Here is a 55,219-nt window from a genome sequence, read left to right as displayed (position 1 = left end):
GCTGAAGCCGACGCCGACGACCACCGGACGCGGCTGGATCTGCGCGATCGTGCGCAGCATGAAGCCGCCGCCGTAACCCATGCGGACGCCGCCCGGGCCGTAGCCCAAGCAGGGCAGCAGCAGCAATTGCGGATCGAAGGCCTCGGTGTCCTTGGGCTTGGTGATGCCGGTGGCGTCCTCTTCCATCGGGCAGCCCGGGTACCAGACGTGGAAACGCAGCCGGCCTTCCTCGCGATCGACGACGGGCAGGCCGATGCGGCGGTCGCCGTCGACCTCGCTCCAGCGGTACAGCGCCGGCAAGGGGTCGAATTCGCCCTTGATGGGCCAGTAGGCGGCGATGCGCTTTTCCTTGCGCCCGACCAGCCAGACGCGCAGCACGCCCTGCACGACGTCGGCGAGTTCAAGGCGGCCCGGCAGGTCCAGGCGTTCGCGGATCAGGCGCTCGCGCAGCGCCTGGCGGTCTTCGGAGATCGGCAGCTTGTCGTTCGGATCCATCCAGCCCATTCGCCTTTCCTAGCGGACCCGACGGGCCCTGGAGCGGACCATTGTGGCCGCCTCGCGGACGGGGCGCCAGAGGTCAACTGGCGCTAGAGTCGCCGCCATGGCACGAGGCACCACGACCACGGGAACCGTCCGCCGCATCACCGGCGCCGGCGCGGACTTCGCGAATCACTGCATGGAGTTGCTGACCCCGCTCGGGCCGGTGCTGGCGCGGCGGATGTTCGGCGGCTTCGGGCTGTACGTGGACGGCCTGTTCCTGGCCATCATCAGCCGCGACGAGCTCTACCTGAAGGCCGACGCCGCGAGCCAGTCGCGCTACGTGGAGGCTGGCTGCGAGCCGTTCCGGTACTCGAAGACCGGCAAGGACGGGCGACAGGAAGTCGCCAGCCTGAATTACTTCCGGCCGCCCGAGGAGACGCTCGAATCGCCCGCACTCATGCTGCCCTGGGGGCGGCTCGCGATGGAGTCGGCCTTGCGCTCCGCCAACGCGAAACCGAAGGCCAGGACGCCGAAGAAGAGCGCCGGCACCAGCGCCGAGCCGAGAACCGTCAAGAAGGAGAAACCGGTCAAGGCACTGAAGGGCGTCACGGCTTCGGCTCCGACGATCAAGCGTTCGCCAGGCGCTGGCCGAACAGCTGCCCGAAAGAAGGCAGGCGGCTGACGACACTGCGCGCCAGCTTGTTGGCGCACACCTGCGGCGGCACCATCAGCTGGAAGCGGGCGGTCGGCCAGGCTTCGACGACGAGCTCGGTGCCGCTGGCGACTTCCAGCGTTTCACCGGCCGACAGCCAGAAGTCCTGCGCCGGCAGGTTCAGGTCGCCGCGCTGCGTCACCCAGACGCGGCCGTCGAGCACATGCAGTTCACGGCGGCCCGGGCCGATGGGCAGGCTCATGGCCTCGCCCTGCGACAAGGTCCACGCGGCGTCGTCGCGGCTGACCTGGATTGATGACTTTTGCATGACATTCATGATCTGCTCCTTGTCCCCCGGGCGGTCCGCGCACCGGCGGCCTTCCTCGTGGACATGGTGCAATCCTAGGGTTGACCCGGACGTTGGTCCAATGAGTCTTGTCGCGTCGATTGATACCATTCACGCATGAATCCGCCTCGTCATCGCCCGCTCGCCGTCGGTTCGCTGCGTGCCTTCGAGGCGGTGGCCCGGCGCCTGAGCTTCAGCGCCGCCGCCGAGGAGCTCTACCTGACCCAGTCCGCCATCAGCCGCCAGATCCGGTCGCTGGAAGAGGAACTGGGGGCGACGCTCTTCAAGCGCGGCACCCGCCACGTCGAGCTGGCGCCGGACGGCAAGCTGCTGCTGTCGGCCGTGGAGCCGATGCTGGAACGGCTGGACAGCACCGTGCGGCAGATCCGCTCGACGCGGGGCCGGCGCGTCGTCAACGTGACGACCTTCGCCTCCTTCGCGTCGCTGTGGCTGATCCCCCGGCTGGAGGCCTTCCAGCGCGAGCACCCGGACATGGACATCCGCGTCTCGGCGCTGGATCAGCTCGTCGAGATCGACGACAGCGAATTCGACGTCGCGCTGCGCTACGCCGCGCCCAACCGCGTGGCGCCGTCGGCGCAGCGGATGTTCGGCGAGATGTTGACGCCGGTCGTGAACCCGTGGGTCGCCAAGCAGGCGCAGGAGGGCCAGGGCCCGCCGCTGAGCCAGGCGGCCGACCTGCGGCAATACACGCTGGCGGAGGAGGACGACCAGCGCCCCAGCGGCCTGTTCCTGAGCTGGCGGCGCTGGCTGGCGCTGCATGGCGCGCCGGACCTGCAGCCGCGGCGCTGGATGTACCTGAACTTCACGTATCAGCAGATCCAGGCGGCGGTGTCCGGCCAGGCGGTGGCGCTGGCGCGGCTGCCAATGATCTATGAGGCGCTGGAGCGTGGGGAGCTGGTCGAGCCTTTCGGTGATGCCGGACGCACCGATTGCCCGACGGTCTACTGGCTCATGATGTCGGAGCACGGCCGGGCGCGGCCCGAGGTCGTCGAATTTGCGCAATGGATCGGCGAGCAGGCGGCGATCACGCGTCGCGCGATCGGGGAGCCGGATCCGCCCGTGGATGAGAACTCGGGCTGAAAAGGCCTTGGTACTTCCACCGCCGCTGGCCCTCACTCCCACCCTCTCCCGCAAGCGGGAGAGGGAGCAAGAGGTTCAGGGCGCGATGAGTTCGCGCTCGGTCAGCACGACTGTCAGTGCCTGGTCGTGCGGCTGAACCTCGAAGGCTGCTTCACAGCAGCTCCACCCCAGCCCGATCGTCGTGACCCCCGGATGCGCCTCGATCCAACGGTCGAAGTAGCCACCGCCGTAACCCAGTCTGAACCCTTCCCGCGTGTAGCCCAGGCACGGGACCAGCAGCACCTCCGGCACCAGCACCGGGCCAGTGGAACTGGGAATGCCGCACTCGTCCTTCACCGTCGGCTCCTGGCCATCCCAGCGCCGGAACGTCATCGCCGCCGGCCCGTGATCGCCGGCTTTACGCGCGAAGGGCAGTGCCAATTGCATTTCCCCCCCGAGCTTGTGGGTCGAGGCCCAGGCCGCTGCGTTAAATTCACCCTCCAGGGGCCAGTAGAGGCCGAGGGTCAGCGGCTCGAGCTGGCGCAGCAGCGGAAGCAGCTGCTCGCCCAGCTTGTCGGCCGCGAGACGCGCCTCGGCACCGGCCCACCATTCGCGGCGGCGCGCCAGCAAGGCGCGACGCAACTCGCTTCGCTCATGGGGCCAGGTCTTGCCGGTTGTGCCGGAGGCTTCGGGGGCCGTGGGGGAGTCACTCATCGCAGGTCGGCATGAAGTTCGCTCGGATCACTGTAACCGCCCTCGCCTCCGCCACCGTGACCGTTTCGGCCACCGTCGGCGCCCTCGGTCTCCTCGGCCTGACCGCTGCGGTCACGGCGTCAACCGCCCTCGCGCAGTCGAGCACGACCTTCAACGTCGTGCCCAACGCCCTGCCGCCGCTGCCGGACCTGGTCACCGACGCCCGCGAGGCCTGGCGCGTCCGGGACCGCTCGCGGCTGGCCGCGATGCGGCAGGCGGCCTTCGACCAGCAGCATCCGCTCGCGCCCTGGTTCGACTACTGGGAACTGAACGCCCGCCTGTCCGAGGCCCAGCAGCCCGAGCTCAACGCGTTCTACGCGCGCTGGCCCGGTGCCTATGTCGAGGACCGGCTGCGCAACGACTGGCTGCTGGAGCTCGGACACCGCCGCGACTGGATCAACTTCCGCCGCGACCACGCCGCCTACAAGATGCAGGACGACCGCGAGGTCGCCTGCTACGCGATCCTGGCGGATCCGCCAGGGCGCGACCTGCGCGATGCCGCGCGCGCTGCCTGGTTCGCGCAGCGCGACGCGGACGAGGGCTGCAACATGCTGGCGACCACGTTGCACGAGAACGGCCAGTTCAAGGACTCCGACGTCTGGCGCAAGCTGCGCTTCATCGTCGAGACCAACAAGCCGCGCGCGGTGAAGCAGGCGGGGGCGCTGCTGTCCAAGCCCGACCAGGAGGCGCTGGCCGAGCTGATGGAGAAGCCGGACCGCTACCTGAAGCGCAAGGCCGCGGCCTCGCCGCGCGCCAAGGCCGAGCTGACGATGCTGGCGCTGATGCGTCTGCTGGCGACCGACTACGACAAGGCGGACGACGACGTGCGCCGCTGGGCCGCCAAGCTTCCGAACGACCTGTCCGCCTGGCTCTGGGCCCAGTACGGCAGACAGGCGGCGCTGCGGCTGAAGGACGAGGCCAACGAGCACTTCGATCGCGCGCTGAAGCTGCAGGCGAAGCTCGGCCCGATCGAATGGAGCGACGACACGATCAGCTGGATCGCGCGCGCCGCGCTGCGCGGTGACGCGGGCGCGAGCCGGCCCGAGCAGTTGATCGCGGCGATCGCGCTGATGAAGCCGTCGGACCAGAAGGACATCACCTGGCAGTACTGGCGCGCGAAGGCACAGCAGCAGCTGGCGCCGACCGGTCCGCCCGGCGACGCCCAGCGCCGCGAGGCGCAGGAGACGCTGCGCGCGATCGCCTCGCCGCTGAGCTTCTACGGCAAGCTGGCCGCCGACGAATTGAAGCTGCGCCTGCCGCTGCCGCCGACGCCCGCCGATCTGACGGCGCCGGAACGCGCGCAGGCGCTCGCGAATCCGGGCATCCAGCGCGCGCTGATGCTGCTGGCCGTGGGCCTGCGCAGTGAAGGCCAGCGCGAATGGAACTTCAGCCTGCGCGGCCTGTCGGATCGCGAGCTGCTGTCGATCGCACAGGCCGCTTGCGAACGCGAGCTCTGGGAGCGCTGCATCCAGACCAGCGAGCGGACGAAGACCGAGATCGACCTCGCCCAGCGCTTCCCGATGCCTTACCGCGCGGACGTGCTGAAGCAGTCGACGGCCGTGGGCCTGGACCCGGCCTATGTCTACGGCCTGATCCGGCAGGAGTCGCGCTTCATGATGGACGCCCGCTCGCACGTCGGCGCCGGCGGCCTGATGCAGGTGATGCCCGCCACCGCGAAGTGGACGGCCAAGAAGCTGGGCGTCGAGTTCAGGCCCGACATGCTGCACGACCGCGACACCAACCTGCGCCTGGGCACCGGCTACCTGAAGCTGGTGATGGACAGCTTCGAGGGCTCGCAGGCGATGGCCGCGGCGGCGTACAACGCCGGCCCGAACCGGCCGCGCCGCTGGCGCGACGGTCCGCAGCTCGACGCCGCGATCTGGACAGAGAACATCCCCATCTGGGAGACCCGCGACTACGTGCGCAAGGTGCTGTCCAACGCGACGATCTACGCGCAGTTGATGGGCCGCGAGACCGGCACCGTGCTGCGCGACCGGCTGGGCCGTGTCATCGGTCCGGCAGCAGCCTCGGCGCCGGACATCCCGGCCAACGGCACGAACTGACCCCGGCGCGCCGGCGACGGCGCCCTTCCCCTTTCCAGAGAGCTTTCCTCATGCAGCTGATCATCGGCAACAAGAACTACTCGTCCTGGTCGATGCGCCCGTGGGTGCTGATGAAGGCGCTGGGCATCGATTTCCTGGAGCGGATCGTCCGCTTCGACTTCACGCCCGATTCGGCCTTCTATCGCGAGATCGGCACGGTCACGCCGGCCGGCAAGGTGCCGGTGCTGGTGGACGACGGCCTGGCGGTCTGGGATTCGCTGGCGATCGTCGAGTACCTCGCCGACCGTTTCCCCGAGAAGGCCGTCTGGCCCCGCGACACCCGCCAGCGCGCGCGGGCGCGCTGCCTCTGCGCCGAGATGCACAGCGGCTTCGGCCAGCTGCGCAGCCACTGCATGATGAACATCGACGCGGACCTGTCGACCGTCGGCGCGCGGCTGCTGCAGACCGAGGCTGGCCTGCGCAAGGACCTCGCCCGCGTGGTGGAACTGTGGACCGACGCGCTCACGCAGAGCGGCGGCCCCTTCCTGTTCGGCGAGTTCGGCGCGGCGGATGCGTTCTTCGCGCCGGTGGTGATGCGGGTGACGCGGTACGGACTGCCGTTGCCGGCACCGCTGAAGGCCTACACGGCCGCCGTGGAAGCCGCGCCGGGCGTGCGCGAGTGGATCGCCGATGCGATGGCGGAAAAGGACTTCCTGGACTTCGAGGAGCCCTACCGCGACGTCAGCGGTCCGGTGCCGGTGCTGAAGGCCTGAAATGAAAAACCGCCCTGGCTACCTGTGCGGGCAGGCGGCCAAAGGCGGCGAGGTGGACCGGACGCGAGATCAGTTGTCGCGGCGGCGGCGGACCATGAACCCTGCGGCGAGAAGGCCGCCGAGCATCATGGCCTGGTTCGTGGGCTCGGAGACGAAGGACGGCACGACGGCGTCCGCACCTTCTTGCTCGTTGACATCTGCCAGCTGCGCGGGGGCGGGCTGGCTCTGCCGGGTGAAACTGGTGTCAGCGGCGACGTGCACGGAGTTCGTGTCCGGCGCTTGCTCCTGCGCCTGGGCGGCGAGACCAATTCCGCCCAGCAGGAGGAGAAGAACAGACTTCATTCAAGATACTCCCTACTGCTATGCCGGCCTGCCTGACTACAACGTCTCTCTCGGTAGCTGGCCCGTTTGAACAGGCACTGGTGTGCAGGTGGCATTGGTGAATATACGGATAGAGAGACTACTTGAGCTATCCCCTTCATCGGGGATGCTGCGCCGCAACATGAGTGATCAGATGTATCTCGTCGGGGGAGCCGTCCGGGACGCGCTCCTGGGGTTGCCCGTCCAGGACCGCGATTGGGTGGTGGTGGGAGCGACGCCCAAGTCCTTGATCGACAAGGGATTTATCCCTGTCGGCAAGGATTTCCCGGTCTTCCTGGATCCCGTGACCCATGAAGAGGTGGCATTGGCCCGGACGGAGCGCAAGACCGCCGCCGGGTACCACGGCTTCCAGTTCCACACGGACCCGGATGTCACGCTGGAAGAGGACCTGGCTCGCCGGGATCTGACGATCAACGCCATGGCCCAGGCGGAAGACGGGACGGTCATCGACCCGTACGGCGGTCGGCGCGACCTGGAGGGTCGGGTGTTGCGTCACGTGTCGGAGGCCTTCGCGGAGGACCCGGTGCGGATCCTCCGGCTGGCGCGTTTTGCGGCGCGCTTCGGCGACTTCACGGTGGCGCCGGAGACGATGGCGCTGATGCGCGGCATGGTGGCCGCCGGTGAAGCCGATGCCCTGGTCGCCGAGCGCGTCTGGCAGGAAGTCGCCCGCGGCCTGATGGAGGCCCACCCGGCGCGGATGATCGAGATCCTGCGGGACAGCGGCGCGCTGGCGCGCATCGCGCCGGAGTTGGAGCGGCTTTTCGGCGTGCCCCAGCCCGCGGCGCATCACCCTGAGATCGATACCGGTGTCCACGTGCTGCTGGTGCTGCAGGAATGCGCCCGCGTCGAGGCGCCGCTGCCGGTGCGTTACGCCTCCCTGTGCCACGACCTCGGCAAGGGCACGACGCCCGAGGAGGAATGGCCGCGCCACCTGAAGCACGAATCACGCGGCGTCGAGCTGGCGGCCGCGCTGTCGCAGCGATGGCGCGTGTCGTCGGACTGCAAGGAGCTCGCGGAGTTGGTCGCGCGCGAGCACACGCATGTGCACCAGAGCCTGGACTTCAGCGCGGAGGCGCGCCTGCGCCTGATCGAGCGCAGCGATGCGCTGCGCCGGCCGGAGCGCTTCGCGCAGTTGCTGCTGGCCTGCGAGTGCGACGCCCGCGGCCGCACGGGCTTGCACGACCGTCCTTACCCGCAACGCCAGGCCTTGCTGCACGACCTGCGCGCGGTGCAGGCGGTCGATCAGGCGGCGATCTCTTCAGCCGCGCTCGCGGCAGGCAAGAAGGGCCCGGCCATCGGTCAGGCGATCCAGGAGGCGCGCAAGGCCGCGCTCAAAGCGTGTGAGAGCGATCGCCCGCGCTGAGGTCGTAGCTCCTCTTATCCCGGGGACACCGCAGCTTCAGGCTGAAGGACGGTCCTCGAAGCTTCGGGTTGCGACAGCACATCAACGGGATCGAGCACCCCCTCCAAATAGCTCGAGTAGCGCTCATGCAGATGCTTGAGCGCTGCGCCCTTGTCGGCTTGGTAGGCCAGCCGCTCCTGAAAGAACTGCATGCGGGCCCGGTTGTCGTCGAGCACCTGACCCCATGTCTTGATGTGGATGGACACGTTGTCGTTCTGATGAACGAGACCGGTCGATGTATTCCGGCCGATCTTGAATTTCCCCACGGGACCGATGTCATCGCTGATCACCCAGAACACCCAGTTCACATCGACGTTGCGGAAGCGTTCGTCAGCGGTCACGGAGGCGGCATAGCACTCAATCTGAGAAATCTCGTCGCGGTCGATCTTGACGGAGGGCGCCTTGAGTTCCACAACGAGGTGAGTCAAGTCGTTGGCGCGATAGCGCCGGGTCTGCCTCGACAGCATCAGGTCGACGATGCCGCGCGTCTGGGAGACATGCTTGACTGGTGCGCCGATGACGACGTCCTCTCCCAACAGCGCTTTGTGCTTGCGCAGCACTTCGGTCAGCGACATGTCGTCGACGGAGAGATGGAACTCCTCACCGAAGAGCCAGGGGTTCTCGGCGAGGATCCGATGCAGTTGGGCCCGCTCCTTCAATCGCTGCTTCGGTCCCTTGTCGAAGAGGATCGCTTCAAGGCCGTTCAGAAACTTGAGCCGTTCCGAGACAACCCTCGCCCCGTTGATGATTGAAGACATCGAGCCCTCACGCAGCAGTTCGGCAAGTTCCTCCTGCTGGCGCATGGGGAGGTTCAAGACCTCGGTCAAGATCAGTTGAAGATCCTCGGGCCCCTTCTCGATGGCCTGACGAAGCATCCGAAGGTGGAGGGCCTTGCTCCTCGGCGCGGCACCTTCGAAGTCGGGAAGATAGCGGGCAACATTGAGGGCGACGATGTCGAAGACCTGCCGCTCGATCAGCTCGAGCTGGGTCGCGGGTTCATCGTCAGGGAACGGATAGATCTTCTCCGCCTTCCATTCGGCGACGAAGCTGCGCGCTTCCTGCGCCGCGATCGCACGCAAGTGGCTTTTGTTCAGATCGAACGCCCGACGTCCGGCGATCCTCGATTGAACCTCGATTCGAAATTCTTCTGGCTGCATGACACCTCGCTTCATTCGCTGCTTCGCGCCGGTGTGGCGCATGCGAATGGAGAGGTGATTGAACAATGCCTGCGGAGACTCGAACGCCCTCCAGACCTGCGGCTAACTGATGTCAGTCAGGCTCGATTGAAATCCCATCAACATGAGTCACTCACGTTGTCGCGCCGCGCTCACAACGTATGCGACCGATCGCCCGCGTTGAACCCCAACGCATCGAACCCCTCACCCGGCGCGAAGCCGATGACCTTGAACAGCTCGCCCATCTCGTGTTCGGCAATGAGCCGGTGCGCCATGCCGCGTTGCGCGAGGTCGGCGCCGCTCATCAAATCGACCAGGCCGCAATTGATCAGGAAGTTGGCCTGGCTCGTGTAGCCCAGCACCATCAGCCCCGCGTCCTGCCCCGCCAGCGCGATGCCGGTGAAGTTCACGTGTGCGGTGATGTCCTTCTGCCCCGGAAGCGTCAGCGGGTCGGGATCGGACCGGTGCAGGTGGTGGCACATCACGGTGCCGCCGGTGCGCTGCGGGTGGTAGTACTCCGACTCCGGGAACCCGTAGTCGATGAAGAAGGCCGCGCCTCGCTTCAGGCGCTCCGCAAGCGTGCGCACGAACGCCTCGGCCTGCGGATGGATCTCCGTCACCGTGCCTGGCACGAAGCCCACATCGTGCTCCGGCGGCGTCGGCGGACGCGCATCGCCGGGCCGGTCGTCGAAGGACAGCATCTCCTGATCGTCCATCGTCACGCCGCGTTGCAGCCAGTGTTCACCATCCCAGCGCAGCAGCTCGACCGGGATCGCGTCCAGCAGCTCGTTGGCGACCAGCACGCCGTGGATCTCGTCGGGCCAGCGGTCCAGCCATTCCACCCGCGGCGCGAAACGCGCCAGCCGTTCCGCCTGCCGCTCGCGCAGCGTGCCGGACAGATCGACGATGAAGTACTTCGACACCGGCGTGCCCGCCGCATCCAGCGTCTCCAGCAGTTGTGCCGCCAGCGCGCCGCTGCCGGCGCCGAACTCGATCACCGTGTCCGTGCCGCTGACCGCCAGCGCCTGCGCGACCTGCTTCGCCAGCGCCCGCCCGAACAACGGCGACAGCTCCGGGGCCGTCACGAAGTCAGAGCCCTGCTGGGGCATCGTGCCGAACTTGCGGCGCGCATTGGCGTAGTAGCCCACGCCCGGCGCGTACAGCGCCAGGCTCATGTAGCGGTCGAACGGCAGCCAGCCACCGGCGGCGGCGAGTTCGTCGCGCAGCAGCGCCGTCATCGCCGGGTCGGTCGCATGGGCCGATGCGCCCGGCGCGGCCGGACGGGAAGCGCCATGCGGCGCGGACGCCGCGCCGTTCAGGCGGGCGGAATCAGGCGTCTTGGAAGTCATGTGTCGATCCTGGGAAGCATCGGCTCGCCGCGTTGGGCCAGCCAGGCTTCGAATTCCTCGGCGGGCATCGCCGGCGCGATCACCTCGCCCTGCAGTTCGTCGCAGCCCCACTCGGCCAGCAGGTGCCATTGCCGCGCGTTGCGCACGCCCTCGGCGCCGACGCGCATGCCCAGGCCCTTGGCCATCTGCACCATGGCGCGCGTGATCGCCGCCGCGCCGCGATCGTCCGGCAGCACCGCGACGAAGCTCTGGTCGATCTTGAGCTTGTCCAGCGGCAGCCGGATCAACTGGTTCAGCGCCGTGTAGCCGGTGCCGAAATCGTCGATCGAGATCGCCAGCCCCTGCGATCGCAAGGTCTGCAGCAGCTCGGGCAGGCGGTCGATCTCCTCGGTGAGCATGCGTTCGGTCAGCTCGAGCTCCAGCCACTCGCCGGGCACGCCGGCCGTCTTCAGCACGTGGGCCACCGACTTCGAGAAGCTGGCCAGCCGGAACTGCATGCTCGAGAGGTTCACCGCGATCGGGATCGCGGCGACGCCGCGCTCGTGCCAGGCGCGCGTCTGCCGCGCGGCCTCGTACATCACCCACTCGCCCAGCGGCAGCATCAGCCGATGGCGTTCGGCGACGACGATGAAGGCGTCCGGCGTCAGCAGGCCGCGCTCCGGGTGGCGCCAGCGCAGCAGCGCCTCGGCGCCGACCAGGGCGCCGGTGCGTGCGTCGACCTGCGGCTGATAGAAGAGCACGAACTGGTCGGCCGTCAGCGCCTGCGCCAGCTCGGTCTCGAGCACCAGGTCCGCATAGGCGTTCTGGGCCATCGCGTGCTCGAAGAAACGGTAGGTCGCGCGGCCGGCGGTCTTCGCCAGGTACATCGCGGTATCGGCGTGCTGCAGCAGTTCCTCGGGCGATTCGCCGTGCTCCGGATACATCGCCACGCCGATCGACGGCGTCACCGACAGGTCGCGGCCATCCGCCTGCACCGGCACCTCGACGACGCTCAGCAGCGCGTTGAGCACCGTCTGCACATCCTTGCGCTGGTGCACGTCCTCGAGCAGCACGACGAACTCGTCGCCGCCGAAGCGCGCCACCAGGTCGCTGCCGCGCAGTCCGCCGCGCAGGCGCTCGGAGACGGTGCGCAACACGCGGTCGCCCTCGAGGTGGCCCAGCGAATCGTTGACCCGCTTGAAGTTGTCGAGGTCGATGAACAGCAGCGCCGCGCGGCGCGCAGCGCCCTGCGTCAGCCGCTCGCGCAGCCGTTCCATGAAGGTCGCGCGGTTCAGCAGGCCGGTCAGCGGATCGTGCTGCGCGAGGTGCTGGATGCGCGCCAGCGCCTCCAGGTGCGGGCGCAGGTCGCGGACGATGGTCATGCGCAGGCGCTCGCCGTTGCGCCACAGCGTCCGCACGATGAATTCGACGTCGATCCGCTCGCCGCTGCGATGCAGGATCGCCGTCGGATAGCGGGTCTCCTTGCCGCTCATCATCACGTCGCGCACCGTGTCGACCTGGTCCGGCGCGATCATCGACAGGGCCGACCGCCCCACCAGTTCCTCGAGCGTGTAGCCCACCAGCTCGCACAGCGGCGGATTGACGTCGGTCATCACGCCGTCGCGGTGGAAGACGATGCCCTCCATCGACGCCTGCATGAACTTGCCCATCCGCTCCTCGGAATCGCGCACGGCCAGCTCGGCCTCGCGGAAGCGGGTGATGTCGGAGATCAGCACGAAGCTGGACTGCACCTCGTCCGCGCCCGGCGGCACGTACGGGATCAGGTTGACCTCGATCCAGCGCGGGCTGCCGTCGCGGCGCTCCAGGCGGCGTTCGTAGCTGACGCTGACGCGCTCGCGCAGCACGCGCTGCACGTGGGGCTCGATCTCCTGCGAGGCCTCCTCGCCGATGATCTGCGCGAAGGTGCGGCCCAGCACGCTGACCTCGTCCAGGCCGAAGCTGCGCGCGTACTGGCGGTTGGCGAAACGGCAGGTGCGCGTGGCCGCGTCGAAGACCGCGATCAGCACCGGCACGTTGTCCGCGAGCAGCCGGAACTGCGCGGCCTGGTCGTCGGCCGAGGGTGCCGGGCAGGCCGGCGGCAGGGGCGGCACCGGCGCGTTCATTCAGTCCGTCCCGGCCGTCGACGGCATGGCCGGCGTCGCGGTGGCGCCGTCGCCGCGCGGGGGCTGCTCGTCCAGCGTCTTCAGCGCCAGGCAGAGGTCCTCCCACGCCCGCGCCTTGTCGGGCAGGTTGCGCAGCAGGTAGGCCGGGTGATAGGTGACGACCAGCGGCACGCCCTGGTAGCGGTGGACGCGGCCGCGCAGCTTGCCGATCGGCTCCTGGCTGCGCAGCAGCTGCTGCACGGCGAAGCGGCCCATCGCCAGGATGATGCGCGGCTGGATCAGATCGATCTGGCGCTGGAGGAAGGGCTCGCATTGCGCGAGCTCCGACGGGTCCGGATTGCGGTTGCGCGGCGGCCGGCACTTCAGCGTGTTGGCGATGTAGACCTGCCGTTCGGGCGTGCCCTCGCCGCGGCTCAGGCCGACCGCGCGCAGCATGCTGTCCAGCAGCTTGCCGGCAGCGCCGACGAAGGGCTCGCCCTGCAGGTCCTCCTGCTCGCCCGGCGCCTCGCCGACGACCATCCAGTGCGCGCGCTCGTTGCCGACGCCGAACACGGTGTTCTTGCGCGACTCGCAGAGCCCGCAGGCGCGGCAGGACGCGACCTCGTCGCGCAGGCCGGGCCAGTCCAGGCGGGCGATGGCTTCGCGCGCCACGCCGCGGGCCTGGGCGAGCGCGGCATCGACGGCGGCGGCCGCGGTCACGGGCGCCGCGATGGGAGCCGCGGTCGGTGCCACGGTGGGCCCGACGGTCGGTGCTCGTGCCGGCGCTTCCGCCACGCGACGCGGCGCGGGCGGTTCGGCGATGGCGACGTCCGAATCGACCACCGGCGCGCGCATCGTCGGCGCGGAGACCGGGTCGGCCGATCGCGCGGGCGCAGCACCCCGTTGCGCGACCGGCGCAGCAGACACGGCGTCCCGCGAGCCCTCGGTCGACGGCGCCGTGCCCGCCGAGGGCGTCCACAGCTTGAGGCCCATCGCCTCCAGCATCGCGCGTTGACGATCGTTCCAGCTCATGCGGCAGGCTCCATCAGGCGCAGCGTCATCAGGATCGCGTCCTCGCGGCCGTCCGCGCCGGGGTAGTAGCCGCGACGCAGGCCGCTCTGCACGAAGCCGTAGCGCTCGTACAGCCGGCGCGCGCGGACGTTGCTCTCGCGGACTTCCAGCCACACCTGATGGCAGCCTCGCGCCCGCGCCAGCAGGCTCAGCGCATCGAGCATGCGTCGCGCCAGTCCCTGTCCCTGGCGCTCTTCGATGACGGTGATGTTGAGCAGGTGCATCTCGTCGATCACCTGCATCGCAAGAAAGTAGCCGCAGAGACGCGCCTGCTCGTCACGCATGACGAAGCCGGCGTAACCCGCGGCCATCGAATCGATGAAGTTGCCGCGCGTCCACGGATGGCTGTAGGAGACGGCCTCGATCGCCATCACCTCGTCGAGGTCCAGCGCACGCAGCGGCTGCAGGGATTGCAGCGACGGCGGCCAGGCCAGGTCGCGGGGTTGGGCGCTCATCTGGCGGGCGCTCCCTTGGCATCGGCGGCATCGGCCACGGCGGCAGTTGCAGCGGTTGTAGCCTTGGCCGCTTCGCGTTCGGCCGTTGTCAGCGCCACCTTGTCGCGCACGTACAGCGGCAGCGCGTTGGCGGCGTCCTCCGCGAGGCCAGCATCGAAGGACTGATGCGCGAGCGCGCCCAGCGCGCGGGCACGCGAAGCAGTGGCGGGGAAGCGGCGAGCCGCGCCGGTCTCCAGCTCGAACGCGCCCAGCGCCGAGCCGGCGACGATCGTCGGCGGCTCTTCGTGCCACAGCGCTCGCAGCGGGTCGAGATCGGTCAGCAGGGGTTCGACGATCGTCGACCAGCGCGCGCCGTTCCAACGGTAGCGGCCAAGGTAAATCTGGTTCATGCGGGCGTCCATCGCGACCCACACGTCGAGCGACGGGGCATCTTCACCGGCGGCGACCAGCTGCTGGCGCGTGTCTTCCGCGACCAGCATCAGGCTGTCCAGCGCCAGCACCGGCTTGCCCGCGCCGAACGCCAGACCTTGCGCCACCGAGCATGCGGTACGCAGCCCCGTGAACGCGCCGGGTCCGCGGCCGAAGCCGACGGCGTCGACGGCGGCCAGCGGCAGGCCGGCCTGCTTCAGCAGCGCCATCACGTCGGGGACCAGCCGCTGGGAGGCCAGGGCCCCGCCATCGGCGTCCACAAAAGCATCATGGCCCTGGCCCACGAGGGCCAGAGCCATGTGTTCGGTCGAGCTATCCAGGGCCAGCAACACGCTCATGTCTGAAGTGTAGTGGCCCGGGACAGCACGGAGCGGGGGGATCCCCCGACCCCGTGGGGCCCGCGTTCGATCAGAGGTCCGATCAGAACGAGTAACCCAGCGACAGCGTGTACACCACCGGACGGAAGTTGATGTCCGTGTGCAGCTCTTCCACGCCGTCCTTGGTCGTCGTGAACGAACGCATCTTGCTGCGCACGTCCGCGTAGGCGACCGTCGCGTTCAGCGACCACTGCTTCGTGTAGGCCACGGTGAAGCCCGCGTGGGCGGCGAGGCCCCACGAGTTCTCCAGCGTGATGCGGGTCGGGCCGCCGCTGATCGCGTCGCCGGTGGGCGTGCTGCGCTTCTTCTCGAAGTAGGTGTAGTTCACGCCCGCGCCGACGAAGGGATGGACCTTCGGGATCCATTCGCCGAGGTGGTAGTTCACGAACGCCGTCGGCGGCATCTGGCGCACGACCGCGATCTGGCCGGCGTTGGCGAGCACGCCGTTGCCGTAGATCTTGTGCGACGGCGGGATGCCCAGCGCCAGCTCCGCGCTCCAGCGCGGCGCGAAGCGGTAGGTGTAGCCGAAGCCCGTGGTGGTCGCGTCACCGACGCGGATCTGCGCGCCCGGCGCCGGGAACTGCTTGCTGCCGCCTTCCAGCGGGGCGGCCTTGCTGTTCACGTCGATGTGGGCCAGGCCCAGGTAGACCGTGTGCGTGCCGACCGCCGGCTCTTCGGCGCGGGCGGCGCCCGCCAGTGCCATCAGCGAAGCGGCCAGGATGAGGGTGATGTTCTTCTTCATGAATGATGTCTCCGTTCTGGTCGTCGGCGATTACGGCTGAGCAGCCAGGACCGATTGGAAGAAGCCGCGTGCCAGCGCATTGCAGAACGGCGGGACCAGCGTGCCGTGATAGGCGCCCTGCACCGCTGCCGCACCGGCCGCGCCGCCACCCGCCGCGGCGGACGTGGCCGCCTTGGCTTGCGCGAAGCCGCCCGCGATCGTGGCGGCCGTCACCTGGCCGGCCCAGGCCATCGAGGCCGAGCTTTCCAGGTTGGACGCCGGGTACAGCTTGTTGCGCGAGGCGAAGTCGGCCTGCGCCTGGACGGTGTTGGTGAAGTACACGGTCGGGTCGCCCGAGCCGCCGCACAGCGCGACCGGCGCCTTCGGCGTCCAGCCCAGCAGCGTGTTGGTCTGCAACGCCTTGCGGAAGTTGGAGGTCGGGTACGCAGTCTTGAACGCCGGGTTCAGCAGGCCACCGGTGCCGAACAGGTTGGTGAAGGTCGGATCGTTCGGCAGCTTGCCTTCCTGGATCAGCGTGGTGATCGACTTCTTCGACGGGAACAGCGTTTCCGAGGTCGCCGCGAACTGCGCCGCGTACACGTCGCTCGGCGACGAGTAGATGTTGCCGTAGGCCTTCTGGTAGCTGGTCAGCATCAGCGGCAGGAACAGCGTCGCGCCGGCGTTGACCGGGCCGGTGTTGACGATCGTGTCGCTGAAGCCGACCAGGTTGTACGGGCCGGACATCGGCGCGGCGGCGGTGACGGGGAACTCGGTCGCGTAGTCGCGTTCCATCACCTTCTGCGTCGCCATCGCCACGTGACCGCCTTGCGAGTAGCCGGCCAGCAGCAGCTTGGCCGACGGCGTCACGGCGCTTTCGGCGGCCAGGTGGGTTCTCGCGGCGCGCATCGCGTCGATCATCTCGATCGCGGACTGCTCGGCATTCAGGTAGGTCGTGTACTGCAGGCCCGAGCGGTCATAGCCCAGGTAGTTCGGCGCCACGACGATGAAGCCCTGGGCGGCGTAGAACGCCGCGACCAGCGAGCCTTCGGCGTTGGAATCGATCTGGGCGATGTTGTAGGCCTGGTCCGTCGTCGTGCCGTGGGCGTAGAGCACCACCGGGCGGTTGCCCGTGCAGGCGGCGCCGGTGCCGGCCGGCACCAGCACGGCGGCGGAGGCGGTGGCCGGCAGGCCCTGGGGATCACGCGTCCAGTAGTAGACGTAGCGCACGTCCACATCGCAGGCGGCCTTGCCGCTGATGGCCTGCACGCCCTTCGCCGCGGTGCCCGCGTCGATCTGGGCGGCGGTGGCCGCACCGACCTTCAGGCCCAGTTCCAGGGTGCCGCGCGCCGGCGGGGGATCGTCGCTCGACGCGTCGCTACCGCCACCGCAAGCGCTCAGCAATGCCGCGGCGGCCAGAGTCAGGCTGGCCAGTTTGAATTGGCTGTTCATTCGGACTTCTCCAGGGGTTGTCTCCGTCGTCTGCACCGTCCCGGCAATCGCGGTCGGCACTAAATCGAACGGTCGTTCGTTTTTCTCAGGGATCACTTTAAGCGCACGTCGCGCGACGCTTACAAAAGGAAAACCCTGACAAGCCACAGCATGCCAGGGTCGTTGGGATGACGGACGCACAACCTGACCCTTTCGAGGCGCGGCTGCAACACTCCTGTCATCAAGCTGCGCGCGATGCGCGCGGCTGGATCGGCTTTAGAACGGGTTGTTCGTCGCCCGGTTGATGGCCTGCGAGGCCATGTTGTTGTGCATCACCGGACCGACCAGGCGGTCGCTGGCCCACATGTGCGTGGCCGACGTGGCGTTGGCCACCAGCGTCTTGTCGGTGCAGATCGGCGGCAGCGAGCTCGCCAGGCAGGCGGCGTCCGTCGAGTTGGACGCGGAGTACAGCGTCGGGAAACGGCTCATCGTGCCCATCAGCTCATCGGTCAGGATGAGGCCGATGTAGTGGCCGTCGTTGCGGATCTTCAGGCGCATGCCGGCGTTGAAGCGGCTCGACAGTTCCGACAGCAGCGCGGCGCGGTCGGTGTCGGCGTGGACCGCCTTCTCCCGGATCGCGAACGGCGACAGGCCCATGTCCTGCACGGTCGACAGGATGATGCGGCCGTTGGCGTCGACGATGCGGTTCACCTGCGCGGCCAGGGCCTCGCCGCGCGCCTGCGCCGCGTTGCCCAGCGTGCCGGCGTCCTGCGCGGGGTACTGCGCGTAGAGCTCGAGCACGTCGTTGGCGCCGGCCAGGATGGTGACCAGGTCCTTCGGATTGAAGCCGTCGAGCGCGAACTGGCGGTCGATCTGCGCCGTGACGTCGGCGACCTTGGCACCGGCCGCGGCGTACATGCGCGCGGTCGGCGTGGCCAGCTTGTCCGGATTGCATTCGGCGAACACGAGCCCGAAACGCGCGGCGACCTGCTGCGTCCAGACCTGGTTCAAGGTGCAGGTCACGGCCGAGGTGGTCGCGTCCGTGCCATTGATCGAATACTTCGTGCCGTCGGTGCGGATGGTGCTCGTCTCATCGCCGAAGGCGATGACGCGCGTTGCACGGAACGGGTCGATCTGCTCGCCGCCGCCACCGCAGGCTGCCAGCATCGCGGTCGCACCCAGCAGCACGGCCAGGTGGCGCTTCACACTCTTCATGAACTCTCCAAATCTCGAAAACTCAGCGGGGCGCAAAGGCCGCCGCCGCGCGGGACAAGCGGTCCCGCACCCCATCCCAGGCGGCCTCTTGCGGGGGCGCCTCGATCCAGATCTCCGTCGCGCCCGCCGCGTCCAGCTCGCGCAGGACGGCAAACAGCTGACGCGCCGCCGCGCGCGCCTGGGCCGGCATGGCCCGGTGCAGCGCGGAGGCGCCCGTCCCGGCGAAGGACGTGCGGGAATATACCGCCAGCCCCGCCGGACGGTTGCCCGACAGCGCGGCGCGTAACTCTTCCGAGCCCATCAGCCGGACCGTCGCCCGCGGCGCGTAGTGCGCAGCGAGTGTGCCCGAGGCGCGTGGCGCCTGGGCATCCGGCGCATGTAAAGCGAGGCCCGCCGCGGCTTCCAGCTGCGCCGGCGTCAGCACGCCGGGCCGCAGCAGCACCAGGCCGCCGCGGCTGACGTCGACGATGGTCGATTCGATGCCGACGTCGCAGGGCCCGCCGTCCAGCACGGTCAGGCCGGGGTCGAACTCGTCGGCGACATGGGCGGCGGTGGTCGGACTGACGCGGCCGAAGCGGTTGGCGCTGGGCGCCGCCAGGCCCTCGACTCCGAGGGCGCGGCACTCCGACATCAGCGCGCGGAAGACCGGGTGCGACGGGCAGCGCAGGCCCACCGTGTCCTGTCCGCCGGCGGCGGCCGCGGCGATGCCGGGCACGCGCCGGACGATCAGCGTCAGCGGGCCGGGCCAGAAGGCTTCGATCAACTTGTGGGCGACCGGTGGCAGGTCTTGCCCGAAGACCCGGGCGCCCTGCTCGTCGAGCACGTGCACGATCAGCGGATGGTCGCTCGGGCGGCCCTTCGCGGCGAAGATCTTCGCCACGGCCTCGTCCTGGTCGGCGCGCGCCGCGAGGCCGTAGACCGTCTCGGTCGGCACGCCCGCCAGTTCGCCCGCAGCGAGCACGCGCGCGGTGGCGCGCACCGCCTCCGGCGATTGCCCGTCGAGCACCAGGGCGCCGGAAGCCGTCACCACGTCCTCGTCCTCACCACGTCTCGGGCAGGCCGAGGAGCGCACAGGCGCGGCGTGCGCTCGCGCGGGCGTCCTCGGCGGTCGCGCCGATCACGTTCAGGTGGCCCATCTTGCGGCCATGGCGCGCCTGCGCCTTGCCGTACAGATGCAGTTCGGCGCCGGGCAGCGCCAGCACGCCGGCCCAGTCGGGCGTCCGCTCCTGGCCATCCGCGTCGAACCACAGATCGCCCAGCAGATTCAGCATCACCACCGGCGAATGCAGGCGCGGCTCGCGCAGCGGCAGGCCGGCCATCGCGCGGACCTGCATCTCGAACTGCGAGACGTCGCAGGCGTTCATCGTGTAGTGACCGGAGTTGTGCGGGCGCGGCGCCATCTCGTTGACGACCAGGCGGCCGTTCTTCAGCACGAAGAACTCCACGCACAGCACGCCGACATAAGCCATGCCGGTCGCGATCGCGGCGGCCGAGCGGCGCGCCTGCGCCTGCAGCGCCTCGTCGACGTCGGGCGCGGGCACCTCGGTCACCGCGAGGATGCCGTCGCGGTGCAGGTTCTGCTGGACCGGGAAGGTCACGACCTCGCCATCCGCGCCGCGCACGACCAGCACGCTGAGTTCCAGCGCGAGCGGCAGCATCTGTTCGAGCACGCAATCGACGCGGCCGAGTTCATCGAAAGCGGCGACGAGTTGCGCGCGGTCCGTGACGCGGCGCTGTCCCTTGCCGTCGTAGCCGAGGCGCGCCGTCTTCAGGATGCCGGGCAGCAGCGAGTCGGGCACGGCGGCCAGATCGGCGGCCGCATCGGCGCCGCTCCGCAGCACGGCATACGGCGCGCAAGGCACGCCGCTGGCGTCGAAGTGGGCCTTCTCGCGGGCCCGGTCCTGGCAGACCGCCACGGCTGCCGCGCCGGGCGCGACCACGCGCGCCCGCGCCAGGTGCTCCAGCGCGCGGGCGGGCACGTTCTCGAATTCGGTGGTGATCGCGTCGCAGCGGCGCGCGAGGTCGTCGAGCGCCGCCGGATCCAGGTAGTCCGCCTTCAAGTGTTCCTGGGCGACGGCGCCGGCGGGGCTGGACGCATCCGGGTCCAGCACCACGCAGCGGTACCCCAGCGCCTGGGCGGCGTGGACGAACATGCGGCCCAGCTGGCCGCCTCCCAGCACGCCCAGCGTCGCGTCACCCGGCAGCAGCGGCATCAGCGCAGCTCCTCGGTCATCGCGGTGGCGGCGGCGGTCTGGCGCTTGCGGAAGGCGTCGAGCTTCGCGCGCAGGTCCGGGTTGTCGCGGGCCAGCACGGCCACGGCGAACAGCGCCGCGTTGCCCGCGCCGGCGTTGCCGATGGCGAAGGTCGCGACGGGGATGCCCTTGGGCATCTGCACGATCGAGTGCAGCGAATCCACGCCCTGCAGATGGCGGCTGGCGACCGGCACGCCGAGCACCGGCACCAGCGTCTTGGCGGCCAGCATGCCCGGCAGGTGGGCGGCGCCGCCGGCGCCGGCGATGATCGCCCGCAGCCCGCGGCCTTCGGCCTGCTCGGCATAGGTGAACATCTCGTCCGGCATGCGGTGGGCCGAAACCACCCGCGCCTCGAACGGCACGCCGAACTCGGTGAGAATGTCGGCGGCGTGTTTCATGGTCTCCCAGTCACTGCTGGAGCCCATGACCACGCCGATGACGGGGGCGATGTCGGGAGTGGTGGCGCTGCTCACGGGTCGGTCCTCGATCTGTCAAATCGTGAAACCTTGAATTGTAGGCGGGCAGCCTCAGGTGCCGTTCTTGCCGTTCGAGTCCCGTCCGGCCCGCGTCGACTGTCTGCTTCCGCCCTGCTCCCCACCATGACCGACATCACCCTCCAAAACTTCGAAGCCGACCTCCTGCAGGCCTCCATGCAGCAGCCCGTGCTGCTCGACATCTGGGCGCCGTGGTGCGGCCCCTGCCGCACGCTGGGACCGATGCTGGAGAAGCTGGAGGTCGCCTACGCCGGCCGCTGGAAGCTGACCAAGCTCAACAGCGACGACCAGCCGGAGATCGCCACGCAGCTGAGCCAGGCCTTCGGCGTGCGCTCGATTCCGTTCTGCGTGATGTTCGTCGGCGGTCAGCCGGTGGACGGTTTCGTCGGCGCGATCCCGGAAGCGCAGATCCGCGAGTTCCTGGACCGCCACGTGCCCACCGGCGAAGCGCTGGAAGCCGAGGAGGACCTGGCCGAGGCGCAGGCGCTGCTGGAAGAAGGCGATGCCGACGGCGCGCTGGAGAAGCTGCAGGCGGCGGTGCAGGCCGATCCGAACAACGAGGTGGCGCGTTTCGACCTGATCCGCGCGTTGCTGGAAGACGACCAGCTGGAACATGCCAAGGCCGCGTTCGCGCCGGTGGCGCACCAGGCCGCGGACACCATCACGCCGCACGCGAGATTCCAGGCGCTCGCCGCCTGGATCGCTGCCGCGGAACGTGCCGAGCAAGGCCTGGACCCGGCGGCGCTGCAATCGGCGATCGCGAACAACAAGCGGGATTTCGACGCGCGCTTCGCGCTGGCGCAGGGCCTCTTCGCGGGCCGCGACTTCACCGGCGCGATGGAAGAGCTGCTCGAGATCATCATGCGTGACAAGACCTGGAACGACCAGTTGGCGCGCAAGACCTATGTTTCGATCCTCGAGATCATGACGAAGCCCGCACAGCAGGCACATGGCGCTGCTGCGCCGCAGGCGGGCGGCCTGCAGCTGTCCGGCCATAGCACCGTGGCCCCGGCCGACCCGCTGGTCGACCAGTACCGCCGCAAGCTGAGCATGGCGCTGTTCTGATCAGAGCATCACCTGCGCCACTCCGGCGCGCGTGAGCCGATCCAGCTCCTGAGGATCTGCTTCGTTGTCGGTGACCAGCACATCAATGTCGGCGCAATCGCAGACCTGCATCCGGCTGCTCTGCCCGAGCTTGCTGGAGTCGGCGAGCAGCACACGTTGCCGCGCACGGGCGAGCATCGCCTGCGCCACCGCCACTTCCGCCCAGAGATAGCTTGACGCGCCCTGCCGCGCGTCGAGCGCCGTCGGCGAGATCAGCGCGATGTCCACGCGATGCCGCGCGATCTCCGCGACGGTGAACTCCCCGAAGGTCCCCGACGTCTCCGGCACATACGCCCCGCCGAGCATCAGCAGCTCGTGCCCCTGGCGCCCCGCCATCGCGTCGCACACCGCGACCGAGTTCGTGATCACCCGCAGCTCCTGCGCCTGGGCCAGCGCCTGCGCCAGCGCATGCGTCGTCGACCCCGCATCGATGAACAGGCTCATCCCCGGCTTCACCAGCGTGAGCGCCTGCCGCGCGATCGCCTGCTTCTGCCGCCGGCGCGACTGCGCCCGCTCCGCATAACTGGCCTCGGCCGGCACCTCCGACTGCACCGCGCCGCCGTGCACGCGGGCCAGCTTGCCGCCCTGCTCCAGCTCGATCAGGTCGCGCCGCACCGTCTCGCGCGAGACGCCGAGCTCGCGCGCCGCCTCGTCGGTCGTGAGGCGGTGCCGCTCCCGCAGCAGCAAGAGGATTTTGTCGTGTCGTTCCTGGGACCACATGGATCGCTCGTTCTCCCTGCCGGTGCCTGGCCCGCCGCATCCCTGTCGATGGGTTCAGCCGTCACCGGACTTCGCATTCACCCAAATCCACGCAGCGCCTTCATGACAGTTTGAGGATTTATTTGTGATGTTGTGGATATCCAGCACCTGACGCGAAGAAGGCTGTGGTTTTTCGTGTTTGTCGTTGTCTTGTCGTGGACGGTTGTGACAGTGCGGGTCGTTCGTTAGTCAAACCGGCTTCCTTTTCGAGCCTCCTTCGACGCCTCCTCCGACACCTCAACGCACCGAGTCCCCACCATGAAGCACCCGATGCCCACCGCCCTGGTCCTGGCCCTCAGCCTGGCCTACCTGACCCCCGCCGCCGCCCAATCGACCGACGCCGCGAAGTCCGCCGACACGACGGCCGCCTCGTCCTCCGAACGCTCCGAGCTCGAACGCGTCACCGTCTCCGTCGGCCGCGGCCAGCTGCGCTCCGTGCAGAGCCTGAGCCAGACCGAGTTCGACAACGCCCTGGCCGGCAGCAGCCCGCTGGCGACCGTCGCCCGCCTGCCCGGCGTGAACTTCCAGTCCGCCGACGGCCTGGGCAACTACGAGTGGTCGACCCGCTTCACAGTGCGCGGCTTCTCGCAGAACCAGCTGGGCTTCACGCTCGACGACGTGCCGCTCGGCGACATGTCCTACGGCAACTTCAACGGCCTGCACATCAGCCGCGCGATCTCGAGCGAGAACGTCGGACGCGCCTCGCTGTCGCAAGGCGCCGGCGCGCTGGAAGCGGCCTCGTCCAGCAACCTGGGCGGCACGCTGCAGTTCTATTCGAGCGACCCGCTGGACAAGTTCGGCTTCCGCGCCTCGCAGACCGTCGGCAGCGATTCCGCCACCCGCACCTTCCTGCGCGTGGACAGCGGCCGCACGGTCGCCGGCGATTTCTACATCAGCTACACCAACCAGGACGCTGACAAGTGGAAGGGCGACGGCAAGCAGAAGCAGGAGCAGTGGAACCTGAAGTGGACCAAGGCGATCGGTGACAGCCGCCTGTCGGCCTTCATCAACACCTCGCGCCGCAAGGAAGTGGACTACCAGGATCTGTCGCTGGACCTGATCAAGCGCAAGGGCGACACGCTCGACAACTTCTACCCGAACTGGAACGCCGCGATCAACGCCGCCAACACGCTGTGCGGCAACAACGGCAGCACCTACGTCGCCGCCTGCGACGACCAGTACTACGCCGGCGCCGGCCTGCGCAACGACGAGCTCTACGGCGTCTCCGCCGACCTGCGCCTGGCGCAGAACATCACCTGGAAGACGACCGCCTACTACCACCACAACAAGGGCATGGGCCTGTGGTTCACGCCGTACCAGGCCTCGCCGGACGGCACGCCGATCTCGGTGCGCACGACCGAGTACGGCATCAAGCGCGGCGGCGTGGTCTCCAACGCCGAGTTCGACCTCGGCGACCACCTGGTCAAGGCCGGCGTCTGGTTCGAGGACAACGACTTCGACCAGGCCCGCCGCTTCTACGCCGCCTCGGCCAACACCAGCGTCTACCAGTTCCCGAGCAATCCGTTCCTGACGCAGTGGCAGTACGCGTTCAACACGAAGACCTCGCAGTTCTCGCTGTCCGACACCTGGTCGGTCGCGAAGGACCTGACCGTCGGCGCCGGCTTCAAGGCACTGAAGGTCAAGATCGATGGTCAGCTGGAAGCGGGCACCGGCATGCCGTCGGGCTCGATCAGCGCGGAGAAGGGCTTCCTGCCGCAGCTGGGCATCAACTATCGCCTGTCGGCCAACAACGAGCTCTACGGCACGCTGGCCCGCAACATGCGCGCCTACCAGGGCGCGGCGACCGGCACCTCGCCGTTCGCGACGACCACCGCCGGCTTCGACGCGATCAAGGGCAGCCTGAAGCCCGAGACCTCCGACACCGTCGAAGCCGGCTGGCGCACCAGCGGCCGCGGTTATGAAGGCTCGGTCAGCGCCTACCTGGTCAACTTCAAGGACCGACTGCTGAGCGTGCAGCAAGGCTCCGGCATCCAGGGCAACCCGGTCGTGCTGTCCAACGTCGGCGACGTGCGCGCCACCGGCGTGGAAGCGGCGCTGTCCTTCCGCCTGGCGTCGGCGATCAGCTGGTACAACAGCGTGAGCCTGTCCAAGTCGACCTACCGCGACAACGTCGTCAGCGGCACCGACACGATCGCGATCCGCGGCAAGCGCGTGGCCGACGCGCCGGACACGATGATCAAGTCGCAGCTCAGCTATGACGACGGCGCGCTGTTCGGCAACATCGGCGTGGACTACATGTCCAAGCGCTACTACTCGTACACCAACGACGCTTCGGTCCCGGACCGCACGCTGGTGAACGTCAGCGCCGGCTACAAGCTGAAGAACGTCTCGATGCTGCGCGAGCTGAGCCTGCAGGGCAGCGTGACCAACCTGTTCGACAAGCACTACATCTCGACGATCGGCTCGAACGGCTTCACGAACAGCGACCCGACGGGCACCTACGCCACGTTGCTGCCGGGCGCCCCCCGTCAGTTCTTCGTGACGCTGACCGGGAAGTTCTGAGGCCATGGCCGGGGACGTCGATGACGTGAAGGGGCCCGCGGAGAACACCGTGAAGGCGGGCGCCCGGCTGACACGCCGTCAGCTGCTGGCGGGTTCGCTGGCGGCGCCGATGGCGGTGCCGCTGGCGGGCTGTGCCACGTCGGAACCGGCGGCCCCGGCTGCCGACCTCATCACGAAGGTCGATGCGGAGGCGCCGCGGCGCTTCCGCGTCGCCTTCGGGTCCTGCGCGAAGCAGTCCAAGCCGCAGCCGATCTGGCGCGCGATCGGGGCGGCGAAGCCGGACCTGTTCGTCTTCCTCGGCGACAACCTGTACGCCGACGCCCGCGACGCGGCCACGCTGCGGCAGCGTTACGCCGAGTTCATGGCGGTCGAGCCGTTGCAGGCCTTCCGGCGCTCGACGCGCCACGTCGCGATCTGGGACGACCACGACTTCGGCGACGACGACGAAGGCGCGGACTACCCGCTGAAGCAGCTCTCGCAGCAGCTGTTCTGCGACGCGTGGAACGAGCCGGCGGACTCGCCGCGCCGGCGCGCGGACGGCATCTACCAGAGCTATGTCTTCGAGGCGCTCGGCCGCCGCATCCAGGTGATCCTGCCGGACCTGCGCTTCAACCGCACGATGCTGACGGCGGATCCGTCGCTGAAGTCGAGCTACGCGGCGATGGTGCTGCGGGCCAAGCTCAGCGGACAGCCGATGACCGGCTGGTACGTGCCCGACGCGCGGCCCGAGGCGACGCTGCTCGGCGAAGCGCAATGGACCTGGCTCGAGGCTCAGCTGCGCGTGCCGGCGGACGTGCGGCTGATCGGCTCCAGCGTGCAGTTCGCGGCGGACGGCAGCGGCTGGGAAGGCTGGGCCAACTTCCCGCGGGAACGCGCGCGGCTGGTCGAACTGATCCGCACGACGCGCGCGGAAGGCGTCGTTTTCCTCAGCGGCGACATGCATTACGCGGAGCTCTCCAGCGTGGACGTCGCCGGCGGCTACCCGTTGTGGGACGCGACCTCCAGCGGCCTGACCGAGGTCTGGGACATCCCCACGCCCAACCGCAACCGGCGTTCGGCGGTGATGGCGGAGCTGAACTTCGGCGTGCTCGATGTCGAGCCTGTCACCGAAGGGGAGGATGATCTTCGCCTGCGCTTCGCGCTGTGCGACGTGAATGGAAAGGCCAAGGTGACGAAGGAACTGACGCTGTCGGGCCTGCGTTTCCCGGCCAAGGAGAAGACCGCATGACCTTGTCCCGACGCAGCCTGCTGCGGACCCTGCCCGCATCGCTGCCTGCCCTGGTGCCCGCCACCCTGCCCGCCCTCCTGCCCGCCTCGTTCGGGCTTTTTGCGTTTGACGCCCGGGCGCAAGGCGGCCAGCCGGCCTCGGCGGCGCTGGACGCGTTGATGGCTGCGGCGCGCAAGGAAGGCCGCGTGAACAGCCTGGGCATGCCCGACGACTGGGCCAACTGGCGCGCGACCTGGGCCGACCTGCAGCGGCTGTACGGCCTGGCGCACGTCGACACCGACATGAGCAGCGCCGAGGAGATCGCCAAGATCGAAGCCGAGAAGTCCAACGCGAGCGCGGACATCGGCGACGTGGGTTTCGAATTCGGCGCGATCGCGAAGGCGCGCGGCATCACGCAGCCCTACAAGCCGACGACCTGGGCGCAGGTGCCGGACTGGGCCAAGGATGCCGAAGGCCATTGGGCGCTCGCGTACACCGGCACGATCGCGTTCGCGGTGAACCGCAAGCGGCTCAAGGACGTGCCGCGCAGCTGGCAGGCGCTGTTCGCGTCCAAGGCGCGCGTGATGATCGGCGAGGTCGGCCGCGCGGCGCAGTCCAACGCGGCGGTGCTGGCCGCAGCGGTGGCGCTGGGCGGCGATGAGACGAAGCTGCAGCCGGCCCTGGCCGCATTCGCGCAGATCGCGAAGGACAAACGGCTGATCGGCACCAATGCGACGCCCGCGTTGATGGAGCGCGCCGAGGCCGACGTCTTCCTGCTGTGGGACTTCAACGCGCTGTCGTACCGCGCGAAGCTGCCCAACGCGGCGGACTACGAGGTGCTGATCCCCTCCGACGGCTCGATCACCAGCGGCTACACGACGATCCTCAACCGCTGGTCGCAGCGTCCCAACGCGGCGATGCTGGCGCGGGAATACATCTTCAGCGACGCCGGCCAGATGAACCTCGCGCGTGGCCATGCGCGGCCGATCCGCATCGCGCAGCTGCCGCTGCCCGCGGACCTGAAGGCGCTGCTCGTGCCCGAGGCGCAGTACGCGAAGGCGCGCGCGCTGAAGCCGGCCGTGTGGACCGAAGAGGTCAAGAAGCTGCCGCGCGCGTGGCAGCGCGACGTGGTGGGAGCGGCACGATGACCCCGAGCACCGGCCCTCTTCCTCCGCCATTTCCCGGCGCCTCGACGGGCGCCGGAGCGCCCACGTCCACGGCTGCGGCCACATCGATCTCCAGCGCTCCGCCAGCCTCCCTGCCCGCCTCCTCGTCCTCGATCGACGCGGCGGCAGAGGCAGCCGCCGCCATTGCGCAGGCGGCGGATCCGGCGCGCAAGCTGGTCGTGCTGCTCGCCGACGGCCTGCGCGCCGACACCGCGCGCGATTACATGGGCTACCTGCAGGCGCTCAACGAGGCGGGCCGCGCGCAATGGCGCTCGCTGCGCTGCGAGCTGCCGAGCCTGTCGCGCCCGCTGTACGCGACGGTGATCAACGGCGAGCCGCCGTTGACGCACGGCATCCTCGGCAACGGGCAGGCGGGACAGGCGCTGTCGCATCACCTGTTCCAGCGCCTGGACGCGCAGGGCGTGCCGGCGGCCGTCGCCGCCTATCACTGGTTCTACGAACTGCTGGCGGGCGAGGTCTTCGATCCGCTGCGCCATCGCGACGCGGTGCCGGCCGGTTGCGGCATCCAGGCGGCGCGCTGGTACTGGGAAGACGACTACCCCGACAGCCACCTGCTCGCCGACGCTGAAGCGCTGCGCCGCGCTCACCTGCCGGCGCAAGGTCCGTCGCTGCTCTTCATCCATCCGATGGGACCGGACCTCGCGGGCCATGTGCACGGCGGTGAATCGACGCAGTACGCGATGAGCGCGCGCAAGCTCGACATGCTGCTCGCGCAACTGCTGCCGCGCTGGCACGCGGACGGCTTCGACCTGCTGGTGACCAGCGACCATGGCATGAACGCCGACCGCATGCACGGCGGCCCGCTGCCGGTCGAGCGCGAGGTCCCGCTGGTCTGGGTGCCGCATGACGGCGCGGTGGGCTTGGACCTGCCCGAGCGCCAGACCGGCATCGCCGACTGGATCCTGGCGCGGCTGGGCATCAAGGACGCCACGGGCGGCGCGCTCGCATGAGCCTGAACGCGCGGACCGCCACGCGCCTCGCCGGGCCGCTGCTCCTGCTCACGGCCGCCGCGTTGCTGCTGCCCTTCGGCTGGCGCGCCATTGCATTGCTGGGTGACTGCATCGGTCAAGGCAACGGATGCGCCGTCGGCGAGTTGACCGCCGACAGCTACTACGTCGAAGCGGCCTGGAACACGCTGTGGCTGGGCACGCTCTCGGCGTTGATCGGCCTGGTCATCGGGCTCGGCGCGGCGATCGCGCTGCTGCGCGTTCCCCGGCTGGAGTCCTCGGTGACGCTGCTCGCCAGCCTCGGCGCCAACTTCTCCGGCGTGCCGCTGGCGGTGGCGCTGCTGCTGCTCTTCGGCGCGCAGGGCGTGGTGACGGCGACGATGCAGGCGGCCGGGCTTGCGCCGTGGGTCGACCTGCAGGGGCTGGACGGGCTGCTCCTCGCCTACATCTGCTTCCAGGCACCGCTCGCGACGCTGCTGCTCATCGCGCCGGTGAAGATGCTGGACGGCTCGCTGCAGGACGCGGCGGCCACGCTCGGCGCGGGGCCGGTGCTGTACTGGCGGCGCGTCGGGCTGCCGCTGATGCTGCCGAGCCTGGTGGAGGTTTTCGGTCTGCTCTTCGCCAATGCGGCGGCGGCCTTCGCCACGCCGTTCGCATTGAGCGGCACCGCAGCGCACGTGCTCGCGGTGCGGATCGCCTCGCTGGTCAGCGGCGACATCTTTGCGCAGCCCGAGCTGTCGGCGCTGCTCGCGCTGGTGCTGTTCGCGATGCTCGCGATGGTGATCGGCCTGACGCGCTGGCTGGCCGCGCGACTTCGGAAGGGCCGCGCATGAGTGCCGCGTCGACCTCCACCACGAACCGTCCCGTGATCTCGGCGCTCGCGCTGGCGTCACTGCTGATCGTGGTGCTCGTGCCGATGATGGCCCTGCTGGTCTACGGCCTCACCGGGCGATGGGATCGCCACTGGTGGCCGGAGGATCCGACGCTGCGCTGGATCGTCGATGCCGTCGTCGATCCGCGCGTGCAAGGCGCGGTGCTGCGCACGACGCTGCTCGCCTTGGCGAGCGCGACCCTGGCGCTGGTCTGCGGCGCGCTGGCGACGATTCCCGCGGCCCTCGCGGTGCAACTCGACGATGGCCCGGCCGCCCGGCGGCTGCAGCGCACGCTGGACCTTGTCGCGCTGCTGCCTTTCGCGATCGCGCCGGTGGTCATCGCGATCAGCGCGCTGGAGCTCTTCGTCGGCCGCTGGGGCGGCTGGTTGCCGCTCCCGCTGGTCTACGTCGCGGTGGTCGCGCCGACGCTGTTCCCATTGATCCACAAGACGCTGCAATCGGCGCTCGCGCAGCTGAACGCAGCCTCGCTGATCGAAGCCGGCCGCACGCTCGGCGCGAGCGACGGCCACACCGTGCGACGCGTGCTGCTGCCGATGCTGGCGCCGGCGCTGCTCGCCGCGTTCCTGCTCGCGTGGGTCACGGCGGCGATGGAATTCGCGATCGCGAACCTGCTGCTCGGCGGACAGCTGGAGCTGCTCCAACCGCTGATGAACAGCCTGCGCAACGCCAACGGCCACCAGGCGGCGGCGCTGATGGTGCTGGCCTTCGCTGGTGTCGGCGCGGTGGTCGCGGCGGTCGCCGCGCTCACCCGCCGCTGGACTTCGGGCGCGTAGAGCCGATGAGCGCACGCCTCGCCACGCCCTCACGTCCCCACCTCACTTCAACGACCTCCGTGCGATGACATCGACTGCTCCTTCGACCTCCCCCGATACCGACCTGCCGGCGCAACTCGCGGTCCGCGGCGCGGAGCTGGCGCTGGGCGGCCGGCCGGTGCTGCGCGGCATCGACCTGACCCTGGCACGCGGCGAGGTCGTCGCGCTGCTCGGCGCCTCGGGCTGCGGCAAGACGACACTGCTGCGCTCGATCGCGGGACTGCAGCGTCTGGACCGCGGGTCCATTGCGATGGCGGGTCAGTTCGTCCAGTCGCTGCGGCCGCAGCAGCGCGACATCGGCATGGTGTTCCAGCACTACGCGCTGTTCCCGAATCTCTCCGTGCGCGAGAACATCCGCTTCGGCCCGCTGGCGCGCGGCGAGGAAGAAGCGCTCGCCGACAAGCGGGCGGACGAGTTGCTCGACCTCATCGACCTGCGCGCGTTGGCGGATCGGCTGCCTCAGGCGCTGTCGGGCGGTCAGCGCCAGCGCGTGGCGCTCGCGCGGGCGCTGGCGACGCGGCCGATGCTGCTGCTGATGGACGAGCCGTTCTCCGCGCTCGACGAGCACTTCCGGCTGCCGCTGCGGCGACAGTTCCGGCAACTGCAGCGCGAGCTCGGACAGAGCTGCGTGATCGTCACGCACGACCGCGAGGAGGCGTTCGAGATCGCCGACCGCGTGGCGGTCATGTTCGACGGCGTCATCGCGCAATGCGCGTCGCCGCGCGAGCTGCGACGCGCGCCGGCGAACCGGCGGGTGGCGGACTTCCTGGGGATCTTCAACCGGTTGGACGCGAAGACCTTGGACGGCGAATGGCGGCGAGACAGCGGGCATTGGATCGCGCCGGTGGAGGCACTGGTGCTCGCCGATGGACAGGGCGCCAGCGACGCTTCCTGTGAAGCGCTGCGATTCACGGCAACGCTGCGGGCAAGCTATCCCGGGCAGCAACGCGTGGCGTGCGAGCTCGAAGGGCCGGGAGGCCAGACGCTGACGCTGTGGCGCAGGCACGAGGACGCGGAGATTGCTCCCGGCAGCGCGGTGCAGGTGGCGATCGCGGAGCCGGCGTTGCGGTGGATCGAGGAGTAGCAGCCGGCCCGGACAGGCGATGAGAGGCTCGACACCCCGGCGATCTTTGAGTGGCTGCCGGTTCGATGCCAGCCTCAAACCTCCTGAGGCCGGTACTCTGAGGGCAACGCCTCCCGATACGGATAGAACTTGAAGAACGGCCTCGCCTCATCGAGCGTGCGCACGACCGACGGGCGCTGCATCAACCGCTCGAAGTACGCCGCGAGCCGTTTCTGCGCATCCCCGAACGGCACCAGCGTCGCCGCATAGAACAGCGACGGCGCCGCCGCGCAGTCCGCCATGCTGAAGTGCTCTCCAGCAGCCCACTCGCGGCCGGCGAGCCGCTCTTCCAACATCCCATACGCCATGGCCAGCGTGCCGCGCGCCTTGTTGACCGCGATCGGATCGCGGTCCGCCTCCGCGCGCAGGCGGTCCCCGACGATCGCCTGCATCGGCAGCATCACGTAGAGATCGAGCAGCCGGTCCATCAACCTCACTTCCAGCGCCGCGTCCTCATCCGTCGGCACCAACTGCTGATCCGGCCGGCCGTATCGCTTCGCGAGGTACTCGATGATCACGCTGGTCTCCGGCACCACGCGATCGCCGTCCACCAGGAGCGGCATCTTCCCCGTCGGCCAGCGCGCGAGGAACTCCGCCCGCTGCGCCGGATCGCCGAGATCGAGGAATCGCCGCTCGACGTCGATGTCCAGCTCGTTCAACGCGATCAACGCCTTGTGGCAGAACGAAGAGAGCGGATGGAAGTGCAGGCTCAGCGCCATGTCATTCACCTTGATGAGGTTGCCGTGAAAGACAGGTTAACTCGCGCGAAACGCCCCACCCGTCGCTATGCTCCGCCGCAGGGTTCAAGTCGAGCCCGCCGGAGACCTCATCGTGCCTGCATTTCCGTCGAAGCCTGCAGCGGCATTGGCCGCGATCCTCTTGGCTGTCTCGCTGTGCGCCTGCGGCGATCCCGGCCCGCGTACAACGATTGTGCTGACCGTCAGCGCGCAAGGTGACATGACCTTCGAGGGGCGTCCGATCGCCGCGAATGCGTTGCTGCAGGCGCTCGAGACCCGGCGGAAGCAGGGCGATCCGATCACCCTGCTCATCCGCGCCGAGCCGACGACCTCCTACGACAAGGTCGGCACGGCGATGGTCAGGGCGAACGAAGCAGGCATCGCGGACATCTCGTTCAAGAACGATCTTCCGCCGCCGTCGGCCTACGCCCCGTCGGCATCGGACGAAAGCGCCCGCTGACCCCAGCTTCCGAAGCCGCCGTCGCGCATCCGCTCCTCCGATCGAGCCACATCACCATCCGCTTGACGTTCCCGTTTCCCTGCACTACATTTATTACATCGTATGCGATTTAAGCGCATCCGATCAACAACCTCCCTCCCATCACTTCCTGGAATCCATCATGACCAAGATCGACAAAGTCCTCCTGACCGGCAAGACCCACACGCAAGTGGCGGGCGGCGGCTCCAAGGCCAGCCGTCACGACTACAAGGTGAACATGACCTTGACCGCCCCCGGCGCTCCTACGCACCAGTTCGACGCCATCGTGCCCCACCCGACCGCGGAACAGCTCTTCGCCGGCGCCTGGTCGGCCTGCTTCACCGGCGCCATCGGGCTGGCCGCCAGCGGCCGCAAGCTGACACTGCCCGACGACATGGCCGTGGACATCGAGGTGGACCTGGGCATGACCGGCAACGCCTACTTCCTGCAAGCCCGCCTGAACGTGCGCCTGCCCGGTCTCGACCAGGAAGTCGCCGAGGCGCTGGTCCACGAAGCGGACCAGACCTGCCCCTACTCGAAGGCGGTCCGCGGCAACATCGACATGGCGTTGACGGTGACGACGGCCTGAGCCGACTTTCCTTGCCCATATATGTCGCATGCGATCAATACGCATGCGGCATTCATGGACATCGAAGGCACGATAAAGTCGCATGCGATGGACGCGCGGCGTCCACGCATCCGACCACGAGGGATCCCGATGTCCGCAGCCAAGAAGTCGCCCGCCGAAGCATTCCCGCTCGCCGAGTACCTGTGCTTCGCCGTGTACTCCGCCAACCTGGCCTTCGGCCGGGCCTACAAGCCGATGCTGGACCAGTTGGGACTGACCTACACGCAGTACATCGCCGTCGTCGCCCTCGCCGAGGAGGACGACCAGACCGTCGGCAGCCTCGGGGCGAAGCTGTTCCTCGAGTCCAACACCCTGACGCCGATGCTCAAGAAGCTCGAGGCGATGGGCTACGTCGAGCGCCAGCGCGACCCGGCGGATGAACGCATCGTCCGCGTGCGCCTGACCCGCAGCGGCCGCAAGCTGCGCGACAAGGCGACGGAGCTGAACACCCCGCTGCTCGCCGCCACCGGTCTCTCGCCGGACGAGTTCTCCCGCGTGCAGAAGAGCATCGCGGCGCTGCGCGACAGCCTGATCGCGTCGACAGGGGACGCCGACGCCTGATTCCGGGCCCCCCACACTCTGTTTCCATCGCTCATCGCCCTTGCCGGGGCCGGCGCCCCTTCACGGGAACGGTCTTTGCCCGCTGCCCGGTTCCCGTCCGTGCAACATCGCAAGAAGACGAACAAGGAGGATCGATGGAAGCCGCCTCTCTGAAACTGGGCCTCGTCGGCAACTGCGCCGTCAGCGCATTGATCGACGACCGCGCCCGCGTCGTCTGGTGCTGCGCCCCACGCTTCGACGGCGATCCCGTCTTCCACGCGCTCATCGACTCCCCGGACGGCATCGGTCCTGACGGCACCTTCCAGGTCGAGCTGGAAGATTTTTCCCGCAGCGAGCAGTCCTACGACCACGGCACCGCCGTGCTGCGCACCCGCCTCTACGACACGCACGGCAACGCGATCGAAGTCACCGACTTCATGCCGCGCTTCTTCCTCAACGACCGCCCCTACCGGCCCATGATGCTGGTGCGCCGCATGCGCCCCATCCAGGGCCATCCGCGCATCCGCGTCATCCTGCGGCCCGTCATCCAGTGGGGCTCCGCCCATCCGGCGCGCACCCGCGGCAGCAACCACCTGCGCTTCGTCGGCCCAGAAGGCACCATCCGCCTGACCACCAACGCGCCGCTCACCTACGTGCAGGAAGAGACGCCCTTCGCGCTCGACATGCCGATGAGCTTCATCTTCGGCCCCGACGAGACCCTGGACCGCGCCGTCGAGGACACCGCCCGGCTGCTCGAGGAGAAGACCATCAGCTACTGGCGCGACTGGACGCGCCGGCTCGCCATCCCGCTCGAATGGCAGGAAGCGGTGATCCGCGCCGCCATCACGCTGAAGATGTGCCTCTTCGAGGAGACTGGCGCCATCGTCGCCGCGATGACCACCAGCGTGCCCGAGGCGCCGCACACGCAGCGCAACTGGGACTACCGCTACTGCTGGCTGCGCGACGCGTTCTTCGTCGTGCGCGCGCTCAACAGCCTGTCCGAGACGGGCACGATGGAGGACTACCTCCGCTGGATGCGCAACATCATCGGCCAGTCCAAGGACGGCCACGTGCAGCCGCTCTACGGCATCGGGCTGGAGGCCAAGCTCACCGAGTACATGGTCCCGCACCTGCGCGGCTACCGCGGCATGGGCCCGGTGCGCGCGGGCAACCAGGCCTACGAGCATTTCCAGCACGACGTCTACGGCAACATCGTGCTGGGCTCGGCCCAGTCCTTCTTCGACCACCGCCTGCACCAGCGCGCCGGCATCGACGAATTCGCGCTGCTGGAGCGCGCCGGCGAGCAGGCCTTCGCGATCCACGACAAGCCCGACGCCAGCATGTGGGAGTTGCGCACGCGGGCCCGCGTCCATACCTCGTCGGTGCTGATGAACTGGGCCGCCTGCGATCGCCTGGCCAAGATCGCCAACGTGCTCGCGCTGCCGCAGCGCGCCGCGCTCTGGCAGGAACGCGCCGCGCTGATCAAGCAGAAGATCCTCGACAACGCGTGGAGCGAGAAACGCCAGGCCTTCGTCGAGAGCTTCGGCGGCAAGGACCTCGACGCCAGCGTGCTGCTGATGACCGAGGTCGGCTTCATCGATCCGATGGACCCGCGCTTCATCAAGACCGTCGACGCGCTGGAGGCCTCGCTCTGCGACGGCCCCTACATGCGTCGCTACGAGGCGCCCGACGACTTCGGCAAGCCCGAGACCTCGTTCAACATCTGCGCGTTCTGGCGCATCGACGCGCTCGCGCGCATCGGCCGCGTCGAGCAGGCGCGGGAGCTGTTCGAGGCGCTGCTCGCCTCGCGCAACCACCTCGGCCTGCTGTCCGAGGACACCCACCCGGAAACCGGCGAACTCTGGGGGAACTTCCCCCAGACCTACTCGATGGTGGGGATCATCAACGGGGCCGTGCGGTTGTCGCGGCCGTGGGAGTCGAAGATCTGAGGCTCAGGCCTGCACCATGCCGCCGTCGACGAACAGCTCGATGCCGGTGACGAAGGACGAGGCGTCCGAGGCCAGGTAGACCGCCGCCTTCGCGATGTCCTCCGGCTGGCCGATGCGGCCGATCGGCAGCTGCGAGGTCAGATAGTCCAGCAGGCCTTGCTGGTTGGCCGGATCGGGGCCGGCGAGTTCCACAAGACCCGGCGTGTGGATCGGGCCGGGAGACAGCGTGTTGATGCGGATCGCGCGGCCCTTCAGGTCCAGGATCCAGCTGCGCGCCAGGTTGCGCACCGCCGCCTTCGTCGCGCTGTAGATGCTGAAGTTCGCCGTGCCCATCGAGCTCGTCGTCGATCCGGCCAGGATCACCGACGCGCCGCTCGTGGCCTTGTCCAGCAGCGGCAACGCCTTCTGCACCGTGAAGATCACGCCCTTGACGTTGCGCTCGAAGGTCTCGTCGACATGCTGCTCGGTCAGCTCGCCCAGCGGCGCCATCGTGCCGCCGCCAGCATTGGCGTAGAGCACGTCCAGGCGGCCGTGGCGCTCGCCGACTTCGGCATACAGCCGATCCAGATCGGCCAGCTTCGTCGAGTCCGCCTGCACGCCGATCGCGTTCGGGCCGATCGCGGCGACGGCGGCGTCGAGCTCCGGCTTGCGACGGCCGGTGATGTAGACGACCGCGCCTTCCGACGCGAAGGCCTTCGCGGCCGCCAGGCCGATGCCCGTGGTGCCGCCGGTGACGACGGCGACCTTGCCTTCAAGTTGCTTGCTCATGTTTCGCTCCATTCAGGAAGTGGTGAAGAGGTGAGCGAAGCTTAAGAATTCGTATCTATCGAATAAAGCCGTCGAACTCGACTTCTTTTTTCCCAATCCTGAATAATCAAGACTTCAGGAGGAGACATCGATCGATGGACCAGTTGCTTGCCCTGCGCGTCTTCGTGCGCATCGCCGAATCGGGCGCGTTCTCTAAGGCTGCGGACGCGATGAACATCCCGCGTCCCACCGTGACGAAGCTGGTGCAGGACCTGGAGCGCCACCTCGGCACGCGGCTGCTGCAGCGCACGACGCGGCGCGTCAGCGTGACGCCCGAAGGGGCGGCCTACTACGAGCGCGCCCGGCGCCTGATCGAGGATCTCGCGGAGATGGACGAGCTGGCCGCGCAGTCGCGCGCGCAGGCGCGGGGCCGGTTGCGCGTGGACATCGGCTCGGTGCTCGCGAACATGATCCTGATCCCCGCCCTGCCGGACTTCCGCGCGCGACATCCCGAACTGCACGTGGATCTCGGCGTCAGTGACCGCCCCGTCGACCTCATCGGTGAGGGCGTCGACTGCGTGATACGCGGCGGCGAGCTCGCGGACAACACGCTGGTCGCGCGCCGCATCGCCGACCTCGATTGGGTCACCTGCGCCAGCCCGGTCTACCTGAAGGCGCGCGGCGTGCCGAAGCATCCGTCCGAGCTGCTCGCCCGTGCCCATGGACCCCAGGATCGATCGCGTGTGCCGGGTCATGCGATCGCGGGCTACTTCTCGTCGTTGACGGGCCGGGCGTTTCCGCTGGAGTTCCACCGAGGCGACGAACACCTGCAGATCGCCGGTGAAGCGGTGATGGCCGTCAACGAGAGCACCGCGCACCTGAGCGCGCTGCTGTCCGGCGCGGGCTTGGGGCAGACCTTCCGTTTCGCGGCGGCGCCGCATCTGCAGAGCGGCGCGTTGCGCACGGTGCTCGACGACTGGACCCGCCCGCGCCATCCGCTGCACGTGGTCTACCCGGCGTCGCGGCACCTGAGCGCGAAGCTGCGGCTGTTCGTCGACTGGGTCGCCGACGTGTTCGCGCCGTTCGACGATCGACCGCGACGCTGAACCCCCATTTGGAGCGACTCAAAGATGTTCGCATGCCCCATTTGGGGGCCGCGAAAAGAAAGAGGCCCCGCACTGCGGGGCCTCTTGGAACTGGGGGCGTGAGCCAATTGGATTGAGCAGCCGGACTGCCGCTTCCGTTTGGGTCGTACCCCGCTAGAGGGTGGGTCAAGCTTGTTGCCCGAAAAAGAATAATAAGACGCATGCTTACCTCCGTCAATCCGCTGGAACGAGTCGCAGTCGGCCGGCTGCTGGAGTTCCTTTCCGACCGAATGCCTTGGCACCGATCGTTGTGGGGAATCGGCATCGTGCTGGCGATGGATGAGCTGTTCGAAGCTTGCGAAGCGATGCGGCAAGGACATCTCAGCGAGGGCTCGGTCAAGCGCATCGCAACGTCGCTGCAACGACGCGTGGGCGTTCATCCCGCCTTTTCAGAGTCAGAGAAGGCCTTTCTCCGCGACCAGGTCCGGCAAGTGCCTCGCGCAGACAGCGCCGCTCACTTCGGCATCCGTGAGTTGTCTTTGCGCGCGGCCAAGGACTATCTGTTGCGCTGGAGCGGGACGATCGCCAGCGGGACGGGGAAGTTCACTGTTGAACATTTCGCCCGAAGCGTGGCAGCCCATCTGCTTGATGCGGGCTTTGCGGAGCAATATCTGAACGGCTTCATCCGCGCACGACTCGGCGCGGAATCGCCGATCACGCTGGCGCAGTTGTGCGAGGAGCTCTCCGGCGAGATGACCGCGAGCCCGCGACGGCCGTTCCAGGTGTTGCTCGCGTTCACCAGCATTCCGGAATTGCCCAATGGCGTTCCGACGAACTGGCTCCACGGGCCGGAGGTCCCGGCCTGGCTGCAACTTCATGGCTTCGACACTGCGGACGTGCGCGCGCCTGTGGCAATGGTGTTGGAGGTCATGGCCAGGGATGTTGTGGGAGCGGCCAAAGCTGCACGAGATACCGCCGACCGATACGCCGCGCGGGCATTGATCGCGACTGCCAAGACATTGAACCGCTTTCCACTGCTCTGGGTAGCGGGCAGCACGGCACCAGCGCCCCTGAGGGAGGCGTCGCGCGGAGTCGGTGTGAAGGAGCTATTCCGGGAGGATCGCGTGTTCTCTTCGGACGCGAATCAGAACGTCGATGCGGCGCTCGAACTGCTCGCGCATCTTGAGGGGAGTTCCCCGCCAGCCGCCATCGCAGGTGGCTGGGCCGCCATCGAAGGACTACTTGCGGATCCCAATGATCGAGCCCTCGCGGCCGACAACCTTGCCACGCTGGTCACCTGCTCTTTCCCAAGGGCCGAGCTCACGGCGCTGTCGTATCGAGCACAGCGCAAACACCCGGGCTCGACGCAGGAACTGCAAGGCGTCAGCGTCAACCGGGAACGCTCCAGGCTGGTCGCGAGGATGATCCTGGAAGGACGCATGCCGCAACTACCCGCCCTGGCGGATCAAGCGGCTGTCGCACGATTGAACAAGTTGCTTGGAAACCCAGGTCCGGAACTCCAGACGATCAGGGATTCAATCGGCGATGCTTTCCATCGCCTGTATCGCCAGCGCAATCTCATCCTCCACGGCGCAAGGTTGGACAGCGTGGCACTCACGGCGAGTCTTCGCACAGTGTCCAAACTTGCCGGCGCCGGGATGGACCGGATCACGCATGGGCACTACGTTCAACAATTGAAACCGCTCGAACTGGTTGCGAAGGCCAACTTGGCCATCTCGCTGGCGAGCCGGGAAGATCCGCTCGGATGCGTTGACCTGCTCGAGATCGCCTGAACCAGTGCAGAGCTGAAGAGCCGCTTCAGCGCGGAGCGACGGTCGCTGGAGGCACTGATGCCGGGGTCGCCGGCTTCGCGCGCAGCACCCACACCACCGACGCGATCGACAGGCCGACGATGACGACGTTGCTCATCGCGAAGAGCACCGGCGCGAGCGTCGTGAACACCGGATCGTCGCCGCGCTCGGCGAAGCGCATCGTGCCGGTGGAGATCGCCGTCGCGCCGAAGGTGAAGGCCCAGTACGACAGCGTGAACGGCTGGCGGATCCACGGCATCAACCGCAGCACCATCAGCGCCTGCACGATGGCGTAGCCCAGCAGCATGCGGGCGACGATGTCCGGCGGACCGACGGTGACCGCCGCGTAGGCCAGCAGCGACACGGCGGGCGGCGCCATCTGGATGCCGACCGTCGGCCGCAGCGCCAGCGGAAGCGGTTCGACGGTCAGGAAGCGGCCCAGGATGATGGATTCCTGGACGATCCAGGCCAGCACGCCGGCGCCGAAGAACAGCTGGCCCCAGGTCGGCCACCCGAGCGCCGACATCGCGATCGCGGACACCAGGTTGGCGCCGACGGTGGGCAGGTAGAGCACGGTGGTCGTGGTCTTCTCGTCGCGGCCGCCGCGCCACTGGCCGCCGTGGCGCCACAGCCCGAACAGCAGCGACGCCGCCACGCCCACCAGGATGATCGCCGTCCCCGCGCCGTGCGCATGGGGCAGCACGCCGATGCCGGCGAGCATCGTCGCCACCGGCACCAGCGCGATGAAGCAGCACAGGATGGGATGCGCGGCCTCGGCCTTGGCCGCCTCGCGGACCGCGATCCACTTGATCGCGAACCGGACCAGCAACACCGCCCACACCGCGACGGCCACCGCCATGACGGCCTCGCCGATCCAGGCCGGGAAGCCCCACAGGCGCGCCGCCACGCGCCAGCCGTTGCCCAGGCCGGTCAGGCCCAGCACCATGCTGAAGTAGGAGGCGGGGACCGCCCATCGGGAAACGTTCATCGGGATGCTCCTGCGCGCACGTCGACCGGGGGAGCGGTCGGACGAGCGGACTGTAGGAGCGGCCCTTCAGGGGATCAATCGGGAGTTGTTGGAAGCTCCCTCCAAAGGCACCGGGGAGCGGGCCTGACGTGCGATCTGCGGAGCCGGAGGGAGACCGGCAGTCCGAGAAGACCGGGAGGCTGAGGGGAGCGAGGTATCAGCGGAATCAGAGGTCGAGCGTCAGCGCCTCGCCCGCGGTCCGCGACACGCAGACGCACATCAGTTGCTGCGCCGTCTTCTGCGCGTCGGTGAGCACCTCGTCGCGATGCTCCGGCGTGCCGGCGATGACACGCGTCGCACAGGTGCCGCAGTTCCCGATGCGGCAGGACGCCGGGACGCGCACGCCCTGCGCCTCCGCCGCCTCCAGGATCGACCGGTTGGCGGGCACGACGATGTCCTTGCCGCTGCGCACCAGGTGCACGACGAACGCGCGGTCCTCGGGCTTGGCGGTGTCGACGCTGAACTTCTCGAAGTGCACGCGCGCGGAGGGAATGCCCGCGGCGACGGCATCGGCGATGACGGCGTCGATCAGCCGGCCCGGTCCGCAGACATAGACGTGGTCGGACTCGCCGAGGCCACGCATCAGCGCCGGGACATCGAGACGGTCGCCCGCGTCCTTCGCATGCACCAGCACGCGTTCGCCGAAGGCATCGATCAGCTCGCCGAGAAACGCCGCCTGCGTGCGGGAGCGGACCGCGTAGTGCAGCTCGAACGCCTCTCCCCGCGCGACGAGCGCATGCGCCATCGCCTTGATCGGCGTGATGCCGATGCCGCCAGCGATCAGCACTGCCTTGTGTGGCGCATCCATCAAGGCGAATGCGTTGCCCGGCAGCCCGCAGTTCAAGCGCACACCGAGGGCGAAGTCCTGATACACGGCCATCGAGCCGCCCTTTCCTTCGGATTCCTGCAGCACGGCGATCTCGTAGGCATCGGTGCGATGCGGGCTGGACGAGATCGAGTAGCTGCGTGTCGACGCCGTGCCGTCGGCCAGCCGCACCGGCACGTCGAGGTGAGCACCCGCGACGACCGCCGGCAGCGGCGAGCCGTCGGCGGACCGCAGCTCATAGGCGCGGACAGACGGCGTCAGTTGACGCACGCCAGCGACTGTCATCGGGAGCGGACCGTCGCCGAGCACCAGCGGTCCCGCCGATGCCGCGGAAGCCGCAGCCGCGCCAGCGGCTCCCGAGGCGTCCGAAGCGCTCGCGGCGATGACCGACTTGGCCTCGCTCAACTGCGTCTTCAGCTTCTGCACCTGCGCGCGCAGCGGCGCCATCAGCGTCGCGACCTCGGCTTCCGTGAAGCGCGGCGTGATGTGCTGCGGGCAGTTCCAGTCCCAGCCCTCGATGCGGATGAGGAAGGCGCGCTCGACCGTCGCGCCGTAGGCCGGATCGCTCACGGCGGCGATCGCCGCGTCGCCTTGCGCGCTGTCGCCCGCCTCGACCAGCTCCACGCGGCCCAGCAGCTTCAGCCGGCGGCGATTCGGATAGTCGACGACGATCATCGAGATCCGGTCGTCCTTGCGCAGGTTGCCGACGCTCAGGTACTGCACGTTGCCGCGGAAGTCCGCGAAGCCGATCGTCCGCGCGTCCAGCACCTTGAGGAAACCCTTCGGGCCGCCTCGATGCTGCACGTACGGCCAGCCGGTCTCGCTGACGGTGGCCTGGAAGAAATGATCGGCCTCGGCGATGAACTGCGACTCGCGCGGCGTCAGCACGTCGCCCCGGTCGCTCATCGTGTCGAGGAACGCGTACTGCTCGCGACTGCCCATCTCCGACTGGACCTCGCGGACCGTCGGCGTGAAGGTGATGTCGGAATAGGCGCGTCCCATGATGAGCTCCCGGTGGCGATGGCAATAACGATGACGATGAGGAGGCGGCGGCTGACGTTCCCCGTGGGCGGCGCGGCTTACGCCGTCGCCGGCAGCTCGAGCTTCACGCTCGGGAAGTCGATCTCGACCAGGCTGGCCTTGCCCAGGATGTTGGTCAGGAAGTTCATGCCGACGTGCGTGATGATCTCGACGATCTGCGCCTCGTCGACGCCGGCCGCGCGGACCTGCGTCAACTCCAGCGCGGAGATCTCGCCGCGCTTCTCCATCAGGCTCTGTGCGAACTTGAGGATCGCAGCCGAGGTGTCGTCGTCGCTGGTGCCGGCGCGGGCGGCGGCGATCTCTTCGGTGGACAGCCCCGTCTTGCGGCCGATCGCCGTGTGCGCCGAGACGCAGTACTGGCAGCCGTTCTGCTGGGCCAGCGCCAGCGCGATGCGCTCGCGGTCCAGCGGGTCGAGGCTGCCGCCGTTGGCGACGCCGTACAGGCCGAGGAAGGCCTGCAGCGCGGTGGTCGAGTTGGCGAACACCTTGAGGAAGTTGGGGACCATGCCGAGCTGGCCCTGGATCGCGTCCAGCAGGGCCTTCTGCTCGGGCGTGGCGGTGGACGATTCGACGACATTGATGCGGCTCATGAGAGGGCTCCGGGTGGGTTGAAGGTGAACGCATGGTGGCCTTCATGCCCTGCGGAGAGAATCGGCGCGGCGGGAAAATGACTCTTCCAGGATCAGGAAAGATATGGACAAGCTCGATGCCATGGCGATCTTCGTGGCCGTCGTCCAGGACGGCGGTTTCTCCGCGGCGGCGCGACGGCTCGGCGTGTCCGCGCCGGTCGTCACGCGCGCGGTGAGCGAGCTGGAGGCCGCGATGAACGTGCGCCTGCTGGTGCGGACGACGCGCGTGGTCAAGGTCACCGAGGTCGGCGAGCGCTACGCGCAGGACTGCCGCCGGGTGCTCGGCGAGCTGCAGGACATCGAGCAGGCGGCGAGCGGCTCGCACGGCGCGGTGCGCGGGAAGCTCGTCGTCAGCGCGTCGGTGATGTACGGGCGGCTCAAGCTCAACGAGGTGGTGCTCGAATATCTGAAGCGCTATCCGGAGACGGAAGTCGAATGCCGCTTCATCGATCGCAACGTCAACCTGCTCAACGAGGACATCGACGTCGCTATCCGCATCGGCGACCTGCCCGATGCGTCCTTCCATGCGACGCCGCTCGCGACGGTGCGGCGCGTGGTGGTCGCGTCGCCGGCGTATCTCAAGCGGCACGGGACGCCGAAGCAGCCGAAGGATCTGGAGAAGCACACGCTGATCGCGGCGCTCGGCGTGGAGCCGGGGGCGGAGTGGAAGTTCCGCGAGGGGTCAGGTGTTGACGCCGCGACCGTCGCGGTGCCCGTGCGGGCGCGACTGGCCACCAACAGCAACGACCACGCGATCGTGGCAGCGAGCGAAGGGCTCGGGATCACGCGCGTGCTGTCGTACATGGTGGAGGCGCAGCTCGCGTCCGGGGAGCTGGTGGAAGTGCTCGCGAAGTACGCGCCACCGGCCGTGCCGGTGCAGGCGCTCCAACATCAAGGCCTGCGCGCGTCGCGCAAGGTGCGCGCGTTCATCGATCTGGCGGTGGAGCAGCTGCGCGTCTGAGTATCACGTCAGCAGGACGCGGCGGCCGATCGCCGCGAGCGGACGCTCGACGACACGTTGCACGCCGGGACGCAGCAGCAGCGGCTTCAGCATCATGCGCACCGCAAGGTCCATCGGCAGATTCGAACTGACGAGCTGGATGGCGTCCTTCGTCGGTTGCTCGGCGTTGGCGATAGGAGCGGGACCACCATCGGCAGCACCCGTGCGCAGGCGCCCGTTGACCGCATGCCTCAATGCGATCGAGGCGTCTTCCTTGCGCAGTTCCAGTGCGCGACGCACCAGCGCGGCGAGCACCTGCCCGCGATGCAGCCCCTCGATCTCGCGGTACTTGCGGAAGAAGGCGAAGAAGTTCTTGTAGTGCTGCACCTCGTCGCAGCGGATGCGCCAGAACAGGTCGCGCAGCACCGGCTCTTCGGTGGCCTCGTGCAAGGCCTGGTAGTAGGTCGTCGTGCCCATCTCGACGATGCAGCGCGCCACCATCTCCTGGCCGCGCGTGGGCTCCAGCTCGTCCATCGTGCACAGGCGCGCGTATTCGTCGAAGAAGCCGGCGTAGGCCGTCTCCCAGTCGAAGCCCGGCCACACGTGGCGCACATAGGCCTTCAACGCGGCGCCGTGCTGGAGCTCCTCCGGCTCCCAGTGATCGCGCAGCCAGGCGGCGACCTCGGCATCGTCCGCGAAATGCTCGATGAGGTTGCGCGTGTACATGTCGCTGCCGCTCTCGATGAACGAGGCGCTGCAGACCAGGAGGAAGAGCGCATCGTGCTCGCGCACGCGCTCAGGCGCGATGCGGGACAGGTCCAGGTCCTCGAGGGACCAGCGGGTCGGTGACATGGGAGCGATCATGCCCGCCAACGCGGCAATCGGCGTGCGAAGCCCGTTAACGCGTCAGGTCATCGATGCAGCTCTTCAACATGGGCAGACTCAGCATGAAGAGCCAGACCCAGCCGGCCCACGCGCGTTTTCGCCTTTGCTGCTTCGTCGGCGCCTGCAGGCTGGCAATCGGACTGCCATCGCTCGGCCGCCGCTTCGACCCGGGCAACTGCTCGAACAGCTCATCCCAGCGCTCCACGTTCCGCATCGACGTCACCATCTGCAGCCACTCGGGGAACTGCGACCTGAGGATGCGCAGCTTCGGCATGTCCTCGGTCAGACGCCGCCGGGTCGGATCCTGGTCATCGCGCAGCCGCTGGATCAGTTCGGCGTAGACGTCGAAGACCTTGTTGTCGAGGGTGAAGAAGAAGTCCCGCTGCAGGATCGCCGCCTGCACGAACTCACCGAGCGGCCCCAGCGCTTCCAGTCGACGGAAGTCCGCCTTCCAGCCGAAGACACGGATCGCCGGCAGGAACAGGAACTGATGCCCGGGCTGCCAGCCGTTGGCGAGCAGGACGGCCACCCGGGCTTCGAAATGGGCCGGCGCGTCGATGCTCGACAGCCGCGGATCCGATAGCGCGACGGTCAGCGCCGCTTCGGCCGCCTTCTCGCTGTCGATCTCCGTGGCCAGCTTCGCATTGAATTCGTCGAACACCGCCTGGCCCGGATCGTCGCTTGCCTCGATGGCATCGATGACATCGGCCTGCGGGGTCCCGGCGGAGGGAACGCTGGCGGTGTTCGCGACGTCGATGTCGCGTCGCGGTTCCGGGTCTTGCCGCACGCCTTGCCGATCGCGTTCGACGATCCATTGCAGCGCCGCAAGATAGTCCTCGCGCAACGCGTGAAAGGCGTCGACGTCGGTCTCGTGGTCGATCGACTTCAATTGCCGGGCGTAGGCGCGGCGCACGTCGCGTTCGGTGGCCTGCGCGTCTATGCCCAGCGCAGTCAGGAAGTCGAGGGTCGTCGCGCTCACGTCGTCATGTTTGAAGCCGCGGCCCATGCGCCGCGGCCGCAGAATACCGCAGCCCCTCGATGGATCGCCGATGCCGAAACGCTCGTCCACTGCCGCCCTCCGCAAGGCCTGGAACAAGGGCCTGCGCGCCGTGACGGGTCAGGTCATGCGCGCCGCGACGAAGGCCGCCCGCAGCGCCACGCAGGACGCGGTGCCCGGCCTGAAGAAGACGCCGCCCCATCCGTCGCCCGGTCTCGGCGACTGGCTCTCCGGGCTGGCGACCGGGCGCGCCGGGATGCGGCGCTTCCGGCTCTTCCGGCCCATGGGACTGACGCCGGGGGAACGCCCGCCGCTGATCGTGATGCTGCATGGTTGCGGGCAGGATCCCGCCGGCTTTGCGCGCAGCACGCGGATGAACCGCCTCGCCGCGCGCGAGCGCTTCCTGGTGCTGTATCCGGAGCAGAGCCGGCTCGCCAATCCGCAGCGCTGCTGGAACTGGTTCGACACCGAGTCCGGCCGCGCGCAGGGCGAGGCCGCGCTGATCCTCGCGGCGATCGATCAGGTCTGCCTGCTCCACGGCGCCGATCGCGAGCGCGTGGCGCTCGTGGGGCTCTCCGCCGGCGCGGGCATGGCGGCGTTGCTGGCGACGATGCATCCGGAGCGCTTCAGCGCCATCGCGATGCACTCGGGCGTGCCGCCGGGGCTGGCGAGCTCGGCGACGAACGCATTGCGCGCGATGCGCGGGCGAGCGGGAACCGCGGCCGTTGAAGGCGGCACGGCGTGGCCGCCGCTCCTCGTCATCCAAGGCAACGAGGACCGCGTCGTGGCGGCCGCCAATGCGTTCGAGGCCGCCCGCCAATGGGCGCTCGCCGCCGGCGCGGCCACGGTGCACGACCGCCGGGTGCAGCGCGGCAAGCGGCTGCCGATGACGATCGTCGACTTCAAGCGCGGCAGCACGGTGGCGGTGTCGCTCGTCGAGATCGACGGCCTCGCGCATGCATGGAGCGGTGGCGCGGCGAAAGAGCCGTTCAGCGATCCGGCCGGGCCGGACGCGACAGCCATGATCTGGCGCTTCATCGCGAAGCGCTTCGTGCCGAAGCGCTGACGTCCTCTGACTGCCGAGGCCGCTGGCCCTCACCCCCACCCTCTCCCGCAAGCGGGAGAGGGTGCAAGAAGGTTTCAGGCCTGCAGTTCGCCGCCCGCGAGCAGCTCGCGCCATTGCTGCTGCTGCTCGAAGAACTGCCGCCAGGCCTCGTCGGCCAGCGCCTGGTGCCGATCCGCATCCGCCGTCTCGCCGAGCAGCTGGAAGGTCTGCGCCAGCCGGCTGTGCGTGATCGCGCGGTCGTCGAGCTCGCATTCGGGATCGAGCTCGATCTCGGCCTCGCGCGCCTGGTGCAGCGCGTGCTCGTGCTGGCCGAGGTTGGCCCGGCACCAGGCCAGGTCCGACAACAGGCTGCTGCCCAGCCGCTCCAGCCCCAGCGACATCGCCTGCGGCAGGTGCTCCTCGTAGAGGCGTCTGGCCTCGTCGAAGCCGCCCTGCATCGTCAGCACCTGCGCGCGCAGCACCGGCGTCAGCTCGGTCATCATCTGCGCGCCGACGGCCTCGTCGAAGTGGTGCACCGAGTCCACCGAGAGCATCAGCTCGGACCCGCGCCACGACTGGCCCGACAGGCTCTCGCGCCGCAATTGCGAGGCGCGCATGCCGGCCATGTTGAACATCAGCGCCGACAGCGAGGCGTCGTCGCCCTCCACCGACGCGTGCCGGCGCGCGCGGATGTACCAGCGCTGCGCGGACGCGGTGTCGCCGGCATAGTGCCAGGCCAGGCCCAGCGTGATCGCGACGCGGGCCAGCGCCACGTTGTGCTCGGGCGGCGCCTCGTCGAGGCAGCGTTTCGCGTGCTCGACCATCGCCACCGGGTCGTGCCGGATGAAGGCCAGCTGCGCGAGCCACGCCGATGCCAGCACGCGCACCTCGATGAGCGCCGGTCCGGTGCCGGCGATCGCGTGCGCGCGCAGGATGCGATCCCAGGCCTGCTGCGCGACGAAGCCGTTGTAGTAGCTCATCAGGCCTTCGGCCATGTGCAGCCAGGCCCCGATCTCCGGATGCGGATGCTGGAAGGACAGCTGGTGCAGCGCCGTCAGCGCTTCGCGCGCCTCGGCCACCGCGCCGTGCCGCGCCAGCAGCATGGCGCGCTTGGCCCGCGCCGCCGCCGACGCCGTCGGCGAGGTCGCGGCGGCGATGTCCTTGTCCAGCTGCTTCATCAGCCGGGACTTGATCACCGGCGAGGCCGCGGCGGCGGAAGGCGGGGCTGAGGCGTCTTGCATGCCGGCCTCAGCGTGTCAGCCGATCGAGCGCTTCCTGGTACTTCGCGGACGTGTTGACGATCACGTCCTCGGGCAGCGCCGGCGGCGGCGCGACCTTGCCCCAGGGCTGGCCGTCCACGGTCGCCTGCTCCAGCCAGTCGCGCAGGAACTGCTTGTCGTAGCTCGGCGGGTTGCTGCCGACGGCGTAGCTCTCCGCCGGCCAGTAGCGCGAGGAATCGGGCGTCAGCACCTCGTCCATCAGCGTCAGGGTGCCGTCGGCGTCAAGGCCGAACTCGAACTTGGTGTCCGCGATGATGATGCCCTTGGTCAGCGCGATGTCCGCGGCGCGCTGGTAGAGCTGGATCGCGATGTCGCGCACGCGCTCCGCCAGGTCGCGGCCGATGATCTGCGCGCAGCGCTCGAAGTCGATGTTCTCGTCGTGGTCGCCCATCTCCGCCTTGGTCGCGGGCGTGAAGATCGGCTGCGGCAGCTTGCTCGCGTTCTGCAGGCCGGCGGGCAGCTCGACGCCGCAGACCTTGCCGCTGGCCTTGTACTCGGACCAGCCGCTGCCGGCCAGGTAACCGCGCACCACCGCCTCGATGGGCAAGGGCTTCAGGCGCTTGACCAGCATCGCGCGGTCGCGGACCTGGGCCTTCTCCGCCTCCGTCACCACCGACAGCGGATCGTCGCCGGTCAGGTGGTTGGGGACGATGCCGTCCAGCTTGTCGAACCAGAAGAGCGCCATCTTCGTCAGCAGCGCGCCCTTGCCCGGGATGGGCTCGCTCATGATGACGTCGAAGGCCGAGATGCGGTCCGACGCGATCATCAGGATGCGGTCCTCGCCGACCGCGTAGTTCTCGCGCACCTTGCCGCGTGCGATGAGAGGAAGGGAGGTGATCGACGAGGTGTGCAGGGCGGCGGTCATGGGTGTGCGGTCGGACGGAACGGCAAAGCCGGGATTCTAGAGGCGGCTCAATAAACCCCGCCGACGCCGGCGACCCGTCGATCCGCTTCAGGACGCCTCAGATCGAGGTGAAGCCGACGTAGCGCGACACGAAGCGCGCCTTGCCTTCGCGCTCGAAGCGCGCCTCGTCCCAATCGCCTTCATCGAGCCGCGGCGCGGCGTCCGGCTTGAACAGGTAGGTCCAGGCCCGCTGCCAGTTGCCGTCGGCCAGCGTCACCAGCACTTCGTGGCGTTCGTAGTCGTCGCCCTCGAAGCGGTCCAGCCGCTCCCATGCCGCTGCGGGCACGTCGAGGTAGAGCCTGCCGACGACATGCTGACCGGTCGCCGGAATCATTCCGGGGTAGTCATGACCGTGCACCGGATGGCGCGCGTGGTCCGCGAGCGTGGCCGCGACCGGCGGGGCGAAGGGGCCAGCGTCCGGGCCGCAGACGCGGGCCATGATGTCCGGCCACATCAGCGTGCCGTAGGTGAACGCATGCGCCATGACGGATTCGACGAGGTGGGGCGGATGTGAAAGGACCGGCGCGAGGCCGGTCCGTTTCGTTTCAGTTCGCGCTTACTGGACGACTTGCGCCAGCTCACCACGCTCGTACGCGGCGGCCACGTCGACCAGGCTGCGCGGCTTGATCTTCGGGGCCTGGCCTTCGCAGCCGAACTCCAGGTAACGCGCCTTGCAGACCAGCTTGGCGGCTTCACGGGCCGGCTTCAGCCATTCGCGGGCGTCGAACTTGTCCGGGTTCTCGAACAGGAACTTGCGCACCGCACCGGTCATCGCCAGGCGGATGTCGGTGTCGATGTTGATCTTGCGCACGCCGTGCTTGATCGCTTCCTGGATCTCCTCGACGGGCACGCCGAAGGTCTCCTTCATCTGGCCGCCGTACTGGTTGATGATGGCCAGCAGTTCCTGCGGCACGCTCGACGAGCCGTGCATCACCAGGTGGGTGTTGGGGATGCGCTTGTGGATCTCCTTGACCCGCGAGATCGCCAGGATGTCGCCCGTGGGCTTGCGAGAGAACTTGTAGGCGCCGTGGCTGGTGCCGATGGCGATGGCCAGCGCGTCCAACTGCGTCGCCTTCACGAAGACGGCGGCCTCTTCCGGATCGGTCAGCATCTGGCTGTGGTCCAGCTTGACGTCGGCGCCGATGCCGTCTTCCTCGCCCGCGTCGCCGGTTTCCAGGTTGCCCAGGCAGCCCAGCTCGCCCTCGACGGTGACGCCGACCTTGTGCGCCATCTCGACGACGCGGCGGGTCACGTCCATGTTGTAGTCGAAGCTCGCGGGCGTCTTGCCGTCGTCCATCAGCGAGCCGTCCATCATCACCGAGCCGAAGCCCAGGTTGATCGCCCCTTCGCAGACCTTCGGGCTGGTGCCGTGGTCCTGGTGCATGACCAGCGGGATGTGCGGGTAGGCCTCGACGGCCGCCTGGATCAGGTGCTTGATGAAGGCCTCGCCGGCGTACTTGCGGGCGCCGGCGCTGGCCTGCAGGATCACGGGCGCGCCGACCTCGTCGGCGGCGGCCATCACGGCCTGCACCTGCTCCAGGTTGTTGACGTTGAACGCGGGAATGCCGTAGCCCTGTTCAGCCGCGTGATCCAGCAGCTGGCGCATCGAGACGAGTGCCATGAGAGTTCTCCGAGATAGTGAAAAATCCTGGGCCGCGGGGCGACGCCAAAGCCTCGCCGTAACCGCGCCGTAACTGTCCGGGATTCTAGCGAGCCCCCATGACGGGGCCTGTAACCAACCTGGGGCTCCCCCCGAACTGGTGCCATACCAGCTCGTCTTTCCAGGCCATCCAGGAGCTTCCGCCGAAGGCCGTCCGGACGGTCACGGCGGGCGCACACCGCATCCGCGCAAGCGCGCTCCCCCCGGACAGGGGTCTGTGCGCTTGCGCGGCGGCGGAAGCGGCCGGTAGGCTCTCGCCCGGGCGTCCCGCCCCGTCGGAGCAAGCGCCGTGCCTTGTCCCGCCGCCGGTGGCGAGGACCGCCCGCGCGACCGCCGCTTCCAGGAATTTCATGACCCGCCTCGCGATCGATCAGCTCACGCTCTGGATCACCGCCGCCGCCAACGAGCACTCGCTCGACCTCCCCGCCTTCGTCGAGGAGCGCACCGGGGCCAGCCACCGCGCCACGCTGAACGCGCTGCGCCGGCTGGTCGACGCCCACTGGCTGACGCGCTCCGGCACGACGCGCCGGCCGGTCTTCGGACCGGGGGCGCTGCGGCAGGTGGCGCGCAGCTACACGCTGCACGGGCTGATGGAGGACGTGGTCTGGCAGCGCGACTACGCGCCCCACTTCGCGCTGCCGCGCCATGTCGCGCGGATGATCCAGCACGGCTTCACCGAACTGGTGAACAACGCCATCGACCACAGCGGCGGCACCAGCGTCACCGTGTCGCTGCGCCAGACGCCGACGCACGCGCAGCTGCTGGTGTCGGACGACGGCTGCGGCGTCTTCGACAAGATCCGCGACACCTACGAGCTGACCGACGCGCGCCACGCGATGCTGGAGCTCAGCAAGGGCCGGCTGACGACGCAGCCGCAGGCGCACACCGGCCGCGGGCTGTTCTTCAGCTCGCAGCTGGCGGACGTCTTCGACATCCACGCCAACGGCAAGGCGTTCCAGCGCCGCGCCTGGGAAGGCAACGCGTGGAAGGACGGCAAGGGCCTGCCGCGCCAGGGCAGCTCGATCTACATGGCGATGTCGCTGGACAGCACCCGCACGCTCGAGCAGGTGCTGGAGCAGTGGAGCGTCGACGGCACCGGCATCGCCTTCGACCAGACGCGGGTGATGCTGAACCTGGTGGTCGTGGCGGGGCAGATGCTGGACTCGCGCGCGCAGGCGCGTCGCGTCGCGGCGCGGCTGCCGCAGTTCAAGCGGGCGGAGGTGGACTTCGACGGGGTCACCGATGTCGGCCACGCGTTCGCGGATGAGCTGTTCCGTGTCTTCGCGCGGGCGCACCAGGAAGTGGAACTCGTGCCCCTGAACATGACGCCGCGCATCGCCGCGCTGGTGCAGGCGGCGCGCAACGCCTGAGGTCAGAGGTCGCTGTCGACCAGTGCCTGGATCGCGGCGCGGCTGCGCGCGATCGCCTCGTCCAGGCGCGGCAGCAGCGCGGCGGGCTCGCTGCCCCTCGCGGCGCCGAACACGATGCCCTCTTCCACCACCGGCTTGGGCAGCACCTGGAACGGCGTCCCGCCGCGAAGCGCGCGCAGGCGCCGCTCCAGCGCAGCGGCGCTGCCGCGATGGGTCGCGACCATCGCGTCGCAGCGCCCCACCGCCAGCATGCGCGCACGGGCACCGAGGTCGTTGCCGCCGCTTTCGACGCGGAACAGCTGCTGGTGCCGGGCCTCCTCGAACGCGGCTCCGTAGGTCGAGCCGCGCGACACGCACAGCGCGCGGCCGCGCAGGTCCTCGAGCTTGTCGAAGCGGATCGGTTTCGCCTTCGGCACGACCAGCCAGCCGCGGCTCACGAAGGCCGGCTGGCTGTAGGCGAACAGCTTGTCCCGCGCGGGGCTGCGCGACAGCCCGAAGACCAGGTGCTGGCCGAGCTGCGCGCCCAGCAGCGCGCGCGGCCAGGGCAGCAGCAGCAGTTCCCACTGCAGGTCGGCGGCCTCGGCGATCTGCTTCAGCAGCGGCAGGACGAAGGGTTTGTGGGTCTGCTCGCTGATCGCGAGCCGGACCGGTTCCCGGCCGTCCGCGGCGGCGCCGGGCGCGGCATCGATGCCGGCCTCGCCTTGCGCGAGCACAGTGCCCGCCGTCGCCGCGGCACCGAAGCCCCCGATCAGCAGATCGCGGCGGCGCAGCGGTGTCACGGAGCGGCTCCGGGTGTCGGCCGACTCGTCAGGCGACCCGGCAGACCTTCAGCATGTTGGTGCCGCCCGGGTAGCCCATCGGCTCGCCGCAGGTGATCGCGTAGGTGTCGCCCGGCATCAGCACGCCGCGTTCGATCAGCAGATCCTCGGCGGCCTTGAGCGCCTCGTCGCGGTCGTTGAAGTTGGGCATCAGCAGCGGCGTGACGTTGCGGTACAGCGCCATCTTGCGATGCGTCAGCACCTGCGAGGTCAGCGCGTAGATCGGCACGTGGATGCGGTGGCGGCTCATCCACAGCGCGGTGGAGCCGGACTCCGTCAGCGCCACGATCGCCTTGCAGCCCAGGTGGTGCGCGGTGAACAGCGCGCCCATCGCGATCGATTGGTCGATGCGGCCGAACTGGCGGTTGGCGAAGTCGGTGTCCAGCGTCACGAACTCGGCGTTCTCCGCCTCCAGCGCGATCGCGGCCATCTGCTGGATGGTCTCGACCGGGAAGCGGCCGGCGGCGGTCTCGGCGCTCAGCATCACGGCGTCGGTGCCGTCGAGCACGGCGTTGGCGACGTCGGAGACCTCGGCGCGGGTCGGCACCGGATTCACGATCATCGACTCCATCATCTGCGTCGCGGTGATGCAGACCTTGTCGAGCTCCAGCGCCATCTTGATCATGCGCTTCTGCAGCGCGGGCACGGCGGCGTTGCCGACTTCCACGGCCAGGTCGCCGCGGGCGACCATGATGCCGTCGGAGGCCTTCAGGATCGCCTCCAGGTGCGGGATCGCCTCATAGCGCTCGATCTTGGCGATCATCCCCGGCTTGTGGCGGAAGGGCTCGCCGGCGACGTTGGCCAGCTGACGCGCCATTTCCATGTCGGTGGCGTTCTTGGGGAAGCTCACGGCCAGGTATTCGCACTGGAAGGACATCGCGGTCTTGATGTCCTCCATGTCCTTGCCGGTCAGCGCGGGCGCGGTCAGTCCGCCGCCCTGCTTGTTGATGCCCTTGTTGTTGGACAGCTCGCCGCCCTGCTTGACGATGGTGTGCACCTGCGAGCCGCGCACCGCCTCGACCGTCAGCACCAGCAGACCGTCGTTGAGCAGCAGCGTGTCGCCGGGCTTCACGTCGCGCGGCAGCTCCTTGTAGTCCAGGCCCACGACCAGTTCGTTGCCGGGTTCGGTGCGGTCGGCGTCGAGCACGAAGGGCGTGCCGTTCACCAGCTCGATCTTGCCGTTCTCGAACTTGCCGACGCGGATCTTCGGGCCCTGCAGGTCGGCCATGATGGCGACCTGCCGGCCGGCGCGGGCGGCGACTTCGCGCACCATGCGGGCGCGGTCGATGTGGTCCTGCGCCTTGCCGTGCGAGAAGTTCAACCGCACCACATCGACGCCGGCCTGGATCATCCGCTCCAGCACCTCCGGGGAGGACGATGCGGGACCGAGGGTGGCGACGATCTTGGTGGCTCGGGACATGTCTTTGTCTCTGTCTGAAATTTAGTTACAGCGGTCGATTATGAGCCGCTAAAACGACATCGGAACAGTTTCCACGAGTTACGGAGGAGTTTCCAACGGCGCTCGGTGCGGAGGACCGAGCGCCGGTGGCATGACCACCCCCGGCGACTCGGACTTCGCGAGGGGCGCCCAACTCGGTCCGCTCGCCTCCGGCTCGCTGCCCTTGTATGGTTGAAGCGCCGGCCCAACGGGGCTTCAATGGTGGGGTTGCTGGGGCGGAGAGACTCGCTCCGAGTACGGCCACGAGCGTGGACCTTCAGTTCTGAGTGATCTCCCGCTCCACCTTCAAACGTCGATGAGGAACTGTGCGGCGACGGCCGCAGACCGTCGACCGCCGATCTGAACGCAAGCGAACGTGGAAGGTGGCTCTCCCACCCCCAGCACCAGGATCTTCCCGCTGGAAGGAGTAGCCATGCAAGAGTCGCTGATATTCATTGGGGTCGACGTCTCCAAGGCGTCGTTGTCATGCGCGGTCGAAGGCTCGAAGGCGGTTCATGACCTGACCAACGACGCCGCGGCCATCTCGGCGTGGCTGGAGTCGCAGCCGGTAGAAGCGCTCATTGCGGTTGAATCGACTGGGCGCTATCACCGCCTTCTGGTGACCCTGGCCCAGGCCAGGGGCCATCGGACATTCGTGTTGAACGCGCAGGATGTCTTCTTCTATGCCCGTTCTCTGGGCTGTCGTGGCAAGACCGATCGCAAAGATGCCTGCGTGATCGCCCACTACCTGGCTGAGCACCATCGGTTGCTCAGACCGTGGAGTCCGCCTCCTGCCATGGCGGAGGAGTTACGTGAGCTGCTGCGTTGCCGGGCCGGCGTCGCCCACAAGCAGATGTCGCTGAAGATGCTCCT

53 protein-coding genes (1 of these 53 cut by a window edge) are annotated in these 55,219 nt (G+C 68.7%); 23 read left to right on the top strand and 30 right to left on the bottom strand.

What is annotated here, in order from left to right; genetic code table 11:
- On the bottom strand, positions 1-495 hold the 5' portion of the coding sequence (locus AC07OZ_RS12490) for a 5-formyltetrahydrofolate cyclo-ligase (RefSeq protein ID WP_495467429.1). The gene continues 99 nt to the left of window position 1, outside the view; 495 of the gene's 594 nt are visible here — the first part of the coding sequence; it begins with the start codon at positions 493-495; its stop codon lies beyond the left edge, outside the window.
- Positions 496-601: 106 nt separating this feature from the next.
- On the opposite strand from AC07OZ_RS12490, the gene AC07OZ_RS12485 reads away from it, so the two are divergent.
- Entirely contained in the window at positions 602-1,162 is a 561-nt protein-coding gene (locus tag AC07OZ_RS12485; protein ID WP_495467428.1) for a TfoX/Sxy family protein, read from the top strand.
- Here the strand turns inward: AC07OZ_RS12485 and AC07OZ_RS12480 are convergent.
- A complete protein-coding gene (locus AC07OZ_RS12480; protein ID WP_331613804.1) occupies positions 1,107-1,469 on the bottom strand; it encodes a DUF2917 domain-containing protein in 363 nt (120 codons plus the stop codon). The two genes, AC07OZ_RS12485 and AC07OZ_RS12480, sit on opposite strands and share 56 nt — an antisense overlap.
- Before the next feature lie 126 nt (positions 1,470-1,595).
- On the opposite strand from AC07OZ_RS12480, the gene AC07OZ_RS12475 reads away from it, so the two are divergent.
- Positions 1,596-2,579 (top strand): LysR family transcriptional regulator, encoded by a 984-nt coding sequence (locus tag AC07OZ_RS12475; RefSeq protein WP_495467427.1) that lies wholly within the window; start codon positions 1,596-1,598, stop codon positions 2,577-2,579.
- A gap of 75 nt (positions 2,580-2,654) precedes the next feature.
- Here the strand turns inward: AC07OZ_RS12475 and AC07OZ_RS12470 are convergent, their stop codons facing one another.
- Positions 2,655-3,272, bottom strand: a complete 618-nt coding sequence (locus AC07OZ_RS12470) for a 5-formyltetrahydrofolate cyclo-ligase (RefSeq protein ID WP_495467426.1) — start codon at positions 3,270-3,272, stop codon at positions 2,655-2,657.
- 11 nt (positions 3,273-3,283) lie between these two features.
- Here AC07OZ_RS12470 and AC07OZ_RS12465 point away from each other — a divergent pair, with 11 nt between their 5' ends.
- Both AC07OZ_RS12465 and AC07OZ_RS12460 read left to right on the top strand, forming a co-directional pair.
- The gene (locus tag AC07OZ_RS12465; RefSeq protein ID WP_495467425.1) at positions 3,284-5,374 is read left to right on the top strand and encodes a lytic transglycosylase domain-containing protein; all 2,091 of its coding nucleotides are present in this window, start codon (positions 3,284-3,286) and stop codon (positions 5,372-5,374) included.
- 50 nt (positions 5,375-5,424) lie between these two features.
- A complete protein-coding gene (locus tag AC07OZ_RS12460; RefSeq protein ID WP_495467424.1) occupies positions 5,425-6,126 on the top strand; it encodes a glutathione S-transferase family protein in 702 nt (233 codons plus the stop codon).
- 69 nt (positions 6,127-6,195) lie between these two features.
- Here the strand turns inward: AC07OZ_RS12460 and AC07OZ_RS12455 are convergent, their stop codons facing one another.
- A complete protein-coding gene (locus AC07OZ_RS12455) occupies positions 6,196-6,468 on the bottom strand; it encodes a hypothetical protein (protein WP_495467423.1) in 273 nt (90 codons plus the stop codon).
- A 160-nt stretch (positions 6,469-6,628) separates the two neighbouring features.
- Here AC07OZ_RS12455 and AC07OZ_RS12450 point away from each other — a divergent pair, with 160 nt between their 5' ends.
- A complete protein-coding gene (locus tag AC07OZ_RS12450; protein WP_495467422.1) occupies positions 6,629-7,870 on the top strand; it encodes a multifunctional CCA addition/repair protein in 1,242 nt (413 codons plus the stop codon).
- A gap of 14 nt (positions 7,871-7,884) precedes the next feature.
- Here AC07OZ_RS12450 and AC07OZ_RS12445 read toward each other — a convergent pair whose 3' ends face one another.
- From AC07OZ_RS12445 to purE, 12 genes are all read right to left on the bottom strand, one after another.
- Positions 7,885-9,066, bottom strand: coding sequence for a histidine kinase (locus tag AC07OZ_RS12445; protein WP_495467421.1), 1,182 nt, complete (start codon positions 9,064-9,066; stop codon positions 7,885-7,887).
- Positions 9,067-9,236: 170 nt separating this feature from the next.
- On the bottom strand, positions 9,237-10,322 hold the full coding sequence (locus AC07OZ_RS12440) for a class I SAM-dependent methyltransferase (protein WP_495467975.1): 1,086 nt from the start codon (positions 10,320-10,322) through the stop codon (positions 9,237-9,239).
- A gap of 107 nt (positions 10,323-10,429) precedes the next feature.
- Positions 10,430-12,535, bottom strand: a complete 2,106-nt coding sequence (locus tag AC07OZ_RS12435) for a putative bifunctional diguanylate cyclase/phosphodiesterase (protein WP_495467420.1) — start codon at positions 12,533-12,535, stop codon at positions 10,430-10,432.
- Positions 12,536-13,546, bottom strand: a complete 1,011-nt coding sequence (locus AC07OZ_RS12430) for a uracil-DNA glycosylase (protein ID WP_495467419.1) — start codon at positions 13,544-13,546, stop codon at positions 12,536-12,538.
- Positions 13,543-14,040, bottom strand: a complete 498-nt coding sequence (gene rimI / locus AC07OZ_RS12425; RefSeq protein WP_495467418.1) for a ribosomal protein S18-alanine N-acetyltransferase — start codon at positions 14,038-14,040, stop codon at positions 13,543-13,545. Before rimI ends, AC07OZ_RS12430 begins: the two co-directional genes overlap by 4 nt.
- Positions 14,037-14,807, bottom strand: coding sequence for a tRNA (adenosine(37)-N6)-threonylcarbamoyltransferase complex dimerization subunit type 1 TsaB (gene tsaB / locus AC07OZ_RS12420; protein WP_495467417.1), 771 nt, complete (start codon positions 14,805-14,807; stop codon positions 14,037-14,039). The genes rimI and tsaB overlap by 4 nt, the downstream gene beginning before the upstream one ends.
- An 82-nt stretch (positions 14,808-14,889) precedes the next feature.
- Positions 14,890-15,588 (bottom strand): OmpW/AlkL family protein, encoded by a 699-nt coding sequence (locus tag AC07OZ_RS12415; protein ID WP_495467416.1) that lies wholly within the window; start codon positions 15,586-15,588, stop codon positions 14,890-14,892.
- 30 nt (positions 15,589-15,618) lie between these two features.
- The gene (locus AC07OZ_RS12410) at positions 15,619-17,016 is read right to left on the bottom strand and encodes an alpha/beta hydrolase family protein (RefSeq protein WP_495467415.1); all 1,398 of its coding nucleotides are present in this window, start codon (positions 17,014-17,016) and stop codon (positions 15,619-15,621) included.
- A 255-nt stretch (positions 17,017-17,271) separates the two neighbouring features.
- Positions 17,272-18,210 (bottom strand): SGNH/GDSL hydrolase family protein, encoded by a 939-nt coding sequence (locus tag AC07OZ_RS12405; protein WP_495467414.1) that lies wholly within the window; start codon positions 18,208-18,210, stop codon positions 17,272-17,274.
- A gap of 22 nt (positions 18,211-18,232) precedes the next feature.
- Positions 18,233-19,219, bottom strand: a complete 987-nt coding sequence (locus tag AC07OZ_RS12400) for an L-threonylcarbamoyladenylate synthase (protein WP_495467974.1) — start codon at positions 19,217-19,219, stop codon at positions 18,233-18,235.
- 31 nt (positions 19,220-19,250) lie between these two features.
- Positions 19,251-20,423, bottom strand: a complete 1,173-nt coding sequence (locus AC07OZ_RS12395) for a 5-(carboxyamino)imidazole ribonucleotide synthase (RefSeq protein WP_495467413.1) — start codon at positions 20,421-20,423, stop codon at positions 19,251-19,253.
- Entirely contained in the window at positions 20,423-20,887 is a 465-nt protein-coding gene (gene purE, locus AC07OZ_RS12390; protein WP_495467973.1) for a 5-(carboxyamino)imidazole ribonucleotide mutase, read from the bottom strand. Before purE ends, AC07OZ_RS12395 begins: the two co-directional genes overlap by 1 nt.
- Positions 20,888-21,061: 174 nt before the next feature.
- Between purE and AC07OZ_RS12385 the strand changes: the two genes are divergently transcribed.
- Positions 21,062-22,021: a tetratricopeptide repeat protein gene (locus AC07OZ_RS12385; protein ID WP_495467412.1), complete on the top strand. Its 960-nt coding sequence runs from the start codon at positions 21,062-21,064 to the stop codon at positions 22,019-22,021.
- Here AC07OZ_RS12385 and AC07OZ_RS12380 read toward each other — a convergent pair whose 3' ends face one another.
- On the bottom strand, positions 22,022-22,780 hold the full coding sequence (locus AC07OZ_RS12380) for a DeoR/GlpR family DNA-binding transcription regulator (protein WP_495467411.1): 759 nt from the start codon (positions 22,778-22,780) through the stop codon (positions 22,022-22,024).
- A gap of 297 nt (positions 22,781-23,077) precedes the next feature.
- On the opposite strand from AC07OZ_RS12380, the gene AC07OZ_RS12375 reads away from it, so the two are divergent.
- The 7 genes from AC07OZ_RS12375 (at position 23,078) to AC07OZ_RS12345 (ending at position 31,472) form a co-directional block, all read left to right on the top strand.
- Positions 23,078-25,342, top strand: coding sequence for a TonB-dependent receptor (locus AC07OZ_RS12375; RefSeq protein ID WP_495467410.1), 2,265 nt, complete (start codon positions 23,078-23,080; stop codon positions 25,340-25,342).
- Between the two features lie 4 nt (positions 25,343-25,346).
- On the top strand, positions 25,347-26,570 hold the full coding sequence (locus tag AC07OZ_RS12370) for an alkaline phosphatase D family protein (RefSeq protein ID WP_495467409.1): 1,224 nt from the start codon (positions 25,347-25,349) through the stop codon (positions 26,568-26,570).
- Positions 26,567-27,697, top strand: a complete 1,131-nt coding sequence (locus tag AC07OZ_RS12365; RefSeq protein WP_495467408.1) for an ABC transporter substrate-binding protein — start codon at positions 26,567-26,569, stop codon at positions 27,695-27,697. Before AC07OZ_RS12370 ends, AC07OZ_RS12365 begins: the two co-directional genes overlap by 4 nt.
- A complete protein-coding gene (locus AC07OZ_RS12360; RefSeq protein WP_495467407.1) occupies positions 27,694-28,686 on the top strand; it encodes an alkaline phosphatase family protein in 993 nt (330 codons plus the stop codon). The genes AC07OZ_RS12365 and AC07OZ_RS12360 overlap by 4 nt, the downstream gene beginning before the upstream one ends.
- Complete coding sequence (locus AC07OZ_RS12355) at positions 28,683-29,516, top strand: hypothetical protein (RefSeq protein WP_495467406.1); 834 nt, start codon at positions 28,683-28,685, stop codon at positions 29,514-29,516. The genes AC07OZ_RS12360 and AC07OZ_RS12355 overlap by 4 nt, the downstream gene beginning before the upstream one ends.
- Entirely contained in the window at positions 29,513-30,349 is an 837-nt protein-coding gene (locus AC07OZ_RS12350) for an ABC transporter permease subunit (RefSeq protein WP_495467405.1), read from the top strand. The genes AC07OZ_RS12355 and AC07OZ_RS12350 overlap by 4 nt, the downstream gene beginning before the upstream one ends.
- Positions 30,350-30,413: 64 nt before the next feature.
- Complete coding sequence (locus AC07OZ_RS12345) at positions 30,414-31,472, top strand: ABC transporter ATP-binding protein (protein ID WP_495467404.1); 1,059 nt, start codon at positions 30,414-30,416, stop codon at positions 31,470-31,472.
- A gap of 74 nt (positions 31,473-31,546) precedes the next feature.
- On the opposite strand, the gene AC07OZ_RS12340 is transcribed toward AC07OZ_RS12345, so the two are convergent.
- Positions 31,547-32,230, bottom strand: a complete 684-nt coding sequence (locus AC07OZ_RS12340) for a glutathione S-transferase family protein (protein ID WP_495467403.1) — start codon at positions 32,228-32,230, stop codon at positions 31,547-31,549.
- Between the two features lie 145 nt (positions 32,231-32,375).
- Between AC07OZ_RS12340 and AC07OZ_RS12335 the strand changes: the two genes are divergently transcribed.
- The 4 genes from AC07OZ_RS12335 (at position 32,376) to AC07OZ_RS12320 (ending at position 35,843) form a co-directional block, all read left to right on the top strand.
- Positions 32,376-32,708 (top strand): ExbD/TolR family protein, encoded by a 333-nt coding sequence (locus AC07OZ_RS12335; RefSeq protein WP_495467402.1) that lies wholly within the window; start codon positions 32,376-32,378, stop codon positions 32,706-32,708.
- Positions 32,709-32,868: 160 nt separating this feature from the next.
- A complete protein-coding gene (locus AC07OZ_RS12330) occupies positions 32,869-33,315 on the top strand; it encodes an Ohr family peroxiredoxin (protein WP_495467401.1) in 447 nt (148 codons plus the stop codon).
- Positions 33,316-33,444: 129 nt separating this feature from the next.
- Complete coding sequence (locus AC07OZ_RS12325; protein WP_495467400.1) at positions 33,445-33,915, top strand: MarR family winged helix-turn-helix transcriptional regulator; 471 nt, start codon at positions 33,445-33,447, stop codon at positions 33,913-33,915.
- 134 nt (positions 33,916-34,049) lie between these two features.
- Positions 34,050-35,843 (top strand): glycoside hydrolase family 15 protein, encoded by a 1,794-nt coding sequence (locus AC07OZ_RS12320; RefSeq protein WP_495467399.1) that lies wholly within the window; start codon positions 34,050-34,052, stop codon positions 35,841-35,843.
- Positions 35,844-35,846: 3 nt separating this feature from the next.
- Here AC07OZ_RS12320 and AC07OZ_RS12315 read toward each other — a convergent pair whose 3' ends face one another.
- Positions 35,847-36,611, bottom strand: a complete 765-nt coding sequence (locus tag AC07OZ_RS12315) for an SDR family NAD(P)-dependent oxidoreductase (RefSeq protein ID WP_495467398.1) — start codon at positions 36,609-36,611, stop codon at positions 35,847-35,849.
- 134 nt (positions 36,612-36,745) lie between these two features.
- Between AC07OZ_RS12315 and AC07OZ_RS12310 the strand changes: the two genes are divergently transcribed.
- Positions 36,746-37,696 (top strand): LysR substrate-binding domain-containing protein, encoded by a 951-nt coding sequence (locus tag AC07OZ_RS12310; protein WP_495467397.1) that lies wholly within the window; start codon positions 36,746-36,748, stop codon positions 37,694-37,696.
- 200 nt (positions 37,697-37,896) lie between these two features.
- Entirely contained in the window at positions 37,897-39,468 is a 1,572-nt protein-coding gene (locus AC07OZ_RS12305) for an integrase (RefSeq protein WP_495467396.1), read from the top strand.
- Between the two features lie 25 nt (positions 39,469-39,493).
- Here the strand turns inward: AC07OZ_RS12305 and tehA are convergent, their stop codons facing one another.
- The 3 genes from tehA to AC07OZ_RS12290 form a co-directional block, all read right to left on the bottom strand.
- Complete coding sequence (gene tehA, locus AC07OZ_RS12300; RefSeq protein WP_495467395.1) at positions 39,494-40,474, bottom strand: dicarboxylate transporter/tellurite-resistance protein TehA; 981 nt, start codon at positions 40,472-40,474, stop codon at positions 39,494-39,496.
- 205 nt (positions 40,475-40,679) lie between these two features.
- Complete coding sequence (locus AC07OZ_RS12295; RefSeq protein WP_495467394.1) at positions 40,680-42,341, bottom strand: 2Fe-2S iron-sulfur cluster-binding protein; 1,662 nt, start codon at positions 42,339-42,341, stop codon at positions 40,680-40,682.
- Between the two features lie 77 nt (positions 42,342-42,418).
- Positions 42,419-42,970: a carboxymuconolactone decarboxylase family protein gene (locus AC07OZ_RS12290; RefSeq protein ID WP_495467393.1), complete on the bottom strand. Its 552-nt coding sequence runs from the start codon at positions 42,968-42,970 to the stop codon at positions 42,419-42,421.
- A 103-nt stretch (positions 42,971-43,073) separates the two neighbouring features.
- On the opposite strand from AC07OZ_RS12290, the gene AC07OZ_RS12285 reads away from it, so the two are divergent.
- On the top strand, positions 43,074-43,970 hold the full coding sequence (locus AC07OZ_RS12285) for a LysR family transcriptional regulator (RefSeq protein ID WP_495467392.1): 897 nt from the start codon (positions 43,074-43,076) through the stop codon (positions 43,968-43,970).
- A 3-nt stretch (positions 43,971-43,973) separates the two neighbouring features.
- On the opposite strand, the gene AC07OZ_RS12280 is transcribed toward AC07OZ_RS12285, so the two are convergent.
- Together AC07OZ_RS12280 and AC07OZ_RS12275 are read right to left on the bottom strand one after the other, a co-directional pair.
- Positions 43,974-44,801, bottom strand: a complete 828-nt coding sequence (locus AC07OZ_RS12280) for a ferritin-like domain-containing protein (RefSeq protein ID WP_495467391.1) — start codon at positions 44,799-44,801, stop codon at positions 43,974-43,976.
- A 46-nt stretch (positions 44,802-44,847) separates the two neighbouring features.
- On the bottom strand, positions 44,848-45,813 hold the full coding sequence (locus AC07OZ_RS12275) for a hypothetical protein (RefSeq protein WP_495467390.1): 966 nt from the start codon (positions 45,811-45,813) through the stop codon (positions 44,848-44,850).
- Between the two features lie 70 nt (positions 45,814-45,883).
- Here AC07OZ_RS12275 and AC07OZ_RS12270 point away from each other — a divergent pair, with 70 nt between their 5' ends.
- On the top strand, positions 45,884-46,897 hold the full coding sequence (locus AC07OZ_RS12270) for an extracellular catalytic domain type 1 short-chain-length polyhydroxyalkanoate depolymerase (protein WP_495467389.1): 1,014 nt from the start codon (positions 45,884-45,886) through the stop codon (positions 46,895-46,897).
- Between the two features lie 74 nt (positions 46,898-46,971).
- Here the strand turns inward: AC07OZ_RS12270 and AC07OZ_RS12265 are convergent, their stop codons facing one another.
- The 4 genes from AC07OZ_RS12265 to fba form a co-directional block, all read right to left on the bottom strand.
- Positions 46,972-48,117: a hypothetical protein gene (locus tag AC07OZ_RS12265; RefSeq protein ID WP_495467388.1), complete on the bottom strand. Its 1,146-nt coding sequence runs from the start codon at positions 48,115-48,117 to the stop codon at positions 46,972-46,974.
- A 7-nt stretch (positions 48,118-48,124) separates the two neighbouring features.
- Positions 48,125-49,021, bottom strand: coding sequence for a phosphoribosylaminoimidazolesuccinocarboxamide synthase (locus AC07OZ_RS12260; RefSeq protein ID WP_495467387.1), 897 nt, complete (start codon positions 49,019-49,021; stop codon positions 48,125-48,127).
- 97 nt (positions 49,022-49,118) lie between these two features.
- On the bottom strand, positions 49,119-49,544 hold the full coding sequence (locus tag AC07OZ_RS12255) for a gamma-glutamylcyclotransferase family protein (protein WP_495467386.1): 426 nt from the start codon (positions 49,542-49,544) through the stop codon (positions 49,119-49,121).
- 72 nt (positions 49,545-49,616) lie between these two features.
- The gene (gene fba, locus AC07OZ_RS12250; RefSeq protein WP_495467385.1) at positions 49,617-50,681 is read right to left on the bottom strand and encodes a class II fructose-bisphosphate aldolase; all 1,065 of its coding nucleotides are present in this window, start codon (positions 50,679-50,681) and stop codon (positions 49,617-49,619) included.
- Between the two features lie 389 nt (positions 50,682-51,070).
- Between fba and AC07OZ_RS12245 the strand changes: the two genes are divergently transcribed.
- Entirely contained in the window at positions 51,071-52,090 is a 1,020-nt protein-coding gene (locus tag AC07OZ_RS12245; protein ID WP_495467384.1) for an ATP-binding protein, read from the top strand.
- 2 nt (positions 52,091-52,092) lie between these two features.
- Here AC07OZ_RS12245 and AC07OZ_RS12240 read toward each other — a convergent pair whose 3' ends face one another.
- Both AC07OZ_RS12240 and pyk read right to left on the bottom strand, forming a co-directional pair.
- Positions 52,093-52,869, bottom strand: a complete 777-nt coding sequence (locus AC07OZ_RS12240) for a substrate-binding periplasmic protein (RefSeq protein WP_495467383.1) — start codon at positions 52,867-52,869, stop codon at positions 52,093-52,095.
- Between the two features lie 28 nt (positions 52,870-52,897).
- Entirely contained in the window at positions 52,898-54,328 is a 1,431-nt protein-coding gene (pyk, locus tag AC07OZ_RS12235; protein WP_495467382.1) for a pyruvate kinase, read from the bottom strand.
- Positions 54,329-54,779: 451 nt separating this feature from the next.
- Between pyk and AC07OZ_RS12230 the strand changes: the two genes are divergently transcribed.
- Positions 54,780-55,219, top strand: a 440-nt coding sequence (locus AC07OZ_RS12230; RefSeq protein WP_495467381.1) for an IS110 family transposase, incomplete at its 3' end; no start/stop codon positions are given.

It is taken from the genome of Roseateles sp. GW821-FHT09G03, from assembly GCF_059416045.1.
The sequence above is the reverse complement of the archived record's forward strand: the minus strand, read 5'-3'. Positions and strand labels throughout refer to the sequence as shown.

Excerpts from the sequence above, each read along its gene's own strand:
- AC07OZ_RS12485 (WP_495467428.1), top strand. The coding sequence starts at position 602 with ATGGCACGAGGCACCACGACCACGGGAACCGTCCGCCGCATCACCGGC.
- AC07OZ_RS12480 (WP_331613804.1), bottom strand. The coding sequence starts at position 1,469 with ATGAATGTCATGCAAAAGTCATCAATCCAGGTCAGCCGCGACGACGCC.
- AC07OZ_RS12475 (WP_495467427.1), top strand. The coding sequence starts at position 1,596 with ATGAATCCGCCTCGTCATCGCCCGCTCGCCGTCGGTTCGCTGCGTGCC.
- AC07OZ_RS12470 (WP_495467426.1), bottom strand. The coding sequence starts at position 3,272 with ATGAGTGACTCCCCCACGGCCCCCGAAGCCTCCGGCACAACCGGCAAG.
- AC07OZ_RS12465 (WP_495467425.1), top strand. The coding sequence starts at position 3,284 with ATGAAGTTCGCTCGGATCACTGTAACCGCCCTCGCCTCCGCCACCGTG.
- AC07OZ_RS12460 (WP_495467424.1), top strand. The coding sequence starts at position 5,425 with ATGCAGCTGATCATCGGCAACAAGAACTACTCGTCCTGGTCGATGCGC.
- AC07OZ_RS12455 (WP_495467423.1), bottom strand. The coding sequence starts at position 6,468 with ATGAAGTCTGTTCTTCTCCTCCTGCTGGGCGGAATTGGTCTCGCCGCC.
- AC07OZ_RS12450 (WP_495467422.1), top strand. The coding sequence starts at position 6,629 with ATGAGTGATCAGATGTATCTCGTCGGGGGAGCCGTCCGGGACGCGCTC.
- AC07OZ_RS12445 (WP_495467421.1), bottom strand. The coding sequence starts at position 9,066 with ATGCAGCCAGAAGAATTTCGAATCGAGGTTCAATCGAGGATCGCCGGA.
- AC07OZ_RS12440 (WP_495467975.1), bottom strand. The coding sequence starts at position 10,322 with ATGACGGCGCTGCTGCGCGACGAACTCGCCGCCGCCGGTGGCTGGCTG.
- AC07OZ_RS12435 (WP_495467420.1), bottom strand. The coding sequence starts at position 12,535 with ATGAACGCGCCGGTGCCGCCCCTGCCGCCGGCCTGCCCGGCACCCTCG.
- AC07OZ_RS12430 (WP_495467419.1), bottom strand. The coding sequence starts at position 13,546 with ATGAGCTGGAACGATCGTCAACGCGCGATGCTGGAGGCGATGGGCCTC.
- rimI (WP_495467418.1), bottom strand. The coding sequence starts at position 14,040 with ATGAGCGCCCAACCCCGCGACCTGGCCTGGCCGCCGTCGCTGCAATCC.
- tsaB (WP_495467417.1), bottom strand. The coding sequence starts at position 14,807 with ATGAGCGTGTTGCTGGCCCTGGATAGCTCGACCGAACACATGGCTCTG.
- AC07OZ_RS12415 (WP_495467416.1), bottom strand. The coding sequence starts at position 15,588 with ATGAAGAAGAACATCACCCTCATCCTGGCCGCTTCGCTGATGGCACTG.
- AC07OZ_RS12410 (WP_495467415.1), bottom strand. The coding sequence starts at position 17,016 with ATGAACAGCCAATTCAAACTGGCCAGCCTGACTCTGGCCGCCGCGGCA.
- AC07OZ_RS12405 (WP_495467414.1), bottom strand. The coding sequence starts at position 18,210 with ATGAAGAGTGTGAAGCGCCACCTGGCCGTGCTGCTGGGTGCGACCGCG.
- AC07OZ_RS12395 (WP_495467413.1), bottom strand. The coding sequence starts at position 20,423 with ATGCCGCTGCTGCCGGGTGACGCGACGCTGGGCGTGCTGGGAGGCGGC.
- purE (WP_495467973.1), bottom strand. The coding sequence starts at position 20,887 with ATGGGCTCCAGCAGTGACTGGGAGACCATGAAACACGCCGCCGACATT.
- AC07OZ_RS12385 (WP_495467412.1), top strand. The coding sequence starts at position 21,062 with ATGACCGACATCACCCTCCAAAACTTCGAAGCCGACCTCCTGCAGGCC.
- AC07OZ_RS12380 (WP_495467411.1), bottom strand. The coding sequence starts at position 22,780 with ATGTGGTCCCAGGAACGACACGACAAAATCCTCTTGCTGCTGCGGGAG.
- AC07OZ_RS12375 (WP_495467410.1), top strand. The coding sequence starts at position 23,078 with ATGAAGCACCCGATGCCCACCGCCCTGGTCCTGGCCCTCAGCCTGGCC.
- AC07OZ_RS12370 (WP_495467409.1), top strand. The coding sequence starts at position 25,347 with ATGGCCGGGGACGTCGATGACGTGAAGGGGCCCGCGGAGAACACCGTG.
- AC07OZ_RS12365 (WP_495467408.1), top strand. The coding sequence starts at position 26,567 with ATGACCTTGTCCCGACGCAGCCTGCTGCGGACCCTGCCCGCATCGCTG.
- AC07OZ_RS12360 (WP_495467407.1), top strand. The coding sequence starts at position 27,694 with ATGACCCCGAGCACCGGCCCTCTTCCTCCGCCATTTCCCGGCGCCTCG.
- AC07OZ_RS12355 (WP_495467406.1), top strand. The coding sequence starts at position 28,683 with ATGAGCCTGAACGCGCGGACCGCCACGCGCCTCGCCGGGCCGCTGCTC.
- AC07OZ_RS12350 (WP_495467405.1), top strand. The coding sequence starts at position 29,513 with ATGAGTGCCGCGTCGACCTCCACCACGAACCGTCCCGTGATCTCGGCG.
- AC07OZ_RS12345 (WP_495467404.1), top strand. The coding sequence starts at position 30,414 with ATGACATCGACTGCTCCTTCGACCTCCCCCGATACCGACCTGCCGGCG.
- AC07OZ_RS12340 (WP_495467403.1), bottom strand. The coding sequence starts at position 32,230 with ATGGCGCTGAGCCTGCACTTCCATCCGCTCTCTTCGTTCTGCCACAAG.
- AC07OZ_RS12330 (WP_495467401.1), top strand. The coding sequence starts at position 32,869 with ATGACCAAGATCGACAAAGTCCTCCTGACCGGCAAGACCCACACGCAA.
- AC07OZ_RS12325 (WP_495467400.1), top strand. The coding sequence starts at position 33,445 with ATGTCCGCAGCCAAGAAGTCGCCCGCCGAAGCATTCCCGCTCGCCGAG.
- AC07OZ_RS12320 (WP_495467399.1), top strand. The coding sequence starts at position 34,050 with ATGGAAGCCGCCTCTCTGAAACTGGGCCTCGTCGGCAACTGCGCCGTC.
- AC07OZ_RS12315 (WP_495467398.1), bottom strand. The coding sequence starts at position 36,611 with ATGAGCAAGCAACTTGAAGGCAAGGTCGCCGTCGTCACCGGCGGCACC.
- AC07OZ_RS12310 (WP_495467397.1), top strand. The coding sequence starts at position 36,746 with ATGGACCAGTTGCTTGCCCTGCGCGTCTTCGTGCGCATCGCCGAATCG.
- AC07OZ_RS12305 (WP_495467396.1), top strand. The coding sequence starts at position 37,897 with ATGCTTACCTCCGTCAATCCGCTGGAACGAGTCGCAGTCGGCCGGCTG.
- tehA (WP_495467395.1), bottom strand. The coding sequence starts at position 40,474 with ATGAACGTTTCCCGATGGGCGGTCCCCGCCTCCTACTTCAGCATGGTG.
- AC07OZ_RS12295 (WP_495467394.1), bottom strand. The coding sequence starts at position 42,341 with ATGGGACGCGCCTATTCCGACATCACCTTCACGCCGACGGTCCGCGAG.
- AC07OZ_RS12290 (WP_495467393.1), bottom strand. The coding sequence starts at position 42,970 with ATGAGCCGCATCAATGTCGTCGAATCGTCCACCGCCACGCCCGAGCAG.
- AC07OZ_RS12285 (WP_495467392.1), top strand. The coding sequence starts at position 43,074 with ATGGACAAGCTCGATGCCATGGCGATCTTCGTGGCCGTCGTCCAGGAC.
- AC07OZ_RS12280 (WP_495467391.1), bottom strand. The coding sequence starts at position 44,801 with ATGTCACCGACCCGCTGGTCCCTCGAGGACCTGGACCTGTCCCGCATC.
- AC07OZ_RS12270 (WP_495467389.1), top strand. The coding sequence starts at position 45,884 with ATGCCGAAACGCTCGTCCACTGCCGCCCTCCGCAAGGCCTGGAACAAG.
- AC07OZ_RS12265 (WP_495467388.1), bottom strand. The coding sequence starts at position 48,117 with ATGCAAGACGCCTCAGCCCCGCCTTCCGCCGCCGCGGCCTCGCCGGTG.
- AC07OZ_RS12260 (WP_495467387.1), bottom strand. The coding sequence starts at position 49,021 with ATGACCGCCGCCCTGCACACCTCGTCGATCACCTCCCTTCCTCTCATC.
- AC07OZ_RS12255 (WP_495467386.1), bottom strand. The coding sequence starts at position 49,544 with ATGGCGCATGCGTTCACCTACGGCACGCTGATGTGGCCGGACATCATG.
- fba (WP_495467385.1), bottom strand. The coding sequence starts at position 50,681 with ATGGCACTCGTCTCGATGCGCCAGCTGCTGGATCACGCGGCTGAACAG.
- AC07OZ_RS12245 (WP_495467384.1), top strand. The coding sequence starts at position 51,071 with ATGACCCGCCTCGCGATCGATCAGCTCACGCTCTGGATCACCGCCGCC.
- pyk (WP_495467382.1), bottom strand. The coding sequence starts at position 54,328 with ATGTCCCGAGCCACCAAGATCGTCGCCACCCTCGGTCCCGCATCGTCC.